We start from the raw sequence: 46,331 nt of genomic DNA on the forward strand, positions 1-46,331 counted from the left end.
ACGTCCGGCCTGCCCCAGGCACAGCAGGTCCAGGTACTCCGACGCATCGTTCCCACGCACCGGGATCTCCAGCCGGCACCTGACCTCCTCCCGCGCCGCCTCGCCGACCGCGAGAGCGAAACTGTGCTGGAGATCGGCCTCGGAGTGGAACACCGGCCGACGGGCCCGCAGGCACTCCAGGACCTCATCCAGAACGGCACTGCCGGCGATCGTCTCCTGGGCATCAGGCGGAGTTGAGGACATCGGTGCGGTCACCGTGCCATTGAAGCCTGCGGAGCCAACCCGCGTCAGCGGATCGCTGCCGCAAGGAAACCGGCAGGGCGGGACTGAGCTGAGCCTCCTGAGCCGTCCGGACCGTTGCTGAACGCAGGAACCGCAGGGCCCCCACCACTGGAGCCGGACGGGCGTGTGCCCCACTCGCGAAAGCGCCGGCAGCCCGGAGTTTTTTGACGCGTCTTCAGGAACTGCACTAGAGTGAGTCCGTAATCAGATAACTGAGTTCGCTTGAGGGGGTGAGGGAGTGGCCGTGCTGCTGACGACTGGGCAGGCCGCGGACGAACTCGGCTGCGGCATCACGACCTTCCGTCGCCTCGTGCAGGCTGGCCTGCTGCCGGGCCTGTCCCGCCGTGGCGTACGCGTCATGGTCCCTCTGGACACGCTCCAGGCCCTCGCCACCCGCCGCCGCGCCCCGCTGGAACAACTAGCCGCAGCGGAGATAGCGGTCCTGCGCGTGGATGTGGCCCGACCGGCACCGGAGCCCGACCGGCCGTGGACTGGCTTCGCCGCCACCCTCACTCCCGACGACCTGCTCAAGAGCCTGCGCGGCTGGTGGCGCTGCGACCCGGCCAGCGTGGCCGCCGGGGGAGTGCTGCCCGTGACGCTGTCGGGCTACGTCGTTGCCGTTCTGACCGGCCTGCAGCGGTGGGAGAAGAACTGCACTGGCCGCCACGCCTTCCCTCAGGCCCGCCTGGCCGGCTACGTCACCGACCTGGCAGCACCGCACAGCACTCTCACCTCCCGTACCGACGGCGACCAGCACCTCGCGCACCTGCTGCTCGGGACCCGGCTACCCTCCGACTCCGGCGGCCCGATCGCTTACGTCACCACCCACACCACCGGCTGAAACGCCGCGCAGAAGGAAGCCTCATGGACGCGCAGAGCTACAGCGCCACTCTCGCCGAGCTGCGCACCGTGCGGGACCAGATCAAGAAGACCCGGGCCGCGCTGGCGAAGCAGGAAGCGGACCGCGACAAGCTGGTCATCCAGCTGGCCTCCCATGCGAGGGCGAAGGCCGAACGGATCGCCCCGGCGGCCGGACTGAGCGTGGCTGACGTCGTCGCTCTCGCCCCGGCCCTGGCCCCTGACCACCTCGTCACGCCCGAGACCCCGCAGCCGCAGACCGCCGAGCCCGCCACCGCCCAGACCGCCCCCGAAGCGGCACGGGCACCGGCCCCGCCCCAGGACACAGAACCCGCCATGCCTCCCGCTTCCACCCGCCCCGTCCCGCAGGAAGCAGCGCCCCCGCCGCCCCCGGTGCCGCCCGCGGCCTCCGAGATTCTGCGCGAGCTGCCCTCCATGCCCGAGGACACCCACGGGGACAACTGGTTCACGCACAGCCCAGGGCTGGCCTCCACCCGGCCGAACTTCACCCAGCAGGCCCGTTCCACTGTCTTCCTCGACACCACCACCGGTGTCCTGGTCCACCGCAGTCAGACCCACCGCCTCGACCTGGGCAACGCCACGGCCGCGGACATTCTCACCGCTGTCTTCCGCACCATTCCCGAGGGCGTGGAGCGGATCTACATCACCGCCGGTGACCCCTGGCACCGCGAAACCGACCGCTACCCCTACCTCCGTGACGCCGTCGCTGCCTGGCTCAATGCTCCCGTTCCGGGCTGGCGGACCGACACCGGGCGCGGCCGAGACCGCATGGCCGGGCACTTCGTCCACGCCCGTCACCCCGTCGGCCGCTACCAGCGCGAGAGCGGCGACAGCCATGTCGAGATCCGTTCGGTGGGGGAGTGGTTCGACCTCGGCACGGACGACGATCCGCACACCGTCCGTGACGCGTTCGTCCTGCTGTGGCAGGCGCTGCGCCGCCACTGGCCGGACGCCGTGATCATGGGCTCCCCCTCCCAGACCGGCCGTGACCTGTGGACCCGCACCATCCCCGCCCGCGGCCAGTTCTCCGACGGCTTCCCTGTTCTGTCCGAGGAACTGCGCGGCCTGCTGCACGCGACCGCGGGCCAGGGCCGCAACGAACTGCTCACCCCGCCCCGCGTGCCCGAACAATTGCCCCAGCTCGTCGAGTACGACCGCACCTTCGCCTACGCCAAGCACACCTGGAAGTCGCCGGTCGGCGCCCCGCGCCGTATCGCCGGCGCGACGTTCGCCGCATGGTCGGAGAAGGAACAGCAGCGTGCCCTGTATGGGTGCGGGCACTGGCAGGTGCGGGTCACCGTTCCCGAGGGCTGGAACCACGTCGGCCTCCTGCCCGCCCCCGCACCCGGCGACCGGGCCTGGCACTACCCGGCCACCCCCGGCGCCACCTTCACCACCTGGGCCGGCGGCCCCGAAGTCCACACCGCCCTGACCAACCCCCTCGCCCCGTGGAAGGTCGAAATCCTCAACGGCATCCTCTGGGACGACGGCAAACCACTCGACGACTGGGCCAGGAAACTCAAGGAGACCTGGACCAACCTCTCCGCCCAGGCCCACTTCCAGGGCGAGGCCCAGCAGGCCCGCGCCGCGCACCTCGCCTCCCGCGCCGTGCGATCCATCCTGCTGTACGGCATCGGCTCCTTCGCCCAGCGCCCCCGCATGGTCACCGGCACCACACCCCGGGCCCAGGAACGCGACGTGCCCCCGGACGCCGAGATCATCGGCTTCGACGACGACCAGATCACCTGGCAAAAGCCCACCGGTTTCAGCCGTGACCCCAACGCCCACCCCGAATGGGCCGCCGCGATTTGGTCCGGCGCCCGCGCCGCCCTGCTCACCCAGCGCCACCGCGACGACAAGACCTACGCCGGCGCCCTCCACGTCCCGCCCGGCACGGTGGTTGCGTTTCGTACCGACGCCCTGTACCTCACCCAGCCCCAGAGCTGGCCGCACCATCACCAGCCCGGCGACTACCTCCTTAAAGGCAGCTTGACCGGCCCTCTGCCCGCCCCCACCACCGAAGAGGCCCTCCTCGCCCTGCGTGACGCCGGACGCGCCGCCATCGCTACTGGCCAGGAAGCCTGATGCCGCCCCGCCGACGCCGCAACCGCCCCGCGCCGCCGCGCCAGTTGAACGAAGCGGCACAGTTGGCCGACCGCCTCCAGACAGCCGGCTACACCAAACGGGACATCGCCCGCATCATCGCCCGCGACCCCTCCCTGGTCTCGCAGTTCTACACCAAGAACAAAGGCGCAGCCTTCGTCACCGCCCTACGCGAAGTCGTGAGCGCCGTCGAAGCAGGAGGCATCACCGACCTGCCCGAACTCGCCGCCATCGCCGCCCGCCACACCAGCCGCCGCACCACCGCCTCCGGCACCCGCGCCCGCGTCCGCAGCAAAGCCGTCCTCATCACCCCCACCGGCACCGGCACCGGCCGCGTCGCAGCCCAGGCCATCGCCTCTGGCTCCGCCCGCCTGCGCCCCCTGATCGCCGAAGCCGCCCGCCACGGCCTGCGCCTGGCCTTCACCGTCCGCCTGGCCAAGACCGGCTATCTGCACCCCTCCGGCAGCCGCACCGACTCGCCCGGCATCCGCCGCGACGTCACCCAACGCGCCGACCACACAGAGGAACGCTCCTACGGCTCCGCCCAGACAGGCGGCTTCGACGCCGCCGACTTCGCCGGCCGCGTCGACGCGGCCGGCGGCGACGTCACCGCCGCCATCCACCAATGGCTCGTCGAGACCGGCCGCATCCACCCCGACGCACAGATCGTCCACCTGGAAGTCCGCACCTGGCGGCCCGCCCCACGCCGCTGAGCCCTCAACACGCCGATCCCGCGCAGCTTTTGAGGGCCCGGCCACCACTGTGCGCGTCCGGGCAGGACTCTGCGTGTCAGGCGCCCGGCCGGGCGGGACCACCGCAAGGCCGGCGCGGGAACGCCTGTTGGCGGCCCGCGGGCCCGGCGGAAGGAACAGGGATACCGGGCGCTCTCTGCCAGCCCGTGTACCCGTGGTTTTTTCTTGCGGGCGCCGAAGAGAGAGCCCCGCCTACGTTGGCTTTGCGCCGCCGCAGGGGCTGGACGGTGCCGGTGGGCCGGTTCCAGGGAGACCCCAGGCGCTGAGAGTCCGGGTGTTCCTCGGCGTGGCGATATTACGGGTGGGAAGCCCTGCTTCCCCTGTGCACGACGCCTGCTCTGTGAGCGTGCCGCTATGGGCATGGGATGGGCGGCAACGGGCGCCGCGTGCCAGGCCTCGCCGTCGTGTGAGGCGTGAACGGTTGCCACGACACCTCGTCGGTGTCGCGATCCTGGCGCCACACAGCCAGCGCCCGGACCGCGATGAGCCGGTCGAGCAGTTCGGCCGTCTGCTGTCGCGAGTGCCCGCTCAGGTGGGTGAGCGCGTCCATGTCGAGGCGGCCCGCACCGCGGTCGGTGGTATGCGCGGCCAGGATGAGAATGATCAGCCGCAGTGCGGGCGGCGAGGCCGCGGACAGGCGCAACGGTGTGGGGTGCAAGGCCCAGTGGGCGCCACGGCAGCGTGCTCTGCGGCCAGGGATTTGATCCAGGACGGCGGCGTCGAGTAGCTGGACCACCGCTGGGGTGGACCTGAGGTCGGGGTATGTGAGCCAGGCCCCGTGAGCCAGCTCCTCCCAGACTTCTGAACGCCCGTGCAGCCGCATGCCGCGCAGCAGGCCCGCACGCAGACGAGCGCGACCGCGGGCATCGGCACGCAGCGCGCACTGGACGGCGAGCAAGCGGGCGGCGGGGGAGGTGAACTGAGGCAGTGCGGCGGCGAGATAGGTGAGCGTCTCCCGCACCCGCAGGCGTTCCTCTGACCCGAGCCGGTGCGGGCCGCGTGCAGGTGCCGGCGGGGCGGGGGAGCGCGGGCTGCCGAGCTGTGTGTCAGGGACGACGGCGGTGTGGCTGGTCGCAGCAGCGCATGCCGCGCAGGTGTCGGCGAGCCGCCAGGCGCGGCCGCCGCGGCTTTGAGTGAGGGCGAGCAGAACCGGGCCGGCACAGCCGCGGTGGCGCGGATGCCAGCGGCAGTCCTGGGCCCGGCACTGGCAGGTGCGCAGATGCCTGGGCAGCACGTCGGTGCGCGCGTGGCAGGCCAGATGGGCCAGGGCGGCGGACCGTGCGGAGGACGTCTCGCACGCAGGCGCGTGGGCGGTGCACTGGGCGCAGACGAGGGTGGGCCCGCCCGCCCGCGGGTGCAGTTCCACCGTCCAGATGCGCCGCACCGCGGCACCGCCGAGCCTCATCGGCCGACCGTCCTCCTGTCTGTCCGTATTCATGGAGCGCCGGAAAGCCTGCGGCCAGGCATTCCGGACGGACGCACGGTAGTGCAGATCCCTGCACCACGGTCGCGCGAGCCCGCGAGAAGAAAGTGCAGAAACCCGCACTGACGGGGCAGAGGTCTGCACCGTCGGATGGTGGGGTGACGATCATCCCGCCCGACCCCAACCTCAACGCGCTGCGCGTCGAACTCGTGCGGCTGCGGGGCGAGCGCGGATGGACCTACGACGAACTCGCCGAACGCAGCAACCTTGCCCGGCGCACCCTCATCGACCTCGAACACGGCCGCAGCACCGGGAACATCACCACCTGGCACGCCCTGGCCCACGCCTTCGACGTCCCCATCGAACACTTCCTCACCTCCCTGTGCGAGGGCCACCCCGTTCCCGGCGCACCCCAGCCCTGACCCGGCCGCACCGCCAAACCGCTCACCGGACGCGGAAAGAAATCACCCGCCAGGGCGAGAGGGAATCGAACGACTGATCCTCACCTCGGGCAGGCGTTCCCGCACATGGGGCCGATCGTGTGACATCCCCGAAAGCCGCCCCCGGCCGTCGGCGCGTTATCTGTCACGGTCGCCGCCATGCGCCCCCATGCCCTGCACAGTGACCGTCACTGGGACGGCAGCCCCCGCCACATCTCCCGCCGCCGCGGTCTGCAGATCGCCCCGACCAGCCCCAGCCGACTGCTCCGCGCCGGCCAGAGCGGCCGCTGCCGCCACTGCGGCAACCGCATCGAGTGGTACCCGCGCCACGACGACCGCCCCATCGCCCTGCACCCCGCAGAAGTCGCCACCGCCGACACCCCCGCCTCCAGCCGCTGGCACATCGGCGGCGGCATCGCCCACCCCCACGACGACGGCAGCGCATGGTGCCGCATCCCCCACGCCCGCCTCTGCCCCCGACAGCCTCCCCGCTCCCACACCGGCAGCACCACCCGGCTCACCGTGCTGCGCCGCGAACTTGCCGTGCACTCTCGCCGCCTGATCGACACCGGCGCCTTCACCCCCCAACCCCACACTCACCCCCCTGCTGCAACACCCGACGACGCCAGACAATCCACCCGCCCCGTCGTCCGGATCCTCCTCGTCAGCTACCTCGGCCACAGCCCCCTCGAAGACATCCTCTGCGTCGCCCAAACCCGCCAACGCCGCCGCTGCACTCACCCCGTCCTCACCCCGCACCACCCAGCGGGCCGCTGGAGACTCCTGCCCACCAGCCCCAGCCACGGCCAACTCACCCTCCCCGACACCACGATGGCCGTATACGACCTCAGCCACCTGCCCTACACCGACCAACTGCGCTGGCGCGCCCAGCACTGCCCCACCCACGCCACCGGAACCGCCCCCGATCTCACCCGCGCCGACTGGCAGGTCTTCGACCCCCTCCTGCACGCCACCCACATCCACCAGCATCTCCCGCACCCGCCGGCACCGAGCAGGAACAAGGACCGGCGATGACACACCACGCCATGGAGATCGTCCTCACCCGCCCCCTTACCCCGCAGGCCCTGCACCGCGCTGCCCGCGTCATGCCGCTCGCCGCCAACCGCGACGCCACCCACCTCATGACCCTGGTACGGGCCAGGACTCCCCACCGAGCCGTCCACCGACTTCGCCGCCGGTTCGACGATCTATTGCCCATCGACGTCATCACCACCCACTACCCGGACGCAGACCACAAGATCCTGCTCAACGTCGCCTTCCCGCCCGCCACTCACACCGCGCTCAAGGCTGAAGCCGACCGCGCGGCCCAAAGCCCCGAGCGATTTGTGGAACTGGCCCTGCACCGGGCCCTGGCCACGTACGCCGACCAGGAGACCGACCGCCTCGACCGCGCGGTGCGCCAGCTACTGGCCCACACCACCCCCGCCCATCTGCTGTCTGCCGTAGGGCACGCGCTGAGCCGACTCCCCGAAAGCCCCACGCCATGAAGCCGACCGACGAACAAACGGCCGCAGCCGACGCCTTCCACGCCGGTGACCACCTGGCCGTGCAGGCCGGCGCCGGCACCGGGAAGACCACCACCCTCGCCCTCCTCGCCCGCGCCACCCACCGCCGAGGCCGCTACCTCGCCTACAACCGGGCCATCGCCCAGGACGCTACCGCCCGCTTCCCGCGCAACGTCCTGTGCAAGACCGCCCACGCACTCGCCTACGCCGCCGTCGGCCACCGCTACACACGCCGCCTTGGCGCCCCCCGACGCCCCGCCTGGCAGACCGGACAAGCCCTGGGCATCACCAGAGCTATCCGCATCGGCGAACGCGAGGTCACGCAGAAGGCCCTCTCCAACGCCACCCTGCGCACCGTCACCCGCTTCTGCCACACCGCAGACGAGGCCATCACCCACCACCACGTCCCCCAACTGCGTGGCCTGGAAGGCACCGACCTCCACGGAGAACTTGCCGCCCACCTCGTGCCGTTCGCCCGCAAAGCCTGGGCCGACCTCCAGTACCCCGACGACCGCGCCGTCCGCTTCGACCACGACCACTACCTGAAAATCTGGGCCCTCACACAGCCGCACATCGACGCCGACTTCCTCCTGCTCGACGAAGCCCAGGACACTAACCCCGTCGTCGAACAGATCTTCCTCAACCAGCGTGACCACGCCCAACTCGTCATGGTCGGCGATTCTGCCCAGGCCATCTACCACTGGCGCGGCGCCAAAGACGTCATGACCGCCTTCGACGGCACCCGGCTCGTCCTGTCGCAGTCCTTCCGCTTCGGTCCCCACCTCGCGGCCGAGGCCAACCGCTGGCTCCACCTCGCCGACGCCCCGGTCCGCCTCACCGGCACTTCCTCCGTGCCCACCGCACTCGGACCCGTCACCCACCCGGACGCCGTGCTCTGCCGCACCAACGTCGGCGCCATGACCCAGGTCATGGCCCTCATGGCCGCCGGGCAGCGAGTCGCCCTGACCGGGGGAGGGGACAGCCTGCAGGCCCTGGCCCTCGCGGCACGCGACCTGAAGGAAGGCCGCCGCACCCACCATCCCGAGCTGGTCCTCTTCCCCTCATGGGGAGAGCTCCAGGACTACGCCGCCCACGACCCCGCCGGCCGCGACCTGCAGCCCCTGGTCAACCTCGTCGACAGCCACGGCACCGACACCATCCTCACCGCCGTCACCCGTCTCGTCCCCGAGCCGCACGCCCACGTCACCGTCTCAACCGCCCACAAGTCGAAGGGACGCGAATGGCACCAGGTGCTCATCGCCGACGACTTCGCCCGCCCCAAGGACAGTCCCGTCGACGCCGTTACAACCCCGCCCGACCCCGTCGACGAAGCCGAAGCCCGCCTGGCCTACGTCGCCGTCACCCGCACCCGCCAGCGACTCGACCTCGGCGGGCTCTCATGGATCCACGACCACCCCGATGGCAACCCCGCAGGCTGAAACGGCACATCTGGCCTGCTCGAAGGGCCGCACCCTCATCGCCGCAGCTCACGCGCACCACTCTTGACCCAGCCATGACCGCAACCCCATCAGTACGCCCGCGGAGACCTCCCCTCGCCGGCGACCACGGCGGATTCCAATTCCTCAACGACGTGGTGGAGCTCATCGAGGGAGCCCTGCAGATCATGGTCTGCGGCGACGTCAACCTGGATGAACCCTGATTCCAGGGCGCTGTGATCGGCAACTGGCGCCCCGACAGCGAAGGGAACCGCAGCGCCCTGTTCCCCTGGACTGGCTTGCCTGACGACATCGGGTGCGGTTCCTTTCAAGTGACGGCCGCGATCAAGTTGTGAGGTCATAGTTCCGCTGGTGGGTGGGTCAGGCGTCGTGCCGGAAAACCATGCGGCGGGGAACCGTGCTGCGTCGGGATACTGGGCGGGTGAGCGACGCCGTGGCTGAGTACGAAGCGGATACTGAACAGTTGATGCGAAGGGTCTACCTCGGCGTGCGCGAGGACAGCCTTGACCCGCAGGACGTTGTCGCTCTCGCGTGCGAACTGCTCGACTGGTTCCATCACACCGATGCCGTCCTGGAGGTCGTCGAGCGGAACCCGGCCGCGGTGCCGCAGGCGGAGATGACCGCCCTGGCCCGGCGCATCCTGGACGACGTGGGCTTCGATCCCGGCTTCGACCTCGCCCCCGAACGTCTGGAGACGTTGCGCGCCGCGCTGCGAATCGTGGCCCGCGACCTGCCCACGCGTGGGATCGAGGGCGAACCGGAGATCGAGATTCTGGAGGACTGGTTCCCGGTGGGAGCCGGTGTCCGCCTTGCCGACGGTGAACGGCTCAGCTGGGGCGGCCCCATCCTGCCGAACATGTGCGACGACCCGGCCATGGCATTGACCAGCCTGTCGATCCTGATCCAGGAGAGCCTGCTCGAACGGACCTGGCAGGTCTGGCCGGTGTGCCCCGGGCATGGCCTCGGCGTTCACGGCTCGGAGCGGGACGGTGCGGCCGTGTGGTGGTGCGCGGGAGATGGCGGACACATGCTGGCGCCGGTCGGTGAACTCGCGCGCGCTCTCGGCCGCCGTCGGCCCACGTAGGGTCGGCGGTGGGGTGCAGTTCGTTTCGGACGACCGCCGTGATCAGGCGGTGGGTGCGTGGTCCCGCTGGTCGGTTGCAGGGTAGAGGCGTTCGTGTTCGCGGGCGGCGTGGTAGCGCCAGTAGGGGTCGAGGTCTCCGTTGGAGAGGACGGCACGCAGTCGCAGTACGGCTTCCGCTGCGTGAAGGCCCCAGCGGGCGCCGGTGATGTCGAGGCGGTCGGCGATCAGGTGGCGGCAGGCGCCCTCGACCGCGCCGGTGGCGATCGGCCAGCCGTTTTCCAGCGCCGTGTCGTAGCAGAGCTGATCGAGGTGGCCGGTCAGGTAGCGGCCGCAGGCGTCGACAGCCTCGCGCCGGGCAGCCGGCACGTGTTCCCGCTCAGCCTGGCTGGTCATTTCGGCGGCGGTGTGCGCAGCCTGACCTGCGAGGATGGCGGTAAGACGGTCGGCGGCCCATGCTTCGGCTTCGGTGGTGCCGGGTTTGTGGAAGGCGTGGGCGGCGGCCCAGACGTACTCGGCAACGTGCACGAAGTCCAGCAGGACGTGGACCGTGACGCCGCGGCGGCCGGTCTCGGCACTGATCAGGTCGAGCTGGTGGCGGGCGCCGTCGACCAGCACGACCCACGGCCGCAGATGTTTCGGGTCACGGGCCTCGGCCTGGTCGAAGGCGTCGGAGATGACCTCCTCGGGCGAGCGGACCAGCGAGGCGGTGCACCACTTGTTCTCGGCCCGCGGTCCCGGACGGGCGGGACGCTCACGGCTCCGGCCGCCGGGAGGGTGGATCACGTCGTGCGGACGTCTGGGGGCGGGACGCGTATCGAAGACGCAGGCCACCGTCGCCATCCGCTTCCGGTTCGGCTTCTCGCCCGGCGCAAGCCGGCCGCGGTGACCGACCGCCGCTTTCGCGGCGGCCCGGCGGGTGGCCTCCCGCAGGGCCTCAGGCCGCATGACCACGCCCTTGCCGTCCGCCTGGATCACCAGCGGCATCGTGCGGCTGCACGGGATCGGGATCCGGGTCCGGTAGAAGCCGTCGACATCGACCGCGGCGGCGACCACGAGCTCTTCCAGTCGGCGTTTGCCGAGTACGTTCCCGCAGCGGCGCGTCACTGCGTCGTGGGCTTGGTCGAACGAGCCGCGGACGGCCTCGGTCACCGCGAGCCGCCGTAACCCCGTCGAGTGCCGGCCCATCGGCAGCGACAGCACAGCGTCGGCGGGGTGGACGTTGCCCACGCCCCGGCCCCGGTGGGCGACTCTGGCGACCCGGACCATCCCGAACACGGTGGCCAGCCAACGCGAGTGCCCGCTCTCGCGCCAGGACCGCACCCGGCCTTCCGGCCCCACCACAACCGGCCCGGCACCGGAACGAACCTGTCCCTCCTCCCGTGCCGCGCGCAGGTCGAGGTGGTCCTGTAGCAGCAGACGAAGCAACTCCCGGCCAGCCGCGTCGAGGTATTCCTCCAGCTCAGAGTGGTTCCACGTGCTCGCATCGCTGCCCGACAACGTGGTGGTCAGCGTCTCGAAGGCGCTGAGGGAACACGCAAAGGGGTCAGCGGTGGCATGAGTGTCGTACGGTGTCATCTCCAGGGCTCTTCCCGTCCAGCATCGATTGGGTCGCACCTTCGAATGTAGGCGCGGAAGAGCCCTGCTGTTAATGGGAGTTGGGCGAAATGGTCCCGCGGCGACGGGCCGGAGTGAACATGCCCGGGGTGTCCTCGTCCAGCCAGCCCCGTTCCACCAGCCGCTTCAGCTTCGCCCTCGTACCCTCGATCTTCCCGGTCTCGGCCGGCAGCCCGATCCTCGGCACGACCTGCTTGGCGCGGACCGGCCCCGGCGCGTCCGCCACCACCTCCACGATGTCCCGATACATCTGTGACAAGATCTCCGGCCCCATCCCGGGCTGCCAGTTCGGCACCGTCAGGACCCCGATGACCTGCCGCTCGGCCCCTGCATACGCCGACGCCATCAGCTCATCCACAGGCGCCTGTCCGGCATCGACGGCCGCCACCGACCTCTCCGGACTCATCTCCGCAAGCACCTCTGCGACCGTCTCCCGCGCGATCCGCAACCGCTCCAGCCCCTCCCTGGCCATCTCCAGCTTCCCGGACAGCTCGGCAAGTTCGGCTTCCAACCCCTCCACCCGAACCCGGGCAGCTGCCTCGCGCGCTTCCAACTCCTCGAACAGCGAGCCCATCCGCCACCCCTCCTCCACGACCACGGTAGAGACGAACGGCCCCGAACGCAGCCCCGCTCAGTGCTCTTCCAGCTCACCCCTTCCCTTCAGAGGAACCGCACCCGACGACATCTCTAGCGTGCGGTTGGCCGCACCGCCCTCAGGCAGGCTCGTTGGCGTTACGAGTAGCCGAGCGCTGCCGGAGGACGTGCCCCAGGGGCGCGCGGCGGGGGAGAGGAGGCGCCCTCGGTCGTGACGGCGGACTACGGAAACATGACCAACTCAAAGCGGTGCTTGGACCAACCCCGCATGTGGTCCGTAGGCGGTAAGCACGATGTCGCTACAGCGTGGACGGGCTCGCCCCTTCCGCGCGCTTATGCGGCCGGCAGTGTCACGCGTGCCCAGACGGACTTCCCGCGCGCTTGGGAGTCAGTGGTCCATCCCCACGTGTGGCTGAGGGCATTCACGATGGGCAGTCCTAGGTGACCTTCGGCCATAGGCGAAGGAGCAGTGAGCCTGGGACGGAGTTGGCTGGGATCGCGCACGACGCACAGTAAGGTGCGCGGGCGCAGGGCGAGAGCCAGCCACACCCCAGTTTGGAGACTGTCCTCCGGCACCGTGTCAGGCCGGCCGTGGCGGACTGCGTTGGCGACGAGCTCGGAGGCGATCTGGACCGCGTCGTCGCAGATGCTGTGCAGATTCCAGCGACGTACGGTCTGCCGAGTGAACTGCCGCGCGATGTAGCAACAGTGGTCCGAGGCGACCGGGATCTTGCGGGCAGAAAAGGGCGTGCTGCCCAGCCCCGATCGGACGGCCAGGTTGGGCGTCGAGGCTAGGGGCTCACCGAGGAACAGCAGGCGCCGTCTTCGCTCATCGCGCGCGGCAGACGTGGACTGTGGCTGGATTGAATCCTTGCACCGTGGCGTCATCGTCCGTCCCCCGGAACTGGTGCCGTGCCGTGGCACGACGTGCCGTCGTGACCCGTCACTATTCCGGCCCGCTCCTCGTTCCTGCAAGCGCGGCTCTGCAATTGCAGAGCTCAGATATTCGCACAGACAGTCGTCCGGCTATCAGCACCGACGACATCGTTGGCTGATGTCGGGCACGACTCGGAGGGGCACGGTGAGGTATGCAGCGAGTGGAAAGCAGTGCCAGCACAGGCGTGATCGAAGCGGTGCGCTGGTGTAAGAGCCGCCGCAGTGGAGGGAGCGGAAACTGCGTGGAAGTGGCACGTCTTTCCGGAGGGGAGGTGGCGATTCGCAATTCCCGGTTCCCCGACGGGCCCGTCCTCGTCTACACGCGCGAAGAGATTGCGGCCTTCCTCGGGGGCGTCAAGGACGGCGAGTTCGACTTCACTCTCTCGTGACCGAGAGTTGAAGCATGGCCATCTGCTGACATGACCGAGTTCCGGCTGCCATACTCAGGCTTCTCAAGAGCCCAATTGGAGTGCCCGTATGGCAGCCGACCGTCAGGCGCCGTCGATCCTCGGATTCCCGCACCGCCCGGAATGGGGCCCTGCAGCACACCGCAAGGCGCTGGCCGGGCACCTGCGCCGCTGCCGTGACCATGCGGGGATCGCGCCCCGGCAGGCCGCCCGGTGCATCCACGCCTCCGAAGCAACGATCAGCCGGATGGAGAACGGACGGACGGCCTTCAAAAGCGCCGAGGTCGAAACGCTCCTCGATGCCTACGGGGTGAAAGATCCGCTGGAGCGTACCAGGATTGCCGACCTGGTCCGGGAAGCGGCGAAGCCGGAGGTGTGGCAGCCCTACGCCAATGCGGCGCCGCAGGGCCTGCGGCCGCTGCTGGCCGTGGAACCGGCTGCTCGTCGCATCATCTCCTACGAACCGCAACTCGTGCCGGGCTGGCTGCAGACCGAGGAGTATGCCGAGACCGTGATCCGCGCGGTCCATCCGACCAAGCCGGCTGGGGAGATCGCCGAACGCGTGGTCCTGAGGACGCAGCGCATCGAGATGTTTCGCCGCGCGGAATCCCCGCCGATTCTGCTGGCCGTGATGGACTCTGAGGTCTTCCGCCGCCAGGTCGGCACGCCGGGGGTGATGTACCGGCAGATCGAGCATCTGCTTGCGCTGCTGGAGGAACTGCCCTACCACCTCTATCTGCAGATCGCGCCGCTGACGGTGGGTGCCGCCGGGGCCATCGGGCACCCGGTTGTCCATATGCGGTTCTTCACCCCGGAGTACCTGCCCGACATGGTTTACCTCGAGCAGTACGAAGGTGCCCTGTACCGGGAGAAGCCCTCGGAGTCCGAGCGCTACCAGGCAATCCTGAACAACCTGTGCGGAGTGGCGAACCCCGCCGAGCAAACGCCGGCCCTGCTGGAGCAGGCGCTGGCCTTCTGGCGGCGGTGAATGCCTGGGAGTGGCCGCAAGTAGTGCACGGGCTCAGCGCGTGACGAAGCCCACCCCGCCGTACTCCTCCCACTCCCAACTGGGCTGAACAGGCACGTCGTTTGGGCGGGACCGCCATGCGGAGACCTCCACCAGACCCGGCTCGATCACATCCAAAGGCGCGCAGAAGCCGGCCACGTCCCGCCTCTCCCGCACCCGCCCCCAATGGCCCTGGGTCTGCTCGTCCATGAAGCGGCTGACGAAGTCACGCACATGGGCGGAATCACTGACGAGCTGGCACACCACCATCATGCTCCCGGCCGGCAGCCGGTCGGCGACCTGCGCTACCAGTTCCGCGGGCCGGTCGCTGTCGGGGATGCAGTGCAGTACCGACACGAACAGCGCTGCCACCGGCTCGTCGAAGTCGATGAGTCGACGCACCGGTTCGCTGGAGAAGATTTCGCCGGTCTCCCTCATGTCCGTTTGCAGCACGGCGGTGTTCTCATTGCTCGCCAGCAGCACGCCACCGATGGCACGGACGATGGGATCGTTGTCGACGTACACCACCCGGCTCGACGGATCTACTCGCTGGGCCACCTCGTGGACGTTGTCCTGCGTGGGCAGCCCTGAACCGTGGTCGATGAACTGCCGGATGCCGTACTCGGCCGCCAGGACGTGCACCACGCGCCGCAAGAACTCCCGGTTGTTGAGTGCGAGTTCGCGCATGCTGGGCACGTGTCTGAGCAGCTCATCGCAGGCCGCGCGGTCTGCCGGGTAGTTGTCCTGACCGCCCAGGAGACTGTCGTACATACGGGCCACGCTCGGAATCGTTACGTCCACCCCGTACGGCAAGCTCACGCGCGGTCCCTCCAGCCCCCGCACGCCCGGACAGCGTGCGCCATATGTCACGGAGTGTAGCTACACACTGCACAGGCAACGGGGCATCGAACGAAAAGTGCACCTCTAGGGGGACCGAGGTGGCAGACTGAGCAGGTCCACCAGACGTATTCCGAGAACCTCGGCAATACGCTCTCGGCTCAGGTGCATCTGCTCGTGCAGGAAGTGCGCATCCTTGTGCAGCGCTTGCTTCATCTGCCCGGCCGACGCCGCAGTCCCCCCGCACCCCACCGCACGGTCGACGTGGTCGTGCAGCATGCGCCAGGCGACGGCAGCGGGGTCAGCGCCTCCCAGGATCACTGTCCAGGACACTGCCAGTTCGGTGAACACCGCTGTGACGATCGGCTCTGCCTCTCCGCGCCGACCGATCCGCAATGCGGCGTACTGCAGGTATGGCTCGTAATGACGTTCGCGGAAGGCCGTAAAAGCCGCCAGAGCCGCGCGCGTGACCCGCGTCTGCGGTCTGCGGACGCATGCCTGCTGCCGCACGGGGACGACAGCAGGCGCGGACTCCCTGGAGCGGAAGGGCGGGCGGTGTCCGTTCACTGCTCCTCTTCCGGAACGGCGATGTGCGCCGTGCCCTCCGGAGTGCGAGGGTCGTCGCACATCAGAAAGGTGTAGTGCACTGCTTCCCACAACGGCTTGAAATCGAAGGGGCGTCCTCCGAGCGCGCACACAAGGGCGGAAAGTACCTCCCACTCGGGGACGTCAATGCCTGCCAGGACACGGCGAGCCGTGAGCGCGCTCACCGCCTTCGAGCTGAGACGCTCGATCCGCTCCGCGCTGGGCGACTTGGCAGCCAGGTAGAGTCCCCGCACAGCGGCATGCAACTGGCCGATGGCAGCAGCGACGGGTTGGCGGCCGTGCGCCGTCGTACCGTGCGCTGCCTCGAACAGCACGCGCAGCTCGGCCGGGTCGCAACCGAACAGGGTCGCCAGAGAACACGTCAGGTCCCAGGTAGGCAGACGGTCTCCCGACAGGACACGAGAGATGAACGACGGGGAGAGCATCGTGGAGTCGGCCACTTCCCGGATCGTCAGGCCGCTGGCCACCTGCAGCTGCGTCAGCGCAGACGCCAGCTGGTTTGCGGGGACCGCTTCAGTAACCGGATCGCCCACTGCCTCGTCCTGCGCATCGGCGATTCGGACCTGCTGAGGGCCACGCCACCGGGCAGGGGCGGCCCGCTTCTCATTGGCGTGAAGGTCCATCATCCGGGCCACCCTCTCGGGCCCCCACCGGGCCCGCGCAGTCTCTGGAGCGACGTGTGCGGCCCTGGCCACCGCTTCCCATTTCTCACCCCGGTGCCGGGCATCCTGCACCGCAGCCGCGGTGTAGATTTCCAGCTCCCTGCGGACCGCCTCGGCTCTCTCCAGGAGCGTGCCGAGTTCCTCCTGGCGCATCTCGCTGGCCTGCAACTGCTGCGCCAGCCGACGGACCTCGGCCGCTACCGCCCCGCCCAGAAGTCCCTGCACGGCCCCTGCCGGGGCCGTCCGCGCTTGCCGGCTGCGCTGAGCCCGTCGCCGGCAGGCAGGGCTGCAGTAGCGTCGACGCCGACCCGCTCCGTTGTGCTGCACGATCGGGTCATCACACACCGGACACTGCTCCGGCCGAGACGGATCAGTCCTCACGTTCTTATCCTTTTCCTCTGTCCCTCAAGACCCGGGCAACGTTCGCCCAGGAACCGATGTGCCAGCACCGGGTGGCCGGCGGCGACGTACGCCGACCGGCCACCCGGAGGGCCGGTGTCAGTCCAGTCGCGCCCAGAGGAACTCGATCCGCGACGTGCGGGCTGCTGCAGCCGCTACCGCGGTGAATGCCACGCACGCGGCCGCGGGCCATTGCTCGACGGACGGCAGGACAAAGGACAAAGCCAGCACCACGGCAGGGGCAAAGCTGGCCGTGACAGCGAAGGCACGCAGGCGTGCGTAATTCCGGTCGGCATTGCTACCGTCCAGACGCGTCCCGGACATCACGGTGCCCCGGACGACATTGCGGTCGGTCATCTTTCTCCTCTGAATTGACGGCTGATCAAAGTGCATGGGGTCCTGGTCTGTTGGTGCCATCCTCTGGGCCAGGGCCCCTACCTCGGCGTGACCTTAGCGCGCCCGCGGATTCCAGGGCCAACAGAGTGAGGCAATAACGGAAGATCTGGCCGCATCGATGTGCGAAAAGACTCCGGGAAGCACGACCCTGCTCTAATGCGCCCAGTCGACGTCGAATAGTGGCCATGCGTGAACGAAGTCGATCAATTCCGTCTGGACGCTTTCTGATACGCCGTACTCCGGCTCGTGAAAAATCAGATGGAGCTCACTCCGGCGCGCCCACGGGCGCGCGAGCGCCCCTCGCTTGATCCGCGCGCCGGGCCTGGAAGGCGCAGCCGCTGAGGATGCCCTGCCGCCGGAAAAGGATCACGAGCAGTTCGTCAAGGCCGATCACAGGCATGGCCCGGGGGCGAGGCCCTTCCTGGCCGACAGCGACAGCCGGGGCGCGTCGATGATGCCCCTGGACGCTGCCGCTGACGGGGCAGGGTGCCCGTGAGCCAGGCGCGAGCAGCCCAGGCCGACGCCTGAAGCTCCTGACTGTCAGTGGCAGCCCCTAGGCTCCGAACCGGAAGCACTACCAGTGCAGCCGCAGGCATGGTCAGGAGAGTGCGAGACCCTTGACGACAGTGCGCCCCACCCATCTCGTCGACCGGGCCGGCGTCACCATGGCCGGCTACCTCATCACAACTCGGCTGGGCTGGCTGTTCCGCGAGCAGGAGACCAGCGACGTCGGGATCGATGCGCACCTTGAGGTCGTATCCGGCGCCAGCATGAGCGCCCAATCCACCGGCGGCGCGACCGGACGCCTGCTGGCTGTGCAGATCAAGTCCGGGCAGAGCCAGTTCGCGGCCGCGGCTGACGGGGGATGGTGGTATCCCTGCGACGCCGACCACGCGGCGTACTGGACGAACCATTCCCTGCCGGTCACCCTGCTGCTGTTCGACCCGCGAAGCGAACGCGTCTACTGGCAGCACGTCAACGCCGACACCCTGGTGTCCACGGGTAGGAACTACAAGGTCTTTGTTCCCGCCGAGCAGCAGATCGACGAAGTCAACGCCGAGGCCCTCGCCCGCCCGGCTCGCCGACAGCAAGACACGGATCCCTTCAGTAACGCCACGGACCGTCTCCCCGGAAATGCCCGCACCCAGCTCCTGAAAAGCCATCAGGCCGGTCACGCCCACGCTCTGCCGCTAGCCGTGTTCCTCGCCGACGCTGATGACCCCAAAAACGCCGTCGGTGAACTACTCGCCGTCCCGCCCGCCTGGCTGAACGACCTCGACACCGAGCACGAAGAGGGCGCCTGGAAGTCCATCGCGGCCTACGCCAGCGACCATCAACTGGGCATGCTGGCCGTCAGAGCACTGGAGCGTGCCGCCGACGCTTCCCCCAGCGACCGGGGGCGGATCCTCGCCCTAGCAGCGTTCATGGCCACCACCCACAGTGCCGAGCACGCGCGCCAACTCGCGGATGCTGCCGTGGAAACAGACGGAAGCACCCTGCTCGTGGCAGCTGCCCGGGCCCTCCTGGATGCCGAAGGCCAACACCCTGCACATCTGCCCGACGCTATTCGGCGAGCACTGGCAACCGAGGAACCTGCCGCCACAAAAGACGTCAACATCCTGCGATTCGCGGCACACTGCCACTTCGCAGCCGACCGACACGACGAAGGCGAGGACCTACTCGAAAAGTCGCTGCGGCTGGACCCGGGCGAGCCGGCACTACAACTCGATCTCGCACAGTGCCTGTTGCGTCGCAGCGCAGTTGGCGCCCCGCGGCAAGCCTTCTTCGACACCGGCCGAGCACAACGCCTGGCCCAAGCCGCGCGCGCCGAATACCGTCGCTGGAGGGGCCCCAGCCACCACGCGGCCGCCATCCTCCTCGAAGCCCGGATGATAGCCGGTGACATCACCGCAGCCATCCATACTGTGATCGCAGAGCCCATAGGAGACGCGCAGGGACCGGAGACCTCCAGCCAGACACTCCTCATCGAAGCGGTACGTCTGGCTTACATGACGGGCCAGGCGGATCTCGCGACGACCCTTGCCGCCAGGCTTACCGGCGACGGTGAGAAACTCCAACTCCAGGCGTACGCATGCGAAGCGGACCCCACTGCAGATCGCGAAAGCTGCATCGCGGCGTGGGAAGCGGCGACGACGGGTGCCACCACCGACGATCAGCGCGCAACCGCCGCGTTCGCCCTCGCCAACCTCGGCGTCTGGCCGGTGCCCCACCTCGACCACCTCCGCGAACAAGGCGCCATCACGGAAGCCCTCTACCAGACACGCTGGGCCGCATCCGACGCCGCTCGCGGTGAGAGCGCCGCCGCGATCCGACGGCTACGTGAATGGGAAAGCAACAGCGTTGTCGCCGCGATGAAGCTCGTCGACCAGTACGAACGGCAGGACGAGTTGATGCTGGCTGCGGAAGCCGCCGAACGAGCCGGAAGACGCTTTGGCGAGACGTATCTCAGAGCACTCGCCGTCGACTTGTGGGACCGCTCCGGGCAGAGGGAACAGGCCCGCATTAGGGCTCTGACCCTGCTGGGCCGTCCATTCCTGCCGGCCGGCATGCGCGGGCAGCTGCGCCGCATGGTCGTCCAGTGGGCTTACGACCGCGCGGACTGGAGCGACATGGAAGACCATGCTCTAGTCGGACTGGCCGAACACCTCGGCATCGAACACGTCACCTCGGCAGAGGGCGCCGCTGGAACGGTTCCGCAAGCGGCGCTGCCGTTCGCCTGGGCGGCGATCCACGCCCAGCTCAGGAACCGAAATCTGGAAAGAGCGCGCGACACACTCGTCCGATTCGCTCCCCAAGTGCGCAACTCAGACGACGTCCGAGCTTGGCTCGCGCTTACTAGCTGGTCTGGTTGGACCGTCACTCTGGCGGCAACCGCGCTCGACCTGGCGGAGCGCTACCGGTCCGAGGACCTCGAGTTGTCCGGGGCTCTCCTGGGCGGCATACTCACCGCCACAGGCGAACCGCCACGGAACACGTCCGCCCCCACTGACACTGGCACAACCGAGGACCACGAGGCACCGCACTGCCTGGTACTTCCCGAACCTCTCGGGGAGCGACTGCGAAGCCTGCTGGCTGATCTGCCTCAGACCACTGCACTCACCTCAGTCCCCGGCGGCGCGCAGGGTCTCGTCCAGCTTGTCGAGAAGAGTCTCGGGCCCAACGAAGCGCTGGTGGAAGCCGCAGTCGACTCGGTGCGCGTCGGCGCGCTCACCACGGGCATGCTCGCGTGGGCCGTGCGGCGCCCCGTCGCCTTGGTGCTTCTCCAGCGTGCCGCGGGATTCTTCCCGGCGTGCAGCCTCAACGCTACACACATAACCGCCGAGATCGAAGCCGTGCGCCGCGCGCTGGAAGACACTGCCGTCCTCGACGTGAGCGTCCTGGCCCTCACCGCATTCCTGCCGGGCCGGCTCGACCAGATGCGAGCCGCCTTCGCTTCCACCCCTACCCCGATTGCCGTCTGCGACGACGTCATGAACACCCGCTACCTCCTGCACGAGACACTGCGTGCATCCGGCCTGCTCGGTGTATGGGGTGGCCGCGTCTTTCTGACCGAGTACACCGAACAGGACCGGCAGGAAGCCCGACGGCTGGCCGCCGCCCTCTCCCGTGTCATTCCGACCCTCCAGCCTGTCGACGTACCTGACCTCACCGAGATCCGCCATCGGCTGAGCCTGCCCAACGTCCCCCACGAGACGGACGCCGCCTGGCTCTCCGCAGCGCAGCACGCCTTGGACATCGGCGCCGCCCTATGGTGCGACGACGCGATCCTGCGCGACCTGCTCATCCAAGCGGGTATCCCGACCTTCGGCACCGTCGCTCTTCTCCACGTCCTCAGCGAACGCGGCTACTCTGAGTTCAACGATGAGCGTCTCGCCGATGACATCCGGACCCTGCTTGCCTCCCATGTGGTGGACCTGCCCGTCACTGGCGACCTCATTGCGGAGACAGCCGCTGAACACCAGTGGAAGCCGGCCCCCGCAGCGGTCATGTTCAGCAGACCAAACCTCTGGACCACCCAAGGGGCCGTACCCCTGTGGAGGGACATCGCCGAGAAGGTAGGGGACAGCGCCCCAGACGAACTCGGATCCTGGATTTGCTTCGCGGTCCAAGGAGTAACTGCACGGGTGCAGCCAGAGAGCATGCCCCAGGCGGTCATCGAACTGACCGCCGAAACCCTACTTGCCGCCGGAGTGGGCCCAGAGACGGCACAAACGCTGCAACCCGTCGCACTCAACGCACTTGTGGCGTGCAGCGAGGCAATGACCCGCCGCCACGCTCTTACCGGGCACCCCGTCCCGCAACTACACGTGCCAACCGCGGACGAGTTCGAAAGTCTCCTCCGCTCGGCTTTGACGCGCATACTGATCGTGCAGCGCAAGTTCACTCCGGTAGCAGCAACGGCCATCGTTGAGGCGGCCATGCCGCAGCCCTCGCTGCCGCCCACGCCCTGACCCGGGCCCCTTCGGGCTGTTCTGCCACGCCCTATGGTGCTCATGCCTCGACTGTAAGCGGCGCGTGACCTGCGCAGACGTGCTGGGGCGCGACGTAAGGCGGTGCCGCCCCCACGCTCTGCGGCCTGATCCCTCCCGTGGAAGGCCATGCCGTGACCCCGTACTCTGACCGCCGATCCAGCATGATCGTCGCGTTCACCGTCCACGTCCTCGGGCTCGGGTGGTGCTGCTCGTCGTCCTGGTCAACGCCTTGGCTGGCGAGGACTGCGGCGGCACCTGCCCGGCACCCGGGGCCACCGTGGACCCGGTGGTAGACGGTCGTGTGCCGATCCCGAAACCGGCCGCGAGCTGGGCATAGGGCTGGCCGTTGCGGAGGGGGCGAGGGCGAGCAGGGACTGCCGGCCCGCATTGAGGCGCCGCCACCGGGTGCCGAGAACACGGCGGTGCTCCCTCAAGCGGGCGGCGAGAAAGTGGAGGGCAGAGCTGGACACGTCGATGCCGGACGGGTTGACAAGCATGCGAAGCCTCTGGTGGAGACGGTTCTCTTGGTCGAAAACCCATCTGCCAGAGGCGTCAGCCGTTCATCGGGCCAACTGCCCGACCTGCGCACGAGGTTGGAAAGGGCCCGCTGGCTGAATAGATGCTGACAGGGACGCCCGACAGACATGTATCGGCGAGTGACCTGCGCGCACGAAGCTGCCGCCCGCGAAGCGTCCGCTTCGATGTTTGTGCGCCGATTCCTGCGTAGGCTCTTCGCCAACTTCTCATGTATCGCCTGGTCGTCTGCGGCTGATTCGCTGTGTTGTGTGCTTTTGCAGGTCGGGATCTAGCATCCTGGTGAAGGCACTGTCTTCAGTTGAAGGGGTTGTTGTGGCGCAGCTTGTCCGGCGGCAGCGCGTGAGCGCGTTCGTGGGGTACCACGCCTTTGGTCTGCAGGAGTCCGACGACGCGGAACTGCCCGTCCCCTTCCCCGACGACTTTCATCGCCGCGCTTTCCTCGGCACCCATCCAGGGCGTCTGGATATCACCAGCGGTGGGCACACCCACACCGCCACGGTCGACGTCGAGGTGTGGGACGGGGCGCCGCCCGCGAACGATCCGGGCGACTGGGACGAGCAGGCCGAAGCCGATTTTGAGTCGACGAGCGGGCAGGTCGCGGTGTGGTCGATGCACACGGGTCGGACGGACGAGGTCATCACGCTGGCTGACGCGGGTGGCTCCTGGCGCGTGCGCGTCGGCTGCGTCGGCCGGGCCGAGGCTGCGGCCCTTTCGGAGGGCGAAGGCACCGGTACGGGTGTGGAGCGCTATCTCATGCAGTTCTGGCCGGCCGACGCGTAGAACGCGGATGCGGCAGGGCGGGAGCGGTCCTTAGAGCCGCCCCCGCCGGGAGGGGCATCGGGTCAGGTGACGATCTTGACGGTGAAGCCGTCGTTCAATCCGTCGATGATGCGGTTCTTGGCGTAGTAGCTCTTCAGGATCAGACCGCCGGCCTGGTTGTCATCCCCCGGGATCGGCTTCGCGGAGAAGTTGAACTTCTTGGCCTCCGGGTCGTACTCCACTTCCGCGGCTCCTTCGTAGGTGCTGGCGAACGGGTACTCATCACATTCCTTCCCGCCGCTGGTGTAGTTCGGTCCCCAGTAGCGCTTGCACTGCTTGACCGCCGCTGCTCTGTTCTTCTTGTTGCGGGATTCGCTGACGGTCCGGTGCAGCGGTTCCTTGGCCGTCTGGCCGGGCACCTTCTTCGCGGACATGTACGGCTTGGTGTCCTGCGGAACCAGGAATGCCTGTCGGATGTGCTGGGCCTCTGCCCGTTCCTCCGCGCCCGGCTTGGCACTGAGGGCGAGCGGGGTTATGTAGCTGAACGTCGCAGCGCCCTTCCTGACCGGGTTCCCGCCTCCGGTGGAGTTGGCCAGGTACGAGGCCGCATCCCAGCGAGGGGCGAGCATGAACAGGTTGCCGCCGTTGCCGTTGAGATTCCAGGGCGCCGGCGCGGTGTACCTCACAGACGGCTCGTAGACGGCGAAGACGAGGTCAGCCGATCCCGTGCCCTGACCCGGCTTGGCAAGAACCGTCTGCTTGAAGGTGCCCTGCGCCCTCAGCTGAGCAAAGGTCCTCGCCCCTGCCGGCAGGTCGCCACCACGGGTGTAGCGCACGCCAGAAGGCCAGCTCTGCGGGGTGTTCCCTTTGGTCGTGATCGACAGGCCGTCGGCGGCGTTGCTGCCGCCCTTGAAGAAGTCGCTGAAGTGGTACGCATAGCTGATCGTGCGGCTGTTGAGCGCGACGGTGCCGATCACACGAACGTTGAACATGCTCTCGCCCACAGGGCGGTTGTTCCGAAACCAGGTCTGGACGAACGAAGCCCCATTGCACACCGCGAACCGTGACTTGACGAAGAACTTCTTGTCGGTGCCCAGACCTTTCGCGCACTCATCCAAGCTCATCTTCCTCGCCGGATCCGGAGCAGTTGCCCGGGGCCCCGCAGCCGCAGTTGCCCCCGCACGCTCTCCCAGCGACGCCGAAGGCGAGCCGGACGCTCGTGTCGACAGCGAAGCGTAGGAAGCGGCAGGGCCGACCGTCTCCTGCGCCAGCTGCGCCTCCGGCTCCGCAGCGGCGGCCAACTGCCGCAGCCGTTCCGTGCCGTTCCCGTTCTGCAGCTCTTCGAGCGACGGTTTCGCCGCCCCGAAGGGCAGCACATACGTCTCCACCCGTAGCCGGTCGGCATCTTCCGCAGCCGCTGCCGACGGAGCCGCCGTCAGCAGGGCTGCCGGCAGCATCACGGCCACGGCCTGCACCGCGCGGCGTCTGAACCACGTCACATCCATACGATCGAACCCCCGAGCTCATGCAGTGTCAGACCTCATATCTGACACCAGGTCGGGGAAAGTCTTATCGAACGAATTGTTCGATTATCCGGCGACCCGCCGGTCATGGCGTGATCGCAGCTCCACATTGACCGAGATCAGCGCCCTGCTGACCGCAGCTGAGGCAACTGCCCCTCCAGGCAGTGCCGTCAGCGGTCAGTCTGCGTTTGACGTCTCCATCCCCGGAGGCCTATCACCTGTGAGGCTCGCTCCGGTCTTCCCGCCCGGACAGCCGGAGAGTCACCGTGCGCAGCAGTGGCTTGCAAGACGCCACGGGACCGCCTCCCCTCACGTTGGGCTGGCCGTGGTCCGACTTTCCGCGCGCAGGAGTGAATCCTGCTGCGGTCGCCTGGCCAGGTGCGTGCTGTCCCGCTACGAAGATCACGACCAGTTCGGATCTTCCCGAAGGGACTGCCGTGCGCATCCTTGTCTCTCTCGCTGCCGCGACCGCTGCTGTCGCTGCCCTCGTCACGCCCGCCCACGCCGCTGGCCCGCTTGGTGAGCCGGGCGGCATGCTGGCCATGCCGCTGCACGATGCCGTCCAGGTCCTCCCGGTCGCGGAGGAGCAGCGGGCTGGGTACCAGCGGACCGCGTTCAGGCACTGGACCGATGCCGACCGGGACGGCTGTTCGACCCGGGCCGAGGTGCTGAAGGCGGAGGCGTTCATCGCGCCGGAGCAGGCGGCGGGCTGCAAGCTCAGCGGCGGTGAGTGGTTCTCCTCCTACGACAACGTCTACATCGGCGCCCCGGGCGGTCTGGATGTCGACCACCTGGTCCCACTCGCCGAAGCCTGGGACTCCGGCGCTTCCTCTTGGACGGCGAAGGAGCGCGAAGACTACGCCAACGACCTTGGTGACGACCGGTCCCTGATCGCGGTCAGCGCCCGCAGCAACCGCTCCAAGGCCGACCAGGACCCCGCCCAGTGGCTGCCCCCGCACGAGGCATACCACTGCCAGTACCTCACCGACTGGGTCGCCACCAAGATGCGCTGGCAACTCGCCGTCGACGACGCGGAGCGCGACACCCTCGCCCAGGGCACCGCCGACTGCCCGAACGTGCCGGTGAAGGTCACCTTCGCCCGGTAACCACACGCCCCTGGGCGGCGAACCCCACCGCCCGGACGGATCCAGGTGGTTGTCCTGGCCTTGCTGCGCCGCGATCAGCGCTTGGCCAGTACGGCCCGCTGGAGAAATAGTGTCCGGTTCCGCTGTCCGATGCTGGCAAGGCGAGTTGGCTGTCCCCATCGCCGCGCAGACCTGGATGCCAGCGCTTCAGGGGATGAGTTCAGATAGGCGGAGTTTCGGTGAGATCAAGTGGTTGGTGCAGGTCCAGGTAGCAGCGCAGCCGTACGCCGGGCTGCCCGGCATCCCGCGTCGTGTGTTCGGCTGTCGCGGTCGCCCACCGGGCGGCGATCGCCTGCTGAAAAGTCAGAGCGGTCTGGTCGTCGGCGGCTGCGATGTCCAAAACGATCAGACCCGGCCTGGCCAGATGCGTTGCGTTGAATGGCTCCACACCCTGGCAGACGACACGCCTGCCAGGAGGGTTCGCCACAACAGGGGGCGATCACGCAAATGAGTGCGATCCTGGTGATCGTATTGACCGCTCTGGTCAGGGCTCCGGGTGCGGCCGGCGACGGGGAAGGGGAAGGGGACCGGAGCCGGCACGCTTCCGGCCCCCTCGCCTTCCTACACTGAGGTCTTCTCGGCAACGTGATGGTTGCGGTGTGTGACGGGGTGCGGGTGCCCGCTCGCGGCCTAGTTCTGCGGTGCCAGGGTGCGTAGGACGTCGAACTCGTTGCCCTCGGGGTCTGCCATGACCACCCAGTTTCGGTCTGAGCCCTGGCCCACATCCGTCTTGGTGGCGCCGAGGCCGAGCAATCTGGTCACCTCGTCCTCGGTGCTGCCGTCGATCGGGCTGACGTCGAGGTGAAGCCGGTTCTTCACGGTCTTGCCCTCGGGCACCTGGATGAACAGCAGGGTGGGCGGCATCTGGCGGGCCCGAACATCCTCGACGGTCGGCACCCAGGAGCCGATCTCGACCTTGCCCTCGCTCCGGTCGATCACCTTGAAGTCCAGGACCTCGCACCAGAAGGCCGCGAGCCTCTCCGGATCGTGGCAGTCAACGGCCAACTCGGTGAACCTACTTGTCATGACTCTCCCAGATAGTGCGGACGGGGCTCAGAGTATGCCGCCCGTCCGACAGATCCGAGATCTTCCTGACTAGGGACATCAGACGGGCTTGACCCGGCATCAGATACGCGAGAAGCCCCTGGTAGGAACAGGTCTGCGAAGAACAGGTTCCGGGTACCGAGAGGCTTCACGCGTTGACCAGTATCACCTACACCGGCGTGCTCGATGTCAGCCGGGCCACTGCTGAGGCCCTCGCGAAGCTGCTGCTCGAACACCGCGAGCGTCTCGGGACCCGCAAGGGCACCCGCGCCCTGGGGCCGTTCAAACAGAGCGTGTTGATCCTGCGCTGGTTCCTGGACGGTACCCGGCTGACTCAACTCGCCCGCGACAACCGGATCTCCGTCCCGACGGCCTACCGCTACCTCCACGAAGGGCTGACCGTGCTCGCCGACCACGCCCCAGACCTGTCCACCGCACTGGAGCGCGCGGCCGCGGCCGGCCTTACACACCTCAACCTCGACGGCACCGTCATCCGTACCGATCGCGTCACCGCCCCCGGCCCGAACAAGGCCGACCTGTGGTGGTCGGGCAAGCACAAGCACCACGGCGGCAACGTCCAGGTCATTCCCGCACCCGACGGCTGGCCGCTCTGGGTCTCGCCGGTCCGGCCCGGCCGCGAGCACGACACCACCTGCGCCCGTGCCCACGGCCTGATCGCCGCCCTGAACCGGCTCGCCGACACCCTCGACATCCCCACCCTGACCGACCTCGGCTACCAGAACGCCGGGGCCGGCCTCCGCCACCCGGTCAAAAAACCCAAGGGCGGCGAACTCACCGACGACGCCAAGGCGTTCAACTCCGCCATCCGAGGCGTCCACGGCGTGGCCGAACGCGCCAACGCCCTGCTCAAGGTGACTTTCAAGGCTCTGCGCAGGGTCAGCCTCGACCCCAAGGCGATCACCCGGATCACCCGCGCCGCCCTCGTCCTGCTCCAGATGGAACACGGCCGCACCAGCTGAACGAAGATCACGAACTGTCACGAGACGTTACCGAGAAGGACTCAGTAGTGCGTGCGAGGCTCGCTGGCCCCACTCGGCGAGTTCGTCGATGCTCCTCGCTCCCGAGACGATCGCGCAGGCACACACCAGCAAGATCGCCGTGAGCGGGTACCACCGGCCTCGCCGCGAGCGCGGATCCGGCACCGCATCGAGGTAAGGACGCACGTCAGCGACCCGGTCGGCATCCAGCGGACCCAGCTTCGCAAGGACGGCGGGGATGGGAGAAGATACAGCGGCAGGCACGGGCACCTCATGATCAACGGGCGTAAGACACCACGATGATCACGAAGCCCGTGCCTGCACCGCTATCCACCCCAGCCGGTCACTACCCCAACTCTCCACACGATCAGGGAACTTGCAGCGGCCCTGGTGGAGGGCAGGCCCATCGCCGGCTGATGGCCGTCGGGCAGGACGGAGGCTCCGTAGTACTCCGAGGCCGGGAGAACCGGCCACATGGGGAAGGGGGCCAGCAAGTCGGCAGCAAGGAGACTGGAATGCCAGGAGGTCGTCGCCGGTGAATTCCGACGAGCTGGAAATGGGCCTTGATGAAGGCCGAACGCCGGGTACTGGAGATCCAGACCAAGCTGCACCGTTGGGCTGCTGATCATTCTCATCGCAGGTTCGACGACCTGATCAACCTCGTGGCCGATCCAGCCTTCCTGTTGGTGGCGTGGGATCGTGTCCGGGGAAACAAGGGTGCCCGCACGGCCGGAGTGGACGGGAAGACCGCCCGCTCCATCGAGGCCGGGCAGGGAGTCGAGACGTTTCTCGGCAGGCTGCGGGCTCAGATCAGAGACCGCAGCTTCCGGCCGGTTCCCGTGCGTGAGCCGATGATCCCCAAGGCGAACGGAAAGCTCCGTCGTCTTGGGATTCCGACCGTGGCGGACCGAGTGGTCCAGGCGTCCTTGAAACTGGTGCTGGAGCCGGTGTTCGAAGCGGATTTCCTCCCGTGTTCCTATGGGTTCCGCCCGAATCGCCGGGCTCATGACGCGATCGCCGAGACTCGCTATCTTGCCAGCCACGGATATGAGTGGGTGGTGGAGGGCGACATCACGGCGTGCTTCGACGAGATCTCGCACTCGGCTCTCATGGCGCGGGTGAGGAATCGAATCGGGGACAAGCGGGTGCTGTCTTTGGTGAAGGCGTTCTTGAAGTCCGGGATCCTGTCCCGGGACGGAGCCTTCATGGACACACGCACCGGGACCCCGCAGGGCGGGATCCTGTCGCCACTGCTGGCCAACATCGCGCTTTCGGTCCTGGACGAGCACATCGCCCAGGGGCTTGGAGGATCTGACAGCACCTCCGAGGATCGGCGCAGGAGACGGCGCCGGGGATTGCCCAATTACCGGCTGGTCCGGTATGCGGATGATTTCCTCGTGCTTATCTTCGGGCGCCGTGAGCACGCCGATGAATTACGCGACGAGGTCGCGGAGGCATTGAAGCCGATGGGCCTTCGCCTGTCGGCAGAGAAGACAAAGATCACGCACATTGACGAGGGCCTGGATTTTCTCGGATGGCGCATCCAGCGCCACCGGAAACTGGGTACTGACCGGCAGTACATCTACACATATCCGGCACGGAAGTCAGTGCGTTCCGTAACGGGCAAAGTGAAGGAACTGACCGGACGACAGAACGTCGGCTTGTCGCTGGATTCCCTGCTCCACCGGCTGAACTCGGTGTTACGGGGATGGTGCGCGTACTTCCGTCCTGGAGTGTCGAACGTCGCTTTCTGTTACCTCAGCCACTACGCGTGGATGAGGGTGACGCGATGGATCCGGCGCAAGCATCCCGGGATCACTTGGAAGCAGCTCCGTCGACGCTATTACGGCGGTGGCTGGTGGCCTGCCACGGAGGAAGCGGAACTGTTCAACCCGGCAAAGGTGAGCACGACCAGATACCGATACCGGGGAGCAATCATTCCCAGCCCGTGGCCCACTGCGGCATGAGGATCTGACCACCCCAACGGGGCTTGTGGAGAGCCCGGTGCCCGGAGACGGGCACGCCGGGTTCGGGAGGCGGCTCAGGGAAACCCACTGGTGGAGACACCGGCGGGGCGCCCCGAGTCGACCTCACCCATGCCACGCCACTGCTTCAAGCGGTTGAAGCACCGTTCCACGACGGTGCGGTGCTTTTAGCGGTCGTCCCGTTTGGCTTTCCAGGTGACGTCGTGGGCGTCTGAGACTGCCGTGGCCAGCAGGGTTACATGCCGCGCTCGGGTCCGTTCCAGGGTTCTGGCCGTTCGTCGGCGGTCATCGGAAGGCAGCACAGTTGTACCGGGCCGGGATAGAAGGCTGAGGTGTTGGGGCCGGCCATGTCTTCGCCCGACGGGGTAGCGACAGAGCCATTCGGCGAAGCTCATGTCGTACCGTGCCCAGCCGCCTTCGCCGTCTTCGACCAGGATCCCGGAAAACGTGGCGTCCGCAGCCATGAGGAACAGAGTCTCGCCTCGGTCGGTGCTGGCGATCGGCCACAGTCCGTTGCGGGTACCGAAGCTCAACTCCGTGAGTCCGAACAGCAGACGAGGGTCCTCGTCCGGGTCAAGGTCCCCCTGCGGAACTGGGTGCGATGTGCCGGGTTGGTGTCGGTGGGTGGGTGTCAGTGACGGCACGTCATCGCCGAGACGGCGGATAGCAGGGATACGGAACCCCACCTTCCGGGCGCTCCCCTTGCGCCGTCTGTGCTTCTTTCACGCCCCGGCCGCGCTCCAACCTCCTCTGTCTGAGGGTGCTCTGGGCTTCGTACGTTGACCTGTTCGCCTCACGTTGGGCGGGCTCCGGCGCGGGGTGCGGCCGGGTTCGAACAGCCGGTTCGGAAGGGATGACCCGTGGAAGCCGAGTCGCACGCTCGTCGGGAAAGGGTGGCCGCTGAGGCTCAGCAGTGGGCCGATGCTTTGGTCGACTTCGGGCCTTACAACACGCTGTTGCATTTCAAGGGCACCAAGACTGCGTCGCTGGATGTGACCGACGCCCATCCGCAAGCCCTGACCTCGCTCCTGGCCGGACGCAAAACCCGCCTGGGCAGCCTGTTTCCTGCAGCTGCCGACCACGGTCCTGCCTGCACTCGGGCACGGGGCCTGCGCCGCCGGATGGTGGAGCTGGATGAGGAGCAGGGCATCGAGGCCGGGCACCTGGCTCTCGGTCTGCTGCGCGTCGACCCGCCACCCACACGCGGCCACACCCCTGTGCCGGCGCTGCGCGCCCCGCTTCTGCTTCAGCCACTGACCATTCAGCCGCGCAACGCGTCCGAGAACGACTTCGTCCTTGAGGCGGCCGGCGAGGCGGAGATCAACCCTGTGCTGCTGTACGCGCTCAGCCGCCAGTACGGCATGGACGGCGATGTGGACGTGCTCGCCGACAAGGTGTCCACGGCACTGGAGGAGAGTGCGGACCCCGAGGACCACATCCGTCTCGCGTACGTGATCCTGGAAGCCGTTCTCGTGCGCAGCAACCTGACGGTTGAACTGGAACAGCGCATCGTGGCGGGCGTCTTCAGCTTCGACCGGCTCCCCATGGTCCAGGACCTGCGCACCGCCACCGATCTGCTCGCCGGCCACCCGGTCGTCGCCGCTCTGGCCGGTGACAGGGAAGCAAACCGTGCCCTGGCCCAGGACACCGGCTCTCGCGGCCCGGCCAGTGCCGACGACATCCCGCCCCGTTCGGAATACCTGGTCCTCGACGCGGATGCCTCCCAGCAGAAAGCCATCAGCGCCGCTCTGGCCGGCTCTCACCTGGTGATCGAAGGACCACCGGGAACGGGCAAGAGCCAGACCATCGCCAACCTGATCGCCTCCTTCTCGGCCCTGGGTAAACGCGTCCTCTTCGTCGCCGAGAAACGCGCCGCGATCGAAGCCGTCACCGACAGCCTCGCCACCGTCGACCTGGACGGCCTGGTCTTCGACCTCCACGGCATCAAGCTCAGCCGCCGCCAGATCGCCCAGCAACTGCATGACGCCCTGGAACGGGCCGGCCAGCAAGCCCCGCCACGCCCGGCCGGCCTGCACACCAGCCTTGCCCACTACCGCGAGGAGGCCCTGCGCCACGTACAGGAGTTCCACCAGCTGCTGGATCCCTGGCAGGTGAGCCCGTACCAGGCGATCACTCACCTGATGGGCTGCCCGCCCGCCCACCACACCCGCCTGCGTCTGCGCGGCCCCGCGCTGCGCCACCTTCACGGCGAGCACCACCGCCAGACCGAGCAGGACCTGCGGACTTTCGTCGCCAAAAAGGGACTGACAGTCCGCCGCGGCGAGTCCCCCTGGTCCCACACACAGGCCCGCACCGAGGACGAACTGCGCACAGTGGTGGCCGGCCTCGACCAGCTCACCGGCACGGCACTGAGTGATACCCGCAAGGCGCTGCAGAACCTTGTGGACACCGCAGGCCTGCGCCGGGCCGACGACCTCCAGGGGTGGCAGGCCCTGCTCACCCTGCTGCAGGACGTCACCGGGACACTGACCCGCTTCGAAGCAGCCGTCTTCGCGCCGGGACTGGACGATCTCATCGCCGCCACCGCGAGCCGCGCCTGGCGCAAAGAGCACGACCGGAACATCGGCTGGTGGAACCGTCGCAAACAGGTGAACAAGGCGCGCGGTCTTGCCAAGGACGGCCTACGGGAACGCCCAGCGCTGCACGCCGCTCTCCTGCGGGCAGCCGACCAGAACACCCGCTGGCAGTCGCTGTCCGTGACAAGCGGCACGAACCCCTGGACCGTCCCCGGACTCACCCGCACCCTGGCCGTCTACACCGACCTGCGCAACCGTCTGGCTGCGATAGCCCTGTGCGTGCGCTGGAACGGATGGGAGAGCGCACCCGCCGACGAGGTAGACAAAACCATTCAGCGTCTCGACGGCGACCGGGACACCTTGCTGCGCATGCCCGAACTCAACCAGTTGACCGACCGGCTTGAGGCCGCCGAACTCGGCGGCCTCCTCGACGAGCTGGCCGAGACCGATGCCGACCCCGACACCGCCGTGGCCACCTTCCACTACCTGTGGTGGTCGTCGGTGCTGGAGGAAGCCCGCATGCGCTCTCCCTACCTTCGCTCCTTCACCCGTCTCGAACACGACCACGACGTCGAGCAGTTCCGCCGCAACGACCTCAACCACCGCGACAGCAACCCCGCACGGGTCCGCTACGAGGTCGCCACCCGCCTCAGGCAAGTCCGCGACACCCACCCCGACCAGAACACCCTGGTGCGCACCCAGGCCCGCCGCAAATCCCGGCACCTCCCGCTGCGCAAGCTCGTCGACAAAGCCCCCGACGTCCTGCTGGCCGCCAAGCCCTGCTGGGCCATGTCCCCCCTCGTCGTCAGCAGAGTCCTGCCCGCTACACGCCTGTTCGACGTCGTCATCTTCGACGAGGCCAGCCAGGTCATGCCACACGACGCGATCACCTCCATCATGCGCGCACGACAGGTCATCGTCGCCGGAGACCCCCACCAACTGCCCCCCACGACCTTCTTCCAGCGCGTACTGAGCGGCACGCAAGACCACACCGACGACGACTTCAACGACGACGCGCCGCCAGCCGCCTACGAGTCACTGCTGGACATGCTCTGCAGCCGACTGCCCCACGTCCACACCCTGAAATGGCACTACCGCAGCCGCGACGAACGCCTCATCGCCTTCTCCAACCACACCATCTACGACGACCGGCTCGTCACCTTCCCCGGCACCACCCTCACCAGCCCCATCCGCCTGGAGACGGTCACCGGCCACGCCCAACCCGGCCAGAGCGGCTCCGTCCCCGAAGAAGTCGAACGCGCCGTCGAACTGGCCCTCGACCACGCCACCCACACCCCCCACCTCAGCCTCGGCGTCATCACCATGGGCCAGCGCCACGCCGACCGCATCACCCTCGCCCTGCGCCACGCCCTCCAAGACCGCCCCGAGCTGCAAGAGTTCTTCAGCCCCGACGCCGGACCACGACGCCGCTTCTTCACCAAAAACCTCGAACAAGTACAAGGCGACGAACGCGACGCCATCATCCTCAGCATCGGCTACGGCAAAGCAGCCACCGGCCGGCTCTCCATGTCCTTCGGCCCGCTCAACAACGAGGGCGGAGAGCGCCGCCTGAACGTCGCCATCACCCGCGCCCGCCACACCATGACAGTCGTCAGCTCCTTCACCCACCACGACTTCGACCCCACCAAACTCAAAAGCACCCGCAACCGCGGACCCGAACTGCTACGCGCCTTCCTCGAGTACTGCTCGCACGGAGGAGACCTCCACCGCACCGGAACACCACGCACCGACTGGAATCTCAACGGCCTCGAACAGCAGGTCCTCGCCACCCTCGAAGCCTCCAACGTCCCCGTCACACCACAGTGGGGCGTGTCCGGCTACCGCATCGACTTCGCCCTCGGCCACCCCGACCGCCCCGGCCAGATGATCCTCGCCGTAGAAGCCGACGGCGAGCGCTACCACAGCGCGCCCAGCGCCCGAGACCGCGACCGTCTGCGCCAGGCACACCTGGAACGACTCGGCTGGCGCTTCCACCGCCTCTGGGCCGCCGACTGGTTCGCCCACCCCCACACCGAACTCGACCGCCTCCTCGCCACCTGGCGCGACGCCATACGACAAGCCGACGAAACCCCAGCCACCCCCGTCGGCACGCCCGCCCCGCCGGCAACCCCGCCACCGGCACACGCCACACGCCGCCCACGCCCCGCCCTGCCGGCAGCGGACCGCATCGGCGACTACTCCGACACCCACCTGCTGTCCCTGACGTCCTGGCTGCTGAGCGACGGATTCCAACTCGACCGAGACACCCGCATCACCCAGGCAATGACCGAACTGGGCTTCAAAAAACGCGGCCGCATCATCGTCGAACGCCTCACCCGCGCCTTCGAACACGCCCAGCACACCGCAGACAAGGAGACCCCGCAGTGAAACCCTTCGACCCCCTCACCCTCGAACGCGTCGCCCGCCTCATTGTCGACATCGACGGCCCCTTCGAACGCCGCGGCTACCAGCTCACCCAGCTCCTCCAACGCGCCAACTGGCCCCAGTCCGCCGAGTACGACGGCTCACCCCGCATCCCCTGGCTCACCGACATCCTCACCAGCACCGACGACCCTGCCGCCGTCAGCCGACTGCTGTGCCGCCTCTGCGACCCGCTCGAATACGACGACGGCCTCGCCTCCGCCGACCTCGTCCGCACCGCACTCAACACCCATCTCGCCGCCGAACAGCTCACCATCACCTACGTCTCCGGACGCCCCGTCCTGGGCCAACCCGGCACCGACGGCCACACCACCGTCTTCACCGTCCCCGACGACCTCGAAGCCCGCATACGCCCCCTCGTCAGCAGCGAAGCCTTCCTCCAGCAGCTCATGGAACGCGTCACCGAAACCCAGATCTGCGAACAGCACGGCGCCTACGGCCTCACCCTCATCGGCATCGGCAGCTTCGCCGAAGCACTGCTCCTGGACGTCCTCACCCACCGCGACCCCACCCTCCTGCAGGGCTTCGCCCTGCCCAACGGCAAACGCGTGCCACCCGAACGAACCAGCTTCTCCCTGCTCCTCGACACCGCCCGCTCCCGCGGCTGGATCCAGATGGACGCCCACGACTTCATGAAAATCGTCCGCGACTACCGCAACTTCGTCCACCTACGCCAGCAACAGGAACGAGGCGTCACACCCGACCACGACACCGTCGGCATGTGCTGGGGCCCGGTCCTCGCCGTCCTCAACGACCTCGAGACAAGCCGCTAGCGGTTCTACAGCGCTGCATGCACCACTGAGCATAGAAACGGCAGGCGAATCCGGCGGCCATCTTCGGGGGCTTCACGCCGGAGGTGCGGTGCTGGCGGTAGGCGGCATGCTCGCGCCTCTCGACGGCACCACGGTGCACGGTGGCACCCTCAGCCTCCGCTGCCGCGGCTTCGCTCTCCTGGGCACTTCACCACCGCGTACACCTGGTCGAGTGAAGATGATGGCCCTACGCAACTGCGCGGAACGCGTGGGCGTGATGGCGTACATGAACACGATCAGCGAAACTCACGTGGGAGAACCGGGACTCATCGTCCTCGACGTGGCGGCCGCCGACGATGCAACCACCTTCACCTTCCAGCAGTTCCTCGCCCGCCGCTGGGCCACGGCGACAGCGCAGCAGACAACACGAGACCCAGGCGAGCCCGGAGTACGGCTTCGCTGCTATGTGGATCTGCGTCAGCAACTCGCCCCCTGCGCGTGCGCCGGCGCAGATTGAGCCTGTGCACAGCACGCCCCGCGCAGGCACCGAAGGCACCGTCACTCGCGCACCTCGCGGTAGCGCCAGACCTCGTCCCCGCAGCAGTGAAGACCGTCGAAGACACCTCTGGCCGCCCTGCCGTACCCGGTCTGGCAAGAGGCGTCCCGACCCCGACCCACATGGGTCAAATGACCTAAACCGTACTGACGTTGCCCATGCCACCTCTAGGATGGCGGCCTCCGCAACGCGACCCCATCAGCCTCACCCGCGCGCGAACGACTCGCACGTCCCACCCTCCTCCGTCCGGAGAGGGAGATTCGGAGCACCAGACCGTGTACCTCACCCGTTTCTCCGCGTGCGGATTCCGATCCCTGGCCCATGTGGAGGATGTGCCGGTCAGCAGTCCGACGATCCTGGCCGGCCGCAACGACGGCGGAAAGAGTGCGATCCTCACCGCACTGTCCTTCCTGCTCGGCCGCCACCGCCTGACGGACGAAGACCGGACCTACGCACTGGGCGAAGGCGCCGCGGGAGGCCGCTGCGCCGAGACCTGGGTGGAAGGGAACTTCGACCTCGACGCCGACGAGCGGGCGATTGCCGCACTGCCCCAGAGCATCCGCATCCGTCGTATCACCGAAGGCGGCCAGCCGGCCTCACTGCAGTACTTCGGCTCCCAGCCAGCCGACAGCCGACTGCGTGATCCCGACCGTCTGCTGAAGAACGCACTCGCCGAGCTTGTCACCGAGTTCGGCCTGTCCCCGGCCGGAACGCTGAGGGAGGACTACCTCCAGTCCGTCAAGGCCTACGCGGCCACAGCGCCTCAGGTGGACCAGTGGAAGCCGCTGCCCAAGGAACTTCAGGCACGCCTGCCGCGTCTGCTGCTCTTCGGAGGCAAGGACGAGAGCCCCGACGATGCCGTGCGCACTGCACTGAACAGCTGCTACGAGACCCTCCTGGAAGACGAGACGCTGCAGGGGAGGGTACGGGAGATCGAAGAGGAGGTCACCCAGCGGCTGGAGAAGGAAGCCGACTCCCTGTGCCAGCACATCCGGCAGCACTGCAGCGACTTCGTCGGTGTACAGGTCAAGCCCGAGGTGTCCTTCAAAGGCGGCTTCAAGCGCGCACCGCTGGAAGTCTCCAAGGCCGACGGCGAACCGGTCGACCTCACCCGCTCAGGCCAGGGAAGCAACCGCCGTATCGCTCTCGCCGTCTGGGAGTGGACCAGCAATCTGCTCGAGCACAGCGAACTCACCGCGACGGCGCAGGGCGAGGAGGGGGAACCGACCCAGACCATCGTCGTCTACGACGAGCCGGACACTCATCTCGACTACCGCCACCAGCGCACCGTCATGGACATCATCCGCAAGCAGTGCGCTCTGCCCCACGTCAGCGTGATGGTTGCCACTCACTCGATGAACCTCATCGACGGGGTCGACATCGCCGACGTCGTCCATCTCCGCCTGAGCGACAGCGGCCGAACCGTCGTCGAGCGCCTCACCGACGACTCCCATGACGGCATCGACTTCCACCTGGGGCAGATCGCTGCCGCAGTGGGACTGCGCAACTCCGTCCTGCTGCACGAGCGCTGCTTCCTCGCTGTGGAAGGGCCCACCGAACAGCAATGCCTTCCCTTGCTCTTCCGCCTCTCCCAGGGACTTTCCCTCCAAGCGGCCGGCATCGCCCTGTGGGCCTGCGGCAACAACGAAGGAGCCCTGCTGCTGGCCGGGTACCTGGTCCGCAACCGACGCACCGTCATGCTGATGGTCGACGCCGACAGCCGCACCAACAAGCACTTCAGGGAGGAAAGGCTCATCAAGGCCGGCCTCGACCTCGCCACCCAGGTCACCTGGGTGGGCGAAGGGCAGGGCTACAACGAGCTCGAAGAGCTCTTCACCGATGCGCAGTGGGCTGCGGCCGCCAACACCCACTGGCCTCGCCCGCAGGGCACCCTCTGGACCGCGGAGGACTTCACCGCCCACCGGGAAGGCAAGTACAGCTCGAACATCCTGGCCATGATCAAGGAAATGGCCGAGTCCACGAGTCCCGACGGCAAGGGCGACATGCTCTACCAACTCGTGACCACCCTCACCACGGCCGACGACGTTCCGGCACAGCTGCGGGACGCCTTCAGCGACGTGCAGGATTTGGCTTCCTGACCGCCTCGTTCGCCCGCCGCTGCAGCATGCGCTCCTTGCGCTGCTGCAGCGTCGGAGCCTGCCAGGCATGCCATCCGCTCTCCGGGACGTACTGCCGACCGTGCCCGCGCTCCTCGATCCCGCACCAGCGGCACCCACCCGGCGCCGCAACGGATCCACCACTGGTAGAACGCGATAACGACATCACATCCTCCTTCCCCCACTGCCTATCCTGCCCCCTGCCTCTGACAATCACCCGACAGCGACGGCCAGAGCGGTACCACGGGCCGGCAGGCGGGAAACCCCCTCACCACAGCCCTCATACCTGCGCTCATTTCTCCTCCGATATCGGGAAAACCCTCCAGCACAAGCGTCACGGTAGTTACCGTCTGTGCTCATGCGGTTCCTGCACACATCGGACTGGCACCTGGGGCGCCGGTTCCACGAAGCCGACCTGATCGACGCACAGCGCGCGTTTCTCACGCACGTGCACGACACGGCCCGCGAAAGACAGGTCGACGCCATCCTCGTGGCCGGCGACATCTACGACCGTGCCATCCCCAGCCTCGACGCCGTACGTCTCTTCGACAACGCACTGACCCAGCTCGCTGAACTCCACATCCCCATCATCATGATCAGCGGCAACCACGACTCCGCCCACCGGCTCGGCGTCGGCGCCAGCGTCCTGGCCCGGGCCGGCGTGCACCTGCGGACCGACCCGGAAACCGCCTGCACCCGCCCCGTCCTGCTCGACGACGACCACGGCACCGTCGCCGTCTACGGCATCCCCTACCTCGAGCCGTCCCTGGCCCACGAGGGCCTCGACACCGACAAGAACCACCAGGCCGTGACCACCGCAGCCATGGACCGCATCCGCGCCGACCTCACCTCCTACCCGTCCCACACCCGCAGTGTCGTCATCGCCCACGCCTTCGTCGCCGGAGGCGAGCGCTCCACCAGCGAACGCGACATCACCGTCGGAGGACTCGACTACGTCACCGCCAGTACCTTCCACGGCATCGACTACGTCGCCCTCGGCCACCTCCACGGCGCACAGAACGTCAACGGCCGCATCCACTACAGCGGTTCACCACTCGCCTACTCCTTCTCCGAAGCCCACCACACCAAGACCCTGACCATCGTCGACATGGCCGCCGACGGCACCGTCGACCTCAGCCATGTGCGCACCCCCGTCCCGCGCTCCCTGGCATGCCTGGAAGGCACCCTCAACAACCTGCTGACCGACCCCGCCCACGAGTCCCTGACCGACAGCTGGTTGCAGGTCACCCTCACCGACCCCGCCCTGCCCTACGAACCGATGGCCCAGCTACGGCGCCGCTTCCCCCACGTCCTGTCCCTGGTGCCCCCAAGCCCCGGTCAGCTGAAACAGCCAGGCGAGCACGCCACCTACACCCAGCGCCTGCAAGGCCGCAACGACCTCGACATCGCCTGCGACTTCATCACCAAAGTCCGCGGCGACGCCCCCACCCCCGCCGAACACGCCCTGCTGCGCCAAGCCGTCCAACACGCCCAGCACACCACACACGAGGAGACGGTCTGACGTGCGCCTGCACAGCCTCACCCTGCAGGCCTTCGGCCCCTTCGCAGGAACCCACACCATCGACTTCGAATCACTCACCAGCGACGGCCTCTTCCTCCTGCACGGCGCCACCGGAGCCGGCAAAAGCACCGTCTTCGACGCCATCTGCTACGCCCTCTACAACAAAACGCCCGGCGACAGAGACCAGCTCCTGCGCAGTGACCACGCCGCCACTGATCTGCTCACCGAGGTCACCCTCGAAGTCACTCTCTCCGGCCACCGCCTGGAGATCACCCGCAGTCCCCGGCAGCCGAGACCCAAAGCCCGCGGCACCGGAAGCACCTGGCAGAACGCCAAAACACTCTTGCGCGAGCGGAAGCACGACGACACCACGGGCCAGGACCGGTGGGAGGCCGTCAGCAAAGCCCACGACGAGATCGGCGACCATCTCCAGGCCCTGCTGGGCATGAGCCGCGATCAGTTCTGCCAGGTCGTACTCCTGCCGCAGAACCAGTTCACCCAGTTCCTGCGCGCCAAAGCAGGCACCCGCAAGGACCTCCTCAGCAAACTGTTCCGCACCAGCCGCTTCACCGACATCGACACCTGGCTGCTCAACCGCAGCCGCGAGGCGGAGAAGGACCTCAAGGCCGCCCGCAGCGACGTCATCAGCCTCATCGACCGCATCCACCAAGCCGCCACCGGCATCGACCACGAAGCGGGCGCCCCCGCCCCAGACACCCCGCAGACCCTGCCCGACACCGCCCCCACCTGGGCGGCCCTCCTGGTGCAGACAGCAGCCGCACACCTCGAGGCAGCCGACACACAGATGCAGCAAGCGGCCGCAGACCTGGCCCTACAGCAGGCGCACGAGCGGACCGCGGACCTGCTCCAGCAGCAACAGACCGAACACCGCACCGCAGCCGAGCAACTCAAGCAACTGGAACAGCAAGCGCCCCACCAGCAGCACATCACCGACCGACTCCAGCAGGCCCGCCGCGCCGCAAAACTCGCGCCGGTCCTGCACTCCGCCCACACCGCCGCCGACGAGCACACACGCGCGAAGACCCTCGAAAAACAAGCCCGCGACGCACTGAGCGCCCCGCACGCCACCGCCTCTGCCGAGGAACTCACCACCGCCGAACAGCAGACACGGGCCCAGGCCACACTCGTCGAGGCCCTCCTGCCCCAGGAAGCCGCCATGCGGCAGATGACGCAAGACCTCGAGCAGCTGGACACCGAACGCCAGGCACTGGCAGCCGACCAGCTCGAAGCCACCCAGTGGCTGGGCGAGGAAGCCGCCCGCCGTGCCGCGCTGACCGCACGCCTGCACACCGCACAGCGCGCCGAGACCGACAGCGTCCACCAGCAGACCTCCCTCGAGGACCTGCAGCGCCGCCTCAAAGCCGCCGAACAGCGCGATGCCCGCCTCACCGACGCCGCCTCCCGCGAAAAGCGCTGGGAGAGCGCTGACAAGGCAGTGGGTGAGGCTGCCCAGGCCTACATCACCGTGCGCCGACAGCGCACCGAAGGCATGGCGGCAGAACTGGCCGCAGACCTTGCCGAAGGAACGCCCTGCCCGGTGTGCGGATCATGCGCCCACCCCGCCAAGGCCGCTCCCCACCCGGGGCAGCCCACCCGCGAGGACGAACAGAAGGCCGAAACCCGCCATCTCAAGACCGAGAAGACCAGAGAAGACGCCGCAGCCGCACTCCATGAGGCCCGGGAACTGGTCGCCCAAGCCCGAGCCCAGGCCGGCGACACCCCGCTGGACGACCTCCAGACCCTCCTGGCCAGCGCTCAGACCGACCTCGAAACAACCCTGAAGACGGCCTCCGACGCCGGACCCGCAAGCGAGGAACTCGCCGCTCTCGACCGCGACCACACGGCCATGACAGACCAGGCCACCACTGCCGGCGAACACCTCGCCGCCCGCAACACCGCATATGACCACCTCGCGACCCGGCAAGCCGACCTCGAAAGCCAACTGGACCAGGCACGCCAAGGGGCACCCTCCATCACCGACCGCCTGACCGACCTCAACCGCACCGCCGACCAACTCAAAGCGGCCGCCACCGCCGCCACCGCCGCCCTGCGCCTGGAATCAGAGCACACCCTGCGCGCCAGCGAGGCCGAAACCGCCGCACACCAGCACAACTTCCCCACGGTCCACGCCGCAGAAGAAGCCCTCCTCGACGACGACACCCTGCACACCATCGAAGAAGAGATCAAAAACTTCAGCCACCAGCGCGCCGTACACACCGCCACCCTCGAGCGACCCGCCCTCGCCCAGGCGGCAGCCCAGCCCCCCGCCGACCTCGAAAGCGCCCGTCACCTGAACAAGACAGCAGCCCAACACCACACCGACACCATCGCTGCCACCACCGCAGCCCGCACCCGCCACGACCAGCTCACCGAGCTCACCACCCGCCTCACCGACAGCATCCAGCGCCTGCACCCCCTGCAAGAGGCCTACGACACCGTCCACCACCTCCACGAAGTCATCCATGGCACCTCAACGAGCAACCGCGACCGGATGGAACTGGAGGCCTACGTCCTCGCGGCCCGCCTCGAACAGATCGTCGACGCCGCCAACACACGACTGCGCCTCATGTCCGACCACCGCTACACCCTCGCCCACAGCGACGACCGCGCCTCCCACGGCGCCCGCTCCGGCCTCGGCCTGAAAATCACCGACGCCTGGACCGGCCGGGACCGAACCACCGACACCCTCTCCGGCGGCGAATCCTTCTTCGCCTCCCTCGCCCTCGCCCTGGGCCTGGCCGACGTGGTCACCTACGAGGCAGGCGGACGCGTTCTGGACACCCTCTTCATCGACGAGGGCTTCGGCACCCTGGACGACGACACCCTCCACCAAGTCCTCGACGTCCTCGACTCCCTGCGCGCCCACGACCGCACCGTCGGCCTCATCAGCCACGTCCCGGAACTACGCCGCCGCATCACCAGCCAGCTCCACGTCCGGAAGGGCACCGACGGCTCCACCCTGCACCCGGTCTCCCACACCGCCGAATAGCTCCTGCCCTCAATGCCACAATGACCCCCTCACCAGCTCATGTCCCGGAGCGGCGTCCCCATGGCCACCACACACCTCGAACTGCGCCCCCACCAGAAGGAAGCCGTCGGCGCAGCCGTCCGCACCCTCGCCCAGCACCCCCGCGCGAGCGTGATCGCCGCCTGCGGCACCGGAAAGACCCTGATCGCCGCCCGCACCACCGCCCGCACCGCTCCCCGCGGCCGTGTCCTCGTGCTGCTGCCGACACTGGACCTGCTGTCCCAGACGATCCGCTCCTGGCGACTGGCCGGACGCAAAGGCACCGCCATCGCGGTCTGCTCCGCGCGACAGGCACTCGACCACGAACCGGTCGGCGCCGACGTACCCATGACCACTGACCCCGGCGAACTGGCCACCCACATCCGCACGACGGGACCAGGCCCGGTCACCGTCTACGCCACCTACGCCTCCCTGACCGCAGTGGTCACCGCGCACCGAGACCACCAACTGCCCGCCTGGGACCTGGTCGTCATCGACGAGGCCCACCGCACCGCCGGCCGTCTCGGCAAGGCATGGGCCGCCGTCCACCATGACGACCAGATCCCGGCCGCCCGCCGCCTCTACCTGACCGCCACCCCCCGCATCTGGGACCCCGACGACGCCTCGGACGGCGACGGTGCAGAGACAGTGGCCTCCATGGACGACGAAGACCTCTTCGGTCCCGTCGCCTACCACCTCAACCTCTCCGACGCCATCGACCTCGGACTGCTCGCCGACTACCAGATCCTTGTTCCCGTCGTCACCGACACGGACCTGCGCGACTGGCTCGCCACCGGCGCCGGCGCCGGCGTCGACGGACTGCGCCTTGCCGGCCGCCAGGTCGCCGCCCTGCGCGCCATCCACGACCACCGGCTACGCCGCATCCTCACCTTCCACCACCGAGTCGCCGACGCCCGCGCCTTCGCCACCACCCTGACCGAAACCGCCGCCACCCTGCCCACCGAACTGCGGCCCGAAGGGCTATGGGCGGACTGGATCAGCGGCAGCCACGCCCCCCAGGTCCGCCGCCGCCTCCTCCTCGAGTTCACCTCGCACACCAGCCCCGACACCCCGGCCGTCCTCTCGAACGCCCGCGTCCTGGGGGAGGGGATCGACGTCCCCGACATCGACGCCGTCGTCTTCGCCGACCCCAAAAACAGCCCCGTCGACACCGTCCAGGCCGTCGGCCGCGCCCTGCGCCAGAAACCCGGCGCAGGCAAGAAAGCCACCCTCGTCGTCCCCGTCTACCTCACCCCCGACGAAGACCCCGACGACCTCCTCGGCGCCGACGCCTACACCCCGCTGTGGCGCACCATCCAGGCCCTGCGCGCCCACGACGACCGCCTCGACGCCCGCCTGTCAGACCCCCGCACCCACCGCCCCACCATGCCCGGCGAGGACCCCGAAGCCTGGCTCCGCTTCGACCGCCCCACCCAAACAGAAGAAGTCGCCCTCGCCCTATCCCTGCGCGTCCTCGCCCCCAAGAGCGCCGAATGGCGCCGGGGCCTGGCCGCATCCCGCAGCTACCGCCACACCCACCATCACCTCGACGTCCCCCAGACCTACCAAGACCCCACCGGCTACCCCCTGGGCCGCTGGCTCACCTGGCAACGCCACCTCCACGCCAAAGGCACCCTCGACGCCGTACGCGTCCACGCCCTCGAACGCCTCGGCATCATCTGGGACCGCCGCCAGCAGGCCTTCGACCGCGCACTGGCCCACGCCGCCGCCTACGCCGCCCGCCACGGCCACCTCGCCGTACCCGTCGAGGAAGTCCACGACAGCTTCCCCCTGGGCCGCTGGCTGGCCACCCAGCGCACCCGCGCCGAGGCACTCACCGACCAGCGAGCCGCCGCCCTCACTGCCCTGGACCGCTGGTGGAACCCGCCCTGGCCGATCACCTGGCAGCGGACCTACCATGCCGCCCGCCACAGCCTGGGACACCACGCGACGGCGGCCACCGAAGAAGACAAGTGGCTTGAGGCTCAGCGCACCCGATTCGACCGCCTTCACCCTGAACAGAAGAGCCTGCTGAAGAAACTGGGACTCGCCGATCTGCCCGACAAGCCCACCTCCCCAGCCGGGCAGAGTCACCTGCCGGCACGAGAGCGTGCCTTCCAGCGCGGGCTGGCCGCCGCGCAGGCATTCCGCGCGAGAGAAGGCCATCTCAACGTCCCCCAGCGCCACATCGAGAAGATCGAAGGCGACCCCGTACGCCTGGGCCAGTGGCTGAGCAACCTGCGCCGCCGCCGCTCCCGCCTCAGCCAGCACAAACAGGCAGCACTGGCCGAACTCGGCCTGTAAACAGGCGAGCCCACCACCTCGAACGAGAACCGGATGCCGCCCGGCGCATGCAGGGGAGAAGAGGTTCAAGCCAATGGCCTGAACCGCGACCTGGTGAAGTCGCCCAGCATGCCCACACTGCACAGAAGGGAGGAATCGATCCGGCCCGGCGCAAGAGGGGGCGTACATGGCGGCCAAACGCAGCAGCAGAACTGCCCGCAGACTCCGCACCGCCCGGTACAAGGCGGCAGCAGGCGCGCTCGCCGCAATAGCCCTGCTGGCCCTGCTGCGCCCAGTGGCCTGGCTGTATATCGGCTCCGTCCTCGCCGCTGCGGGAATCGGCTGGATGGTGTGGCGGCTATGGCGTACCGACAGGCTGCTGCGCAGCAAGGACGCCACGTGGAGACGGCAGGACCAGATCGCCGCGGGACACAGGACGCTGGCAGCCATCGACGTGATGTCCGGCACCGAGTTCGAAGACGTGGTCGCCGCCTTGTGCCGGCGCGACGGCTGCACGCAGGTGCGCCGAGTGGGCGGGGCCGGAGACAACGGAGCCGACGTGCTCGGCCGGCTGCCCGACGGCCGGACCATGGTGATCCAGTGCAAGCGGTACGCACCCCACCGGACGATCGCCAGCCGCGAAGTGCGCGACCTGTTGGGAGCGAAGGTGCACTTCGCCGCAGACGTGGCCATCTTCGTCGCCACCACGCGCTTCAGCCCACAGGCCGAGGCGTTCGCGGTCGAGCACCGCATCCTCACGCTTCACCGTGACTTCTTCGGCCTGTGGAACAACGGGACACCCTTGCTGTCCCTGGCCGAAGTCAACGGACACGGACAAGGAGGAGCCAGCCACCGAACACGCTGGAAACAGACCTATTCCAAGTGACCTCGTACCGGGCCCGTGAGCGGCGAGACGGAAAGACTGAGCGAGAAGCCGAACGGCTGCCCGAGGCGCACGTGTTCCCGCTCCAGCAGCGGCCACGGTTCGAGCCCGTCGAGCAGATCGATCAGCAAGCCACGAAGTCGAGTGTCTGCGAGCCCATCGTGCTGTCCACGCCCCCATCGTGGAGCTGGCTTTGGCAATGGCCCTGCAGACCAGGCCATGGTCACGCCAGCGGCGGAAGAACGCGTAGACCCGGTCCCACGGCGGGAAATCCCCGGCCGTCGCCCGCCACTTGATCCCGTTGTCCACGAGATGGCGGATCGC

38 protein-coding genes and 2 pseudogenes (1 of these 40 only partly in view) are annotated in these 46,331 nt (G+C 68.3%); 24 read left to right on the plus strand and 16 right to left on the minus strand.

Going from position 1 to position 46,331, the window contains the following annotated elements:
• A protein-coding gene (locus ACWCPM_RS23930) for a hypothetical protein (RefSeq protein ID WP_450978285.1) crosses the window boundary here: on the minus strand, positions 1 to 255 show its start. It extends 450 nt beyond the left edge of the window; 255 of the gene's 705 nt are visible here — the first part of the coding sequence; the start codon lies at positions 253 to 255; the stop codon falls past the left edge of the window.
• A gap of 271 nt (positions 256 to 526) precedes the next feature.
• On the opposite strand from ACWCPM_RS23930, the gene ACWCPM_RS23935 reads away from it, so the two are divergent.
• The 3 genes from ACWCPM_RS23935 to ACWCPM_RS23945 are packed head-to-tail and all read left to right on the plus strand — an operon-like array spanning position 527 to position 3,977.
• The gene (locus ACWCPM_RS23935; RefSeq protein WP_450978286.1) at positions 527 to 1,123 is read left to right on the plus strand and encodes a helix-turn-helix domain-containing protein; all 597 of its coding nucleotides are present in this window, start codon (positions 527 to 529) and stop codon (positions 1,121 to 1,123) included.
• 23 nt (positions 1,124 to 1,146) lie between these two features.
• On the plus strand, positions 1,147 to 3,246 hold the full coding sequence (locus tag ACWCPM_RS23940; protein ID WP_450978287.1) for a hypothetical protein: 2,100 nt from the start codon (positions 1,147 to 1,149) through the stop codon (positions 3,244 to 3,246).
• Complete coding sequence (locus ACWCPM_RS23945; protein ID WP_450978288.1) at positions 3,246 to 3,977, plus strand: helix-turn-helix domain containing protein; 732 nt, start codon at positions 3,246 to 3,248, stop codon at positions 3,975 to 3,977. The genes ACWCPM_RS23940 and ACWCPM_RS23945 overlap by 1 nt, the downstream gene beginning before the upstream one ends.
• A 391-nt stretch (positions 3,978 to 4,368) precedes the next feature.
• On the opposite strand, the gene ACWCPM_RS23950 is transcribed toward ACWCPM_RS23945, so the two are convergent.
• Positions 4,369 to 5,421 (minus strand): hypothetical protein, encoded by a 1,053-nt coding sequence (locus ACWCPM_RS23950; protein WP_450978289.1) that lies wholly within the window; start codon positions 5,419 to 5,421, stop codon positions 4,369 to 4,371.
• Between the two features lie 176 nt (positions 5,422 to 5,597).
• Between ACWCPM_RS23950 and ACWCPM_RS23955 the strand changes: the two genes are divergently transcribed.
• From ACWCPM_RS23955 to ACWCPM_RS23980, 6 genes are all read left to right on the plus strand, one after another.
• A complete protein-coding gene (locus ACWCPM_RS23955; RefSeq protein WP_450978290.1) occupies positions 5,598 to 5,861 on the plus strand; it encodes a helix-turn-helix transcriptional regulator in 264 nt (87 codons plus the stop codon).
• Between the two features lie 177 nt (positions 5,862 to 6,038).
• Positions 6,039 to 6,914: a DUF6083 domain-containing protein gene (locus tag ACWCPM_RS23960; protein ID WP_450978291.1), complete on the plus strand. Its 876-nt coding sequence runs from the start codon at positions 6,039 to 6,041 to the stop codon at positions 6,912 to 6,914.
• The gene (locus ACWCPM_RS23965) at positions 6,911 to 7,387 is read left to right on the plus strand and encodes a hypothetical protein (RefSeq protein WP_450978292.1); all 477 of its coding nucleotides are present in this window, start codon (positions 6,911 to 6,913) and stop codon (positions 7,385 to 7,387) included. Before ACWCPM_RS23960 ends, ACWCPM_RS23965 begins: the two co-directional genes overlap by 4 nt.
• On the plus strand, positions 7,384 to 8,844 hold the full coding sequence (locus ACWCPM_RS23970) for a UvrD-helicase domain-containing protein (protein ID WP_450978293.1): 1,461 nt from the start codon (positions 7,384 to 7,386) through the stop codon (positions 8,842 to 8,844). The genes ACWCPM_RS23965 and ACWCPM_RS23970 overlap by 4 nt, the downstream gene beginning before the upstream one ends.
• A 74-nt stretch (positions 8,845 to 8,918) precedes the next feature.
• The gene (locus tag ACWCPM_RS23975) at positions 8,919 to 9,065 is read left to right on the plus strand and encodes a hypothetical protein (protein ID WP_450978294.1); all 147 of its coding nucleotides are present in this window, start codon (positions 8,919 to 8,921) and stop codon (positions 9,063 to 9,065) included.
• 230 nt (positions 9,066 to 9,295) lie between these two features.
• Positions 9,296 to 9,946: a hypothetical protein gene (locus ACWCPM_RS23980; RefSeq protein WP_450978295.1), complete on the plus strand. Its 651-nt coding sequence runs from the start codon at positions 9,296 to 9,298 to the stop codon at positions 9,944 to 9,946.
• Between the two features lie 42 nt (positions 9,947 to 9,988).
• Here the strand turns inward: ACWCPM_RS23980 and ACWCPM_RS23985 are convergent, their stop codons facing one another.
• The 3 genes from ACWCPM_RS23985 to ACWCPM_RS23995 all read right to left on the minus strand — a co-directional run bounded on the left by ACWCPM_RS23985 (position 9,989) and on the right by ACWCPM_RS23995 (position 13,042).
• Positions 9,989 to 11,521: an ISKra4 family transposase gene (locus ACWCPM_RS23985; protein WP_450978296.1), complete on the minus strand. Its 1,533-nt coding sequence runs from the start codon at positions 11,519 to 11,521 to the stop codon at positions 9,989 to 9,991.
• A gap of 70 nt (positions 11,522 to 11,591) precedes the next feature.
• Positions 11,592 to 12,134 (minus strand): hypothetical protein, encoded by a 543-nt coding sequence (locus tag ACWCPM_RS23990; RefSeq protein ID WP_450978297.1) that lies wholly within the window; start codon positions 12,132 to 12,134, stop codon positions 11,592 to 11,594.
• A 353-nt stretch (positions 12,135 to 12,487) separates the two neighbouring features.
• Positions 12,488 to 13,042: an ATP-binding protein gene (locus tag ACWCPM_RS23995; protein WP_450978298.1), complete on the minus strand. Its 555-nt coding sequence runs from the start codon at positions 13,040 to 13,042 to the stop codon at positions 12,488 to 12,490.
• 200 nt (positions 13,043 to 13,242) lie between these two features.
• On the opposite strand from ACWCPM_RS23995, the gene ACWCPM_RS24000 reads away from it, so the two are divergent.
• Together ACWCPM_RS24000 and ACWCPM_RS24005 are read left to right on the plus strand one after the other, a co-directional pair.
• Positions 13,243 to 13,479, plus strand: coding sequence for a DUF397 domain-containing protein (locus ACWCPM_RS24000; protein WP_450978299.1), 237 nt, complete (start codon positions 13,243 to 13,245; stop codon positions 13,477 to 13,479).
• An 88-nt stretch (positions 13,480 to 13,567) separates the two neighbouring features.
• Positions 13,568 to 14,485 (plus strand): helix-turn-helix domain-containing protein, encoded by a 918-nt coding sequence (locus ACWCPM_RS24005; RefSeq protein ID WP_450978300.1) that lies wholly within the window; start codon positions 13,568 to 13,570, stop codon positions 14,483 to 14,485.
• Positions 14,486 to 14,518: 33 nt separating this feature from the next.
• On the opposite strand, the gene ACWCPM_RS24010 is transcribed toward ACWCPM_RS24005, so the two are convergent.
• The 4 genes from ACWCPM_RS24010 to ACWCPM_RS24025 all read right to left on the minus strand — a co-directional run bounded on the left by ACWCPM_RS24010 (position 14,519) and on the right by ACWCPM_RS24025 (position 17,364).
• The gene (locus ACWCPM_RS24010) at positions 14,519 to 15,337 is read right to left on the minus strand and encodes an SAM-dependent methyltransferase (RefSeq protein ID WP_450978320.1); all 819 of its coding nucleotides are present in this window, start codon (positions 15,335 to 15,337) and stop codon (positions 14,519 to 14,521) included.
• 90 nt (positions 15,338 to 15,427) lie between these two features.
• Positions 15,428 to 15,850, minus strand: coding sequence for a hypothetical protein (locus ACWCPM_RS24015; protein ID WP_450978301.1), 423 nt, complete (start codon positions 15,848 to 15,850; stop codon positions 15,428 to 15,430).
• Between the two features lie 53 nt (positions 15,851 to 15,903).
• A complete protein-coding gene (locus tag ACWCPM_RS24020) occupies positions 15,904 to 16,833 on the minus strand; it encodes a helix-turn-helix domain-containing protein (protein WP_450978302.1) in 930 nt (309 codons plus the stop codon).
• Between the two features lie 273 nt (positions 16,834 to 17,106).
• On the minus strand, positions 17,107 to 17,364 hold the full coding sequence (locus ACWCPM_RS24025) for a hypothetical protein (protein ID WP_450978303.1): 258 nt from the start codon (positions 17,362 to 17,364) through the stop codon (positions 17,107 to 17,109).
• Between the two features lie 665 nt (positions 17,365 to 18,029).
• On the opposite strand from ACWCPM_RS24025, the gene ACWCPM_RS24030 reads away from it, so the two are divergent.
• Entirely contained in the window at positions 18,030 to 21,875 is a 3,846-nt protein-coding gene (locus tag ACWCPM_RS24030; protein WP_450978321.1) for a DUF4365 domain-containing protein, read from the plus strand.
• A 321-nt stretch (positions 21,876 to 22,196) separates the two neighbouring features.
• Here ACWCPM_RS24030 and ACWCPM_RS24035 read toward each other — a convergent pair.
• Positions 22,197 to 22,393, minus strand: a pseudogene (locus ACWCPM_RS24035) (IS5/IS1182 family transposase); the annotation flags it as partial.
• 352 nt (positions 22,394 to 22,745) lie between these two features.
• Between ACWCPM_RS24035 and ACWCPM_RS24040 the strand changes: the two are divergent.
• Positions 22,746 to 23,213: a hypothetical protein gene (locus ACWCPM_RS24040; protein ID WP_450978304.1), complete on the plus strand. Its 468-nt coding sequence runs from the start codon at positions 22,746 to 22,748 to the stop codon at positions 23,211 to 23,213.
• Positions 23,214 to 23,275: 62 nt separating this feature from the next.
• Here ACWCPM_RS24040 and ACWCPM_RS24045 read toward each other — a convergent pair whose 3' ends face one another.
• Positions 23,276 to 24,691: a NucA/NucB deoxyribonuclease domain-containing protein gene (locus ACWCPM_RS24045; protein WP_450978305.1), complete on the minus strand. Its 1,416-nt coding sequence runs from the start codon at positions 24,689 to 24,691 to the stop codon at positions 23,276 to 23,278.
• Positions 24,692 to 25,152: 461 nt separating this feature from the next.
• On the opposite strand from ACWCPM_RS24045, the gene ACWCPM_RS24050 reads away from it, so the two are divergent.
• On the plus strand, positions 25,153 to 25,821 hold the full coding sequence (locus ACWCPM_RS24050) for an HNH endonuclease family protein (RefSeq protein WP_450978306.1): 669 nt from the start codon (positions 25,153 to 25,155) through the stop codon (positions 25,819 to 25,821).
• A gap of 199 nt (positions 25,822 to 26,020) precedes the next feature.
• On the opposite strand, the gene ACWCPM_RS24055 is transcribed toward ACWCPM_RS24050, so the two are convergent.
• Complete coding sequence (locus tag ACWCPM_RS24055) at positions 26,021 to 26,248, minus strand: DUF6207 family protein (RefSeq protein WP_450978307.1); 228 nt, start codon at positions 26,246 to 26,248, stop codon at positions 26,021 to 26,023.
• A gap of 242 nt (positions 26,249 to 26,490) precedes the next feature.
• Complete coding sequence (locus ACWCPM_RS24060) at positions 26,491 to 26,886, minus strand: VOC family protein (RefSeq protein ID WP_266360597.1); 396 nt, start codon at positions 26,884 to 26,886, stop codon at positions 26,491 to 26,493.
• Between the two features lie 173 nt (positions 26,887 to 27,059).
• On the opposite strand from ACWCPM_RS24060, the gene ACWCPM_RS24065 reads away from it, so the two are divergent.
• A complete protein-coding gene (locus tag ACWCPM_RS24065) occupies positions 27,060 to 27,884 on the plus strand; it encodes an HARBI1 family protein (RefSeq protein WP_450978308.1) in 825 nt (274 codons plus the stop codon).
• Between the two features lie 27 nt (positions 27,885 to 27,911).
• Here ACWCPM_RS24065 and ACWCPM_RS24070 read toward each other — a convergent pair whose 3' ends face one another.
• Positions 27,912 to 28,172 (minus strand): transposase family protein, encoded by a 261-nt coding sequence (locus tag ACWCPM_RS24070; protein WP_450978309.1) that lies wholly within the window; start codon positions 28,170 to 28,172, stop codon positions 27,912 to 27,914.
• Positions 28,173 to 28,468: 296 nt separating this feature from the next.
• Here ACWCPM_RS24070 and ltrA point away from each other — a divergent pair, with 296 nt between their 5' ends.
• The 9 genes from ltrA (at position 28,469) to ACWCPM_RS24115 (ending at position 46,010) form a co-directional block, all read left to right on the plus strand.
• The gene (gene ltrA, locus ACWCPM_RS24075) at positions 28,469 to 29,869 is read left to right on the plus strand and encodes a group II intron reverse transcriptase/maturase (RefSeq protein ID WP_450978310.1); all 1,401 of its coding nucleotides are present in this window, start codon (positions 28,469 to 28,471) and stop codon (positions 29,867 to 29,869) included.
• Between the two features lie 911 nt (positions 29,870 to 30,780).
• Positions 30,781 to 34,812, plus strand: a complete 4,032-nt coding sequence (locus ACWCPM_RS24080) for an AAA domain-containing protein (protein WP_450978311.1) — start codon at positions 30,781 to 30,783, stop codon at positions 34,810 to 34,812.
• A complete protein-coding gene (locus ACWCPM_RS24085) occupies positions 34,809 to 35,639 on the plus strand; it encodes a hypothetical protein (protein WP_450978312.1) in 831 nt (276 codons plus the stop codon). The genes ACWCPM_RS24080 and ACWCPM_RS24085 overlap by 4 nt, the downstream gene beginning before the upstream one ends.
• A gap of 217 nt (positions 35,640 to 35,856) precedes the next feature.
• Positions 35,857 to 36,135 (plus strand): DUF6207 family protein, encoded by a 279-nt coding sequence (locus ACWCPM_RS24090; protein WP_450978322.1) that lies wholly within the window; start codon positions 35,857 to 35,859, stop codon positions 36,133 to 36,135.
• A gap of 314 nt (positions 36,136 to 36,449) precedes the next feature.
• A complete protein-coding gene (locus ACWCPM_RS24095; RefSeq protein ID WP_450978313.1) occupies positions 36,450 to 38,273 on the plus strand; it encodes an ATP-dependent nuclease in 1,824 nt (607 codons plus the stop codon).
• A gap of 376 nt (positions 38,274 to 38,649) precedes the next feature.
• Positions 38,650 to 39,813 (plus strand): exonuclease SbcCD subunit D, encoded by a 1,164-nt coding sequence (locus ACWCPM_RS24100; protein ID WP_450978314.1) that lies wholly within the window; start codon positions 38,650 to 38,652, stop codon positions 39,811 to 39,813.
• Position 39,814: 1 nt separating this feature from the next.
• Positions 39,815 to 42,823, plus strand: coding sequence for an AAA family ATPase (locus tag ACWCPM_RS24105; RefSeq protein ID WP_450978315.1), 3,009 nt, complete (start codon positions 39,815 to 39,817; stop codon positions 42,821 to 42,823).
• Positions 42,824 to 42,883: 60 nt separating this feature from the next.
• Positions 42,884 to 45,145 carry a Helicase associated domain protein gene (locus ACWCPM_RS24110; protein WP_450978316.1) on the plus strand — a complete coding sequence of 754 codons (2,262 nt, stop codon included), beginning with the start codon at positions 42,884 to 42,886 and terminating at the stop codon, positions 45,143 to 45,145.
• A 166-nt stretch (positions 45,146 to 45,311) separates the two neighbouring features.
• Complete coding sequence (locus ACWCPM_RS24115) at positions 45,312 to 46,010, plus strand: restriction endonuclease (protein WP_450978317.1); 699 nt, start codon at positions 45,312 to 45,314, stop codon at positions 46,008 to 46,010.
• Here the strand turns inward: ACWCPM_RS24115 and ACWCPM_RS24120 are convergent.
• Entirely contained in the window at positions 45,998 to 46,138 is a 141-nt protein-coding gene (locus tag ACWCPM_RS24120; protein WP_450978318.1) for a hypothetical protein, read from the minus strand. The two genes, ACWCPM_RS24115 and ACWCPM_RS24120, sit on opposite strands and share 13 nt — an antisense overlap.
• 88 nt (positions 46,139 to 46,226) lie before the next feature.
• A pseudogene (locus ACWCPM_RS24125) lies at positions 46,227 to 46,328 on the minus strand (IS5 family transposase); the annotation flags it as partial.
• Between the last annotated feature and the right edge of the window lie 3 nt (positions 46,329 to 46,331).

Source organism: Streptomyces sp. NPDC002309 (assembly GCF_053593375.1).

Bases quoted from the DNA above. Each gene is read 5' to 3' on its own strand.
- ACWCPM_RS24090 (WP_450978322.1), top strand. From the start codon at position 35,857: ATGATGGCCCTACGCAACTGCGCGGAACGCGTGGGCGTGATGGCGTAC.
- ltrA (WP_450978310.1), top strand. From the start codon at position 28,469: ATGAAGGCCGAACGCCGGGTACTGGAGATCCAGACCAAGCTGCACCGT.
- ACWCPM_RS24005 (WP_450978300.1), top strand. From the start codon at position 13,568: ATGGCAGCCGACCGTCAGGCGCCGTCGATCCTCGGATTCCCGCACCGC.
- ACWCPM_RS24115 (WP_450978317.1), top strand. From the start codon at position 45,312: ATGGCGGCCAAACGCAGCAGCAGAACTGCCCGCAGACTCCGCACCGCC.
- ACWCPM_RS24100 (WP_450978314.1), top strand. From the start codon at position 38,650: ATGCGGTTCCTGCACACATCGGACTGGCACCTGGGGCGCCGGTTCCAC.
- ACWCPM_RS23990 (WP_450978297.1), bottom strand. From the start codon at position 12,134: ATGGGCTCGCTGTTCGAGGAGTTGGAAGCGCGCGAGGCAGCTGCCCGG.
- ACWCPM_RS24025 (WP_450978303.1), bottom strand. From the start codon at position 17,364: ATGACCGACCGCAATGTCGTCCGGGGCACCGTGATGTCCGGGACGCGT.
- ACWCPM_RS23965 (WP_450978292.1), top strand. From the start codon at position 6,911: ATGACACACCACGCCATGGAGATCGTCCTCACCCGCCCCCTTACCCCG.
- ACWCPM_RS24060 (WP_266360597.1), bottom strand. From the start codon at position 26,886: ATGACAAGTAGGTTCACCGAGTTGGCCGTTGACTGCCACGATCCGGAG.
- ACWCPM_RS23950 (WP_450978289.1), bottom strand. From the start codon at position 5,421: ATGAGGCTCGGCGGTGCCGCGGTGCGGCGCATCTGGACGGTGGAACTG.
- ACWCPM_RS23995 (WP_450978298.1), bottom strand. From the start codon at position 13,042: ATGACGCCACGGTGCAAGGATTCAATCCAGCCACAGTCCACGTCTGCC.
- ACWCPM_RS23945 (WP_450978288.1), top strand. From the start codon at position 3,246: ATGCCGCCCCGCCGACGCCGCAACCGCCCCGCGCCGCCGCGCCAGTTG.
- ACWCPM_RS23940 (WP_450978287.1), top strand. From the start codon at position 1,147: ATGGACGCGCAGAGCTACAGCGCCACTCTCGCCGAGCTGCGCACCGTG.
- ACWCPM_RS23985 (WP_450978296.1), bottom strand. From the start codon at position 11,521: ATGACACCGTACGACACTCATGCCACCGCTGACCCCTTTGCGTGTTCC.
- ACWCPM_RS24110 (WP_450978316.1), top strand. From the start codon at position 42,884: ATGGCCACCACACACCTCGAACTGCGCCCCCACCAGAAGGAAGCCGTC.
- ACWCPM_RS23960 (WP_450978291.1), top strand. From the start codon at position 6,039: ATGCGCCCCCATGCCCTGCACAGTGACCGTCACTGGGACGGCAGCCCC.
- ACWCPM_RS24000 (WP_450978299.1), top strand. From the start codon at position 13,243: ATGCAGCGAGTGGAAAGCAGTGCCAGCACAGGCGTGATCGAAGCGGTG.
- ACWCPM_RS23970 (WP_450978293.1), top strand. From the start codon at position 7,384: ATGAAGCCGACCGACGAACAAACGGCCGCAGCCGACGCCTTCCACGCC.
- ACWCPM_RS23975 (WP_450978294.1), top strand. From the start codon at position 8,919: ATGACCGCAACCCCATCAGTACGCCCGCGGAGACCTCCCCTCGCCGGC.